Here is a 57,671-nt window from a genome sequence, read left to right on the forward strand (position 1 = left end):
TCGCCGAGAACGTCTACGCCGGCACCGCCATGGTCCGCCGCGGCGTCTACATGTACGGCCTGGCCCTCCCCGTCTCACCCGAAGGCCAGATCGGCTGCGGCCTGGGCCTGACCGCCTCGCAGGGCACGGTCAGCCTGCTCCCGCCGACGGTCGACGTCACCACGACGGGCCAGCTCGAAACGGTCGACGGGGTCCGGATCGTCTTCCAGCTCACCCCCGGCACCGAAGCCCCGGCGGAGATGAACTTCCTGCTCCCCGAGCGGCACGCCCTGTGCCTGGCCGAGAACGCCACCCACACCCAGCACAACCTCGGCACGCTGCGCGGCGCCCCGGTCAGGGACGCCCGCCTGTGGTCGCGCTACCTCAACCAGGTCCTCGACCTGTTCGTCCCGCACGCCGAGGTCGCCTTCGCCTCCCACCACTGGCCGACCTGGGGACGCGAGCGGATCGCCAGATTCGTCCAGGACCAGCGGGACCTGTACGCCTACCTCCACGACCAGACCCTGCGAATGATCAACCAGGGCCTCACCGGCGCGGAGATCGCCGAGCGGATCGAGCTGCCGCCCGGCCTGGAGACGGCCTGGAACACCCGCGGCTACTACGGCTCGGCCAGCCACAACGTGAAGGCGATCTACCAGCGCTACCTCGGCTGGTTCGACGGCAACCCCGCCCACCTGTGGGAGCACCCGCCGGTCGAGCAGTCGCGCCGCTACGTCGAGTGCCTCGGCGGCCCCTCGGCCACCGTCGCGATGGCCACCCGCTACATCCAGGACGGCGACCTCCGGTTCGCCGCCACCCTGCTCAACCACGCCGTCTTCGCCGCCCCCGGCCACGGCGAGGCCCGCCGGAAGCTGACCGAGGTCTACACCCGCCTGGGCCAGAGCGCCGAGAACGGGGTCTGGCGCAACTTCTACCTGACCGCCGCCCTCGAACTCACCGCCCGGCGCACCTTCCCGTCGGGCGCCGACACCGCCGCCCCCGACGTGCTGACCGCGCTCACCCTCGACCAGCTCCTCGACGCGGTGGCGATCAGGGTCAACGGCCCGAAGGCGTGGAACGAGACCCTGTCGATCGACTGGAACCTCACCGACACCGGCGAACTGCGCCGCACCACGCTGTCGAACGGCGCGTTGATCATCGGCCCCGGCGGCCCGGCCGACCTCAGCCTCCGCCTGACCAAGCCCGAGTTCCTCGCGGTGCTGAACGGGCAGGAGCCGGGCGACCACGAAGGCGACCTGGGCGTGCTCACCCGGCTGCTGTCCCTGCTCGACGACCCCGACCCGGGGTTCGCCGTAGTCACGTCTGAATGACCGCCAGCGACAGCGGCGGCAGGTAGAGGTCCTGACCGGTCAGCATGATCGCCTCGTCGGAGGCCAGCAGGATCCGGCCCGGCGGCACCCGGACCGGCACCGAGGTCTCCCCCAGGTTGGCCGCGACGCGGATCGAGCCGCGCTCGATCACCACCCAGTGGCGGTCGGCGTCGTAGTCGACCTTGACCAGCTCGAACCGGGGGTCGGCCAGATCGGGGTGCGACTTGCGCAGCGCGATCAGGTCGCGGTACCAGCCGAGCAGGGCGGCGTGCTCCTCCTCGGTGTTCTCGGCCCAGTCGAGTTTCGAGCGCAGGAAGGTCAGTTCGTCCTGCGGATCGGGGGCCTTCCAGTCGTATCCGAAATCGACGAACTCCTTTTCCCTGCGCTCTCCCTCGGTCGAGGAAAGCGCCGGGTCGAAATGGTCGGTGAAGAAATAGAACGGCGTCGAGGCGCCCCATTCCTCGCCCATGAAGAGCATCGGAGTAAAGGGCGAGGTCAGCACGAGCCCCGACGCCACCCACAGCTGGTCGACCGTCATCCGGTCGCCGGCCGGGCGGTTGCCGATCTGGTCGTGGTTCTGCGCGCACACCACGAACCGCCACCCGGGCAGCCCGGTCGCCGGGCGGCCGTGCGAGCGGCCGCGGAACGACGAGAACGACCCGTCGTGGAAGTAGGCCGAGGTCAGCACCTTGGCCAGCGAGGCCGGGCCGCCGAAGTCGGCGTAGTAGGCGTGCGTCTCGCCGGTCACGTTGGAGTGGACGGCGTGGTGGACGTCGTCGTTCCAGGTCGCGTGCAGGCCGTAGCGGGTGATCAGCCCGGGGTCGTTGAGGTCGGACTCGGCGATCAGCGTCAGCGGGCGGCCCTGGATGGCCGACAGCAGCTCGACCTCCCCGGCCAGCTCCTCCAGGAAGTGGACGGCCCGCTTGTCGTGCAGCGCGTGCACGGCGTCGAGTCGCAGGCCGTCGACGTGGTAGTCGCGCAGCCACTGGAGGGCGTTGCCGATGAGGTAACGCCGCACCTCGTCGGAGCGGGGCCCGTCGAGGTTGACCGCGTCGCCCCAGTAGGAGCCCTTGTAGTCGTGTAAATAGGGCCCGAACTTGCCGAGGTAGTTGCCCGAGGGGCCGAGGTGGTTGTAGACGACGTCGAGGATGACCCCGATGCCGTTCCGGTGGCAGGCGTCGACGAGGGTCTTCAGCCCGTCGGGGCCGCCGTAGTCCTCCCGCACCGCCCACAGGTCGACGCCGTCGTACCCCCAGTTCCGCTTTCCCGGTACGGGCGCCACCGGCATGATCTCGATGAAGTCGACGCCCAGGTCGAGCAGGTGGTCGAGCTTGGCGACGGCCGCCTCGAAGGTGCCCGCCGGGGTGAACGTGCCGATGTGCAGCTCGTAGACGACCGCGCCGCGCAGGTCGCGCCCGCGCCAGTTCTGGTCGCCCCACAGGAAGTGGTCGTGGTCGTAGGCCCGGCTCGGTCCTTCGACGCCGAAGGGCTGGCGGAGGGTGCGCGGGTCGGGGAAGGGGCCGTCTCCGTCGACGAACAGGGTGTAGTCGGTGCCGTGGGGCAGGTCGGGGCCGCGCCACCACTCGCCGTCGGCCGTCAGGTCGCGGCGGTCGCCGTCGATCTCGATCTCGACCCGTTCTGCCGTGGGGGCCCACACCTCGAACATGTTTCAGCTGCCTTCCAGGACGGCGACGGGGAATCGGGAAAGCAGGTGGGCCAGGGGCACCCGGCCGGTGTGTTCCGCCCCGGTCAGCAGGCACCTCCATCGGCCGGGCGGCAACATGACCGTGTCGCCGCCGAACCCGCCTCGCCGCTCCAGTGCGGCGGGCAGCCGCGTCGCCACGGCCACCGCCTTGTCACCGCGCGCGAAGGCGATGGCGTTACGTCCCGCCTCGATCGGAAAGTAGGGTTCATCCGCCGAAAACCGGGTTCTGACGCGTAGGCAGGCGGTCACGGTCTGGAGTTTCTGCCCGTCCCACGTGTCGTCGTCGGGATTGTCGAGCAGGGCCCGCCGGAACGCGTAGTCGACCGGTCTGCGGTTGTCGGGGTCGACGAGCGAGAAGTCGGTGGTCTCGTTGCCCTGGTAGATGTCGGGGATGCCCGGCATCAGCAGCTGGACGACCTTCTGCCCCAGCGAGTTGACGCGGGCGTAGCGGTCGACCACGGCGGTGAAGGAGGCCACCGAGAAGCCGCAGACCTCGACGGCCTTGCGGCAGAAGTCCCGCAGCCCGGCCTCGTAGACCGGGTCGGGCTTGATCCACGAGATCGAGGTCTTCGCCTCGCGGGCGGCTTTGAGCAGGTAGTTCGTGAACCTGTCGACGTCGATCGGCCAGGCCGCCATGAGCGACTGCCAGGCCAGGTAGTCGAGGGCCGGGTCGAACCTGACCTGGCCGCTCCACGACTCGACCGCGTCGGCCCACACGTCGGGCAGCTCCGACAGCACGGCCAGCCGTGCCCGCACGTCCTCCGACCGCTTGGTGTCGTGGGTCGACAGGGTCGTCATGGTCGTCGGGGTCATCACGGCGCAGAAGGCGTGGAACTCCTCCGGGGTGACCGCGAAGTGGTCGGGCTCGCCGCCGACCTCGTTGAGGCAGGCCAGCGGGAACCAGCGGTAGAGGGCGGTGTCCTCCACGCCCTTGGCCATGACCGGGCCGCAGGTCTGCTGGAAGCGGGTCACGGCCTCGGCGGGGCCGTACAGGACCTGGTGGGCGACCCGGGCGACGGCGCCGGGGTCGGTGCGGCGGCCCGCCTCGGCGGCGGCCGTCTCGACGATCCGGACCGCCTCGGCCGACGGGGGCTCGCCGGGGTTCACGTAGGCGCGGTAGACGGGCATCGCGGCCAGCATCTCGACGACCGCGTCGTGCAGGCCCGGCTCGCCCAGGGCGCTTTCGAGACGGTCGACCTCGCCCTTGAAGAACAGCGACAGCACGTGTTTCTTCGCCTCGTAGCGGACCGCGCCGTAGTCGGCGGAGACGCCGGTCCGCTGGGTGAAGGTCTGGATCAGCTTGTCGGCGCCGGCCGGGTCGACGAACAGCCGGGTGATCGCGTTGAGCGCCTCGTAGCCGGTGGTGCCCTCGCAGGGCCAGTCGGCGGGCAGCCGCTCGTGGCCGATGACGATCTTCTCCACCCAGACCGGCACGTCGGTGAAGGCGCGCAGCCGCCGCAGGTAGCCGCGCGGATCGGCCAGGCCGTCGGGGTGGTCGACCCGCAGCCCGTCGATCACGCCTTCGTCGATCAGGTCGAGGGTGACCCGGTGGGTGGCCTCGAACACCTCGTTGTCCTCGACCCGGATGCCGATCAGCGACGACACGTCGAAGAACCGCCGGTAGCCCGGCGGTTCGGTCCAGGGCACGAGCCGGTAGTGCTGCGCCTCCAGAAGCTCGTCGAGTGGCAACGCGGAGGTGCCCGGCCGCAGCGGGAACTCGTGGTCCCAGTAGCGCAGCACGTCGCCGTCGACCGTGAACTCCGGGTTTTCGCCCAAAACCGGCAGCGCGACCGGGAAGGTCAGGTCGAACCAGGCGGCGTACGGCGACTCCGGGCCGAGCCGCAGCACCGACCAGAGCTGGGCGTTGCCCGACTCGGGCACCGGCACCGTCATGTGGTTGGGCACGATGTCGGCGACGATCCGGAAGCCCTGCCCGGCCAGTTTCCGCAGGCCGTCGACGCCGCCGAACTCCGCGCGGACGCGCGAGTGGTCGGTGACGTCGTAGCCGTGCTGCGATCCGGCGACCGCCTGGAGCGTCGGCGACAGGTAGAGGCCGCCGACGCCGAGACGGCGCAGGTAACCGGTCAGCTCGGACAGCTCGCCGAAGCCGAATTCAGGCGTGAGCTGGACACGGTAGGTCGACGTCACGATTGGCCCCTTACCCCGCTCCTCAGCGGGCAGAAACGTCACAAGCGGCGCAGAACCCGCACGGATCGTCCGGCGACGGGCACCGCTTCGCCGGCCCGGCACATCCGCGTGCCGGTCGCGATCGGCATCGCGGTGTCGAGCTCGGTCTCCCACATCTCGCCGTAGTCGCTGGGGATGGTGAACTCGATCGCCTCGTAGTGGGCGTTGAAGAGCAGCAGGAACGAGTCGTCGACGATCCGCCGGCCCCGGCTGTCGGGCTCGGTGATGGCCTCGCCGTTCAGGAACACCGCCAGCGCCTTGGCGTAGCCGTTGTTCCAGTCCTGGTCTTCCATCTCGGTGCCCCCGGGGGTCAGCCAGACGATGTCCGACAGGGGGTCGCCGGAGCCACGCACCGGACGGCCGTAGAAGAACCGCCGCCGCCGGAAGACGGGGTGTTCGCGGCGCAGCTTGGAGACCCGCCGGGTGAAGTCGAGGAACAGCCAGTTCTCGGTCCAGTCGACCCAGGCGATCTCGTTGTCCTGGCAGTAGGCGTTGTTGTTGCCGCCCTGCGTGCGGCCGAGCTCGTCGCCGTGCGACAGCATCGGCACGCCCTGCGACAGGAACAGCGTGGCCAGGAAGTTGCGCTTCTGCTGCTCCCGGAGCTGCGCGACCGGCCCGGTCGCGGGGCCTTCGACCCCGCAGTTCCACGACCGGTTGTCGTTCGCGCCGTCGCGGTTCTCCTCGCCGTTGGCCTCGTTGTGCTTGTCGTTGTACGAGACCAGGTCCTCCAGCGTGAACCCGTCGTGGCACGTGACGAAGTTGATGGAGGCCGCCGGGCGGCGGGAGTCGAGCTGGTAGAGGTCGCTCGACCCGGTCAGCCGCGAGGCGAACTCGGGCAGCCGGGCGGGCTCGCCGCGCCAGACGTCGCGGATGGTGTCGCGGTACTGCCCGTTCCACTCGGTCCAGCGGGCCGGGAAGTTGCCGACCTGGTAGCCGCCGGGCCCGACGTCCCAGGGCTCGGCGATCAGCTTGACCTGCGACAGCACCGGGTCCTGCTGGACCAGGTCGAAGAAGGCGCTCAGCCGGTCGACGTCGTGCAGCTCGCGGGCCAGCGACGACGCGAGGTCGAAGCGGAACCCGTCGACGTGCATCTCGGTCACCCAGTAGCGCAGCGAGTCCATGATCAGCTGGAGCGCGTGGGGCGAGCGCATCAGCAGGCTGTTGCCGGTGCCCGTGGTGTCCATGTAGTAGCGGTTGTCGCTCTCGACCAGCCGGTAGTAGTTGGCGTTGTCGATGCCCCGCATGCTGAGCGTCGGCCCGAGGTGGTTGCCCTCGGCCGTGTGGTTGTAGACGACGTCGAGGATGACCTCGATGCCGGCCTCGTGCAGCGCCTTGACCATGGCCTTGAACTCGAGGACCTGCCCGCCGCGCTCCCCCGAGGAGGAGTAGGCGTTGTGGGGGGCGAAGAACCCGATGGTGTTGTAGCCCCAGTAGTTCGACAGGCCGCGCTTCTCGAGGATGTGGTCGGTGACGAACTGGTGGATCGGCATGAGCTCGATCGCCGTGACCCCCAGCGAGGTCAGGTGGTCGATGATCGCCGGGTGGCCGATGGCGGCGTAGCTGCCCTTGATCCGGTCGGGCACCCCCGGGTGCCGGATCGTCAGCCCTCTGACGTGGGCCTCGTAGATGACCGTGTCGTGGTAAGGCGTCTGCGGCGGCCGGTCGTGCCCCCAGCCGAAGAACGGGTTGATCACCACGCTGCGCGGCACGTAGGGGGCCGAGTCGCTGTCGTCACGGCTGGCCGGGTCGCCGAAGGTGTAGCCGTAGACCGCCTGGTCCCAGTTCACGGAGCCTTCGATGGCCTTGGCGTAGGGGTCGATCAGGAGCTTGCGCGGGTTGCAGCGCTGGCCCTGCTTCGGGTCGTAGGGGCCGTGGACGCGGTAGCCGTAGCGCTGCCCGGGCTGGATTCCCGGCAGGTAGCAGTGCCAGACGTGGCCCTCCACCTCGGAGAGGGTCACGCACTCCTCGCCGCCCTCGTCGTCGAACAGGCAGAGGTCCACCCGATCGGCGACTTCGGAGAAGAGCGCGAAGTTGGTGCCCGCGCCGTCATATGTCGCGCCGAGTGGATAAGGATCCCCCGGCCAGATCTCTCGCATCTTCATATGCTCCATCGCGGGAACTCTCTTTGCCCGCATATCGCGAGTTAGTCCCACGGTCCGGGAAAACCTCGGTTTCCTCGGGAAACGGACGCGTTACAAACCGGCAACAACCTGGCAGAACAATCTTGTATGGACAGTAGCGAGGTGCGCTTCCTTGAAGTCCACGGGTACAGGCGGGCCTACCGGATAGCCGGGGCGGGGCCGCCCCTGCTGCTGATCCACGGCATCGCCGACAGCTCCGAGACGTGGAAGCCGGTCATCGACATGCTGGCCGAGCACCACACCGTGATCGCCCCCGATCTCCTCGGCCACGGCGAATCCGACCGCCCCCGCGCCGACTACTCGGTGGCCGCCTACGCCTGCGGGATGCGCGACCTGCTGGGCGTCCTGGGGGTCGACGAGGTGACCGTGGTCGGCCACTCCCTCGGCGGCGGCATCGCGATGCAGTTCGCCTACCAGTTCCCCGAGCGCTGCGAGCGGATGGTGTTGGTGAGCAGCGGCGGCGTCGGCCGCGAGGTCCACCCCCTGCTCCGCCTGGCCACCGGCCCCCTCGCCGCCGAGACCGGCCTCGCCGTCGCCACCTCCGCCCCCGTCCAGCGGCTCGTACGCCTGGCCGCCCCCCTCCTGAAGCGGGGCCTGCGGATGGGCCCCGACTTCGACCACGTGCTCGCCCGCTACCAGGGGCTGACCAGCATGACCGCCCGCCAGGCGTTCCTGCGCACCCTGCGGGCGGGCGTCGACATGCGCGGCCAGGTGATCACCATGCTCGACCGCTGCTATCTGACGGCCGGCATGCCCACCCTGATCGTCTGGGGCGCCAACGACACGGTGATCCCGGCGACCCACGCGACGGTCGCCCACCAGGCCATGCCCGGCAGCCGGCTGGCCGTCTTCCCCCAGACCGGCCACTTCCCCCACCACGACCAGCCCGAGCGCTTCGTCGAGACGGTCGTCGACTTCGTCAAGACGACCCACCCCCAGCGATACGACCAGGAGAAGTGGCGCGAGTTCCTCCGCAGCGGCCACACCTTCCCCCCGGAGACGTCGAGCGGCAGCTAGCGCAGCGCGTCGAAGGCGAGCCTGATCCGCCGTCCGGTGATCGTCGGGCCGTGGGCCGTCGCGAGGGCGGTCAGCTCCATGGCGGCGAGCTGGTCGACGTACCCGCCGAAGACCACCGGGTCGAGCCACGCCCGCCAGGGGCTCAGGCCCGTCGCGAAGCGGTCGACCGCCTCAAGGTGCTCGTCGGCGGGCAGGTCGCCGGCGTCGGCCGTGGGGTGCGGCACCACCGCGCCGAAGCAGTCGGCCGACCAGTAGACGCCCGTGCGGCCGTCGTAGAGGCCCAGCGTCGCGGAGGCGTCGAAGAGCGGCGGGCGGACGGCCGTCAGGGTGCGGCCGGCCACCGTCCAGGCCTCGCCGTCGCGGATGTGGCGGATCCGGCGGCGCGGGTCGAGCGGCGGGTGGCGCAGGCGGCCGGTCACCAGGGTGGCGCGCGGGCAGGTCTCCAGGGCTGCGGTCAGGTTCCCCACGTGGTCGGCGTCGTCGTGGCTGACGAAGATCCAGCGGACGTCTCCCGGATCGACCACGGAGAACACGTCCTCGCGCCACTGGTCACGGTGGACGGCCGAGCCGGTGTCCACCAGCACCGGCTCCCGGCCCGTGATCACCATGGTGTTGACGAAGCCGAACCCGTCGGCGGCCGGGACGAGGCGTGGGACCAGCACGGTGTCGGGAGCGATGCGATGCGGTTCGAGCATGCGGTCCAGCCTCGCGGCTCCGGCTTGGCCGTTTCTTGCCGGGCACTTGGCCGTCGGACCGCTCAGTGGGGCATGCCGGCCCTCCGGGCGAACTCGTCGGCCGATTTACGCAGCGCGGAGGAGTCACGGCCCAGCACGTCGGCCAGGCGGGCCAGGCAGCGGTCGGCCACCGCCCAGCCGAGGACGCGCCCGGCGCAGACCTCCAGGTGGGGATAGAGGGCCCGCGCCGCCTCCCGGTCGTCGAAGGCCACGATGAGCTCGGTGAGCAGGTCGGGGACGATCCGGTAGGCGAGGTCGCCGACCATCACGGCGAAGCCGTCGTGCGACAGGGCGGCGAAGATCTCCCTCGACTCCTCCTCCCTGCCGACGTCGAGCAGGAGGGCGCAGCGCAGGATCGTCCACATCTGCTCCGGGTGGTCGATCTCCAGGGCCGCCGCCGAGTCGCCCTCGGCGCGCAGCCGCAGGGCGCGCATCAGGTCGGCGCGTGACCTCGGGCCCCGGCCGCCCTCCGGGTGGGCGCGGGCGGCCTCCGCCGCCTCGGCCTCGGCCAAGGCCAGGTCTCCGAGCATGTAGGCCCTGATCGCGGCCTGCCAGGCCGCCAGGCCCACGAGAGCGGGGCGGCGCAGTTCGGCGGCGGTCCGGCGCAGCCAGTCGAGGATCGGCCGGCCCTCGTCGAAGCGTCCCTGGGTGGACAGCTCGACGTACCAGGCCTCCTGGACCAGCCACTCGTCGACCAGGTCGACGCCGACGCCGCGCATGCGGGCCAGCAGGGCCGCGCGCTCCTCGACGGGGGCGACGCCCCGCGAGAGGAGTTCGGCCGCGCTCAGCGCCCGCAGCAGCGAGCGGTCGTCGGTGGCCTCCTCGATGGCCTGGGCGGCCAGGGCGCGGCTGTCGTCCATCGGGCGGGTGAAGGCGCCGATGATCGCTGAGGCCGACAGGAGCATGGAGCGCCAGCGCGCGCCAGCCCCGCTCAGGGCCCGGTCGATCCGCTCGACCAGGACGGCGGTGGCGTTCAGCTCCTCGTACATGGCCCAGACCAGGGGGTCGGAGAAGCCCAGCGCCGCGCGGGCGAGGCGTTCGCCGTCGCCCAGCTCGTCGGCGACCGCGACGGCCTCGTCCAGGACCGGGTGGACGCGGGAGTTGAGCCCCGCCACGGTCAGCGCCTCGGCCAGCTCGATCAGCAGGTCGCACCGGAGCGCCAGGTCGGTGACGGGCAGCTGGCCCGTGAGGGCCACGGCGTGCTCCAAGTGGACGGCGGCGTCCTCGTGGGCGAACTGGCCGGTGGCATGCCGGGCGGCGGCGCGGGCGTAGGTGATGGCCTTGGCCGCCATGCCCGAGATGACCAGGCCCTCGCGGTAGTGGTAGGCCAGCTCCCCCGGCTGGGTGCCCCGGCCTTCGAGCACGGCCGCGACCCGGGCGTGCATCCGGCGGCGGCGCAGCGGGGCCAGCCCCTCGCGCAGCACGTCGCGCACGATGTCGTGGCTGAAGGTGTAGCCCAAGCGAGTCGCGGACGGCCGGAGGCCGGCCGTGCCTCGCGTCGTGAACGTCTCCGGGAGAAACTGCCGCTCGGTCAGCAGCCGGGCCTGCACCGCGGCGTCCAGCACGTCGAGCACCTGGTCCTGCGGCAGGTCGAGCACGTCGAGCAGCACGCCCAGCTCGGTCTCCCGGCCGATCAGCGCGGCGGCGCTCAGCACGTCGTGGGCGCCCGGCGGGAGCGCGGCCAGCCGTCCGCGCAGCACCTCGGCCATCGCGCCCGGGGTGTCGCCCAGGCCGAGGAAGAACGGGTTGCCGCCGGTACGCCGCAGCTCCACCCCGGCCCGCAGCGGGTCGCCGCCCGAGCGGGCCAGGTATTCGGCCACCGCGTCCTCGGGCAGCCCGCCCAGGGTCACGCCCTCGACATGGGACAGGCGGCGCAGCGCCGCGAGCGCGCGGGCCAGCGGCTCGCCGACCTCGGTGTCGCGGTAGGTCGCCAGCACGGTCAGCCCGGGGCACGACCGGGTGGTGGCGAGGAAGTCGAGCAGGCGCAGCGAGGCGGCGTCGGCCCACTGGAGGTCGTCGAGCACGATCACCGTGGGGCCGGCCGCGTTGACCAGGCGGGCGATGGCCTCGTACATGGGGAACTCGCCGGTGGCGGCGGTGATCTCGGCGAGTTCGCCGTCGCGGCCGGTCAGTTCGCGCAGCGCCAGCACCCACGGCCAGAACGGCGGCGCGCCGCCGCCGTCCCAGCACCGCCCGACGACGGCCCGCGCGCCGGGCGCACCTGTCGCCCGGTGGGCGGCGGCCTCCACCAGGCTCGTCTTGCCGATGCCGGGCTCCCCGGCGACCAGCACGATCCGGTGCCCCGGCGCCTCGACGGCGGCGGCCAGCCGGGCCAGCTCGGCCGAGCGGCCCAGGATCTCCGCCGCCGGGGGCGGCGCGGCCACCCGCACCGGAACCGACGGGGAGAGGGCGGCGTCCTGGGCGAGGATGCGCGCCTCCAGCTCACGGGTGCGCGGCTCGGGATCGAGGCCGAGCTCGTCGACGAGCAGCCGCCGCCCCTCGGCGAGCAGGGCGAGCGCGTCGGCCTGGCGTCCCGCCTGGTAGAGGGCGTGCGCGGCGTGTCTCCTGACGCGCTCTCTCGTCGGGTACGCCGCCACCAGCCGCACCAGCTCAGGCACCAGCTCGGAGCCACGGCCGAGGGCGAGATCGGCCTCGTTGGCCTCCTCGACCACGGTCAGCCGCAGCTCGTCGAGCGCGACGCGTTCCTCGCGCGCCCAGGGGAGGTTCTCGAACCCGGTCAGCGCGTCGCCGCGCCACTCGCTGAGGGCCAGCCGGAACTCCCGGGCCGCCTTCCCCGCGTCGCCCGCCGCGAGCAGCCGCCGCCCCTCGTCGACCCGCCCGGTCACCCGGCGCAGGTCGACGTCGCCGTCGGGGATGTCGAGGGCGTAGCCGCCGGCCCGCCCGACCAGCACGGCCGCGGCCCCCCGCCGCGACCGGCTCGGTTCGAGCACCCGCCGCAGCTTCGAGATGTACGCCTGGACAGTGTTGACCGCACTGGCCGGCGGGCCCTCGTCCCACAGGGCGTCGATGATCCGCGTCACGGTCACCGGCCGGGGGGAGGCCAGCAGGCAGAGCGCCAGCACCGACCGCTGTTGGAGCGGTCCGATGTCAAGGGCGACGCCGTCGGCGCCGATCACCGTGATGGGCCCGAGCACCCGGAATTCCATTGGGGGATGCTACCGAAAAAGGGCTAATGTCCGGCTCTGCGCAGCAACCGGCGCGCCGGTCGCGGACCGGTCGTACGGAGCCAGATCTGGACGGCCGCGCCGCCGAGCGGCGACCGGTCGACCGTGAGGTGGCCGCCCGTCGACTCGGCCAGCCGGCGGGCGATGTCGAGCCCGAGACCGGTCGACCCCGCGCCGCTGTGGCCGCGCTTCAGCGCGCCCGCCGGATCGTCGATGCCCGGCCCGGCGTCGGCGATCAGGATGCCCACCGTGCCGGACCCCTGGTGGAGGGTGACGGTGAAGGCGGTCCGTTCGGGGGTGTGCCGGAACACGTTGCCCAGGGTGGCGTCGATGACGGCGCTGAGGTCGGCCGCCGCGACGGGGACCTTGGCGGGCTCCTCGGCGCCGTACAGATCCCACGGCCTGGCCTGGTCTTCGGCCAGCGCCGACCAGAAGGCGAGCCGCTCCCTCAGCACCGCGGCGGCGTCGCAGCCCTGCACCGGGCGGGAGGGCCGGCGCGCGGTCTCGATGATGGCGTCGACCTCGCGTTCGAGCCGGTCGACCTGCTCGGCGGCCGGGCCGTGGGTGCCGACGTTCAGGCGGAGGGCGGTGAGCGGGGTGCGCAGCCGGTGCGACAGGTCGGCGGCGAGTTCCCGCTCGGCCGCGAGCAGCCCGGCGACCTGGTCGGCCATGGTGTTGAAGGCCTGGCCGGCGGCGACCAGCTCCGGCGGCCCCGCCGGGGCGATGCGCACCGACAGGTCGCCGGCGCCCAGGGCGCTCGCGGCCTCGCCCAGGGAGCGGGTCGCCTTCACCATCCGCGACCCGAGCCGGTCGGCCACGACCACCGAGCCCGCGACCAGCGCGACGGCCACCCCGGTGAGGACCGCCCATGAGGCGGCGACCCCCTCGCTGAGGGCGGCGTCGGGGACGTACACCTCGATGACCGCCCTGTTCCCCCGGTCGAGCGCGACCGGGCGCAGCAGCGCGAACCCGCCCGCGACCCTGATCGTCTGGGCCCGCGCGGTGGCGGGGTCGAGCCCGCTGACCCTGCTCACCCCGACCGACCCGCCGTCGAGGTGGACGGCCAGCCGGCTCGCGCCCCCGGCGGCGGTGCTGGCCAGCGCCGGTTCGAGACGGTCGGGGTCGGTGGTGACGACCAGCGCCGGGACGATCATGCTGGCCTGGCGTTCGGCGTCGTTCAGCGCCCGGCTCTCGGCGGCCTGCTTGACGGCGGCGGCCAGCGGGATCAGGAACGCGAGCGCCACCATGGCCGTCACGGCGACGGCGACCAGCGCCAGGCTCCTGCGCACTAGACGCCCGGGGCGCTGAGCCGGACGCCGACGCCCCGCACCGTGTGCAGGTAACGGGGACTCGACGCGCTCTCCCCGAGCTTGCGCCGCAGCCACGACAGATGGACGTCGATCGTCTGGTCGTCGCCGTAGGACTGCCGCCAGACCTCGGTCAGCAGTTCCTTCCGCGAGACGACCCGGTCGGGCCGCGCCCCCAGGTAGGCCAGCAGGTCGAACTCCCGGCGGGTCAGCTCCAGCGGCCTCCCGTCGAGCGCCGCCTCGCGCCGGGCGGGGTCGACGGTCAGCCCGCCGATCCGGATCGGCGCCGTCGCCGGGACGGTCCGGGCCCGCCGCAGCACCGCCTCGATGCGGGCGTTGAGGTGGTCGCCGGAGAACGGCTTGACGAGATAGTCGTCGGCGCCGTCCTGCAGCAGCCGCACGATCTCGGCCTCGTCGTCCCGCGCCGTGGCGATGATGACCGGCACGTCGGAGATGGCCCGCAGCATCTTCAGCGCCTCGGCCCCGTCGAGGTCGGGTAACCCCAGGTCGAGCACGACCACGTCGGGCGGGAAGTGCGCGATGTCGCGCAGCGCGTCGAGGGCTCCGCCCGCACTGCGCACGGCGTGGCTGCGGCCCCCCAGATCGCGGATGATCGCCGACCGGACGAACTCGTCGTCCTCCACCACCAGAACCGTCGCCATGGCCCCACACGTTACGTCACGTATCAATGGTCTTTCGGGGATAATGCCGCCATATGCGTGCGATCGGGTACACCGTGGCGTGGTGCGGAGCCACCGCCCTCGCCGTCGGAGTGGCCTGGTTCGGCGTGAGCGGCGTCCTGCGGACCGCCCTCGGCGACGGGGAACCGCTGACCCCACTGGTGGTCGCGGCCCCGGACCTGGTGCCGGAAGAACCTCCCCCCGCACCGGAGGAGCCCACCTCGGCCCTGGTCTCTTCGACTCCCGGAAAACCGACTCCCGGGTCGACTTCCGAGCCGACTCCTGGGCCGACTCCTGGGCCGGCTCCTGGGGCGACTCCGGGGTCGGCTGCCAGACCGGCTCAGGAGCCGAGTCAGGGGCCGCGGCAGAAGCCGACGGCGAGCAGCCGCCCGACGGCGACGCGAACCCCGAGCACCCCGGAACGCCCTCCGGCCCCTCAACGATCTCCCGCCCCTTCCCCCTCCCCGACTCCGGAGGAGAAGCTGCACACCTTCACTCTGAAGGGCGGCCGGGCGACGGTCGCCGTGGGCGAGACCGACTGCCGGATCGTGTCGGCCACACCGGCGGAGGGCTGGGAACTCAAGACGTGGACCGAGCCCCACTGGCTGCGCATCACGTTTCTGAAGGATGGGAAGGAGTCCTCGGCCTTCTGCACGTGGAACGCACTGCCCCCGAGGCTCGACACCTACGAGACGTGACACCGGCCGCCCGTCGAGGTCGCACCTCCCGCAGAGCCTTCCGGTCCACTGCATGAGCAACGCCCCGCCCCTGGAGTCGTCCACAGCCCGCAGAAGCCGCCGGGAAATTGTCCGCCGCGGCCGAGACGATGGATCCCCGGGCTGGTGGGGCCCTCTCCGTCTGCCTGCTCTTGGCCCGCCTCGCCACCCCCAGACAAAAGGCCTGCCCACCTGCCATAAGAACGCTTGCCGGCGGCGTATTGAACAAAGCATAAAAAAAGGGGCGGCTCGGCCGCCCCTTCCCATGTGAAGTGCTACTTCAGCGACTTCTGGTACTTCTGCAGTTCCTTCAGGTGCTTCTGACCCGACTCGATGATCGCGTTGGCCATCTGCACCCCCGGCCCGTACTCACCGCCGGCCGTCTCCTCCTCGGCCAGGGCCAGGGCCCCCTTCTGGTGCTGGATCATCAACGCCACGAACCGCTCGTCGAAGGCCGCCCCCGCCGAGCCGGCCAGGTCGGCCATGTCCTTGTCCGAGATCAGCCCCGGCATCGGCTTCCCGCGCTCAAGGGGTTCCACCCCCCACTCCGCCAGCCACCCCTTCAACGTCTCCACCTCGGGCTCGCGCGCCGCCCGGATCTCGGCGGCGAAGTCGCGTACCCACTGGTCTCCGGCGGCGGTCCCGGCCAGGCCGGTCAGGTCGTAGGCCTGCAGGTTGTGGGTGATCAACGTGGCGGCGAAGGTCTTGTCGGTCTCGTTGGGCCCGGCGTCGGCGACGACCTCGGGTGCCTCGGTGGCCGTCGGCTCCTCGACCGCCTCGGTCGCCTGGGGCTCCTGCGACGCCGTCACGGTGGGGATGGCGGGAGCGGAGGAAGAGGCGGCCGGGGGCGGCGTGGCGGCAGTGCCGCTCTCGGAGGAGCACCCGGAGATCAAGGCCATGGCCGCGAGGGCGGGCACGGCGATCCGGCGGAAGGTCGTCATGGGGCGAGACCCTACCGAAACCCCCATAAGGGAGTGTTCAACTAAAGGGTGGAGGGCCACACATCGCCCGTATCGTGCCACCCGCAGAACTCTCCTAACTCTTTCGGTCAAACCATGATGCGCTTCCGGAGCACGTGTTCTAGCCTGCGATCATGCGCAAGTGGACCGAAAATCGATGAAAGGTTTCATCCACTCGAAACCTCTGTTGACACGCACGAAACAGTGATACGTTCTTGGGAGCGCTCCCAAGCCGCCGCGTGACACAATTCGGGCCTGAGGAGACCGGATGGCCGATCTTCCCACCCTCGCAGAGGTAGCCGCCGCTGCTGGCGTCTCCCCGGCAACCGCTTCCCGAGTCCTGACGGGCTCGGTCAGAGTGACAACAAGCACCAGGCGACAGGTCCACGACGCCATGTCGCGCCTGGGGTACGTCCGCCGGAGAGCCCCTCGGGGTTCCACCGCGCGCCGTACGGACCAGATCGTCGCCGCAGTGGTCTGCGAACAGACGCCTCGGTTGTTCACCGAGCCGTACTACGCACGACTGCTGTCGGCCGCCGAAGAGGTCTTCGCCGGCCACGGGGTTCCCCTCGTGGTCATGACGGCCACTCCGGCGACCGCCGCGATCGCCGCTCCGCCGCTGGTGGCGGGGGCAGTCGACGGGGTGCTCCTGATCGGGGCGCGGGCCCGCCACCCGCTCGCCGTGACGCTCGCCGCCTCGGGGATCCCGGTCCGCAGTGCCGGGCGTCCACCGGACGGCGTGGACCTCCCGTACGTCGACATGGACAACCGCGACGGTGGCCGCCAGGCCGCCGAGCACCTACTGCTGGGCAACCGGAGGGTGATCGCCACGATCGCCGGACCGCCGACTCTCCCGGCGGCCAGGGATCGGCTCGACGGGTTCAGGGAGACCCTCCGCGACGCGGGGGTCACCGACATGCCCGTCGCGTACGGCGACTTCACCCACGCCTCGGGCGCGCACGCCATGCAATGGCTGCTGCAACGCGCGCCCAGGCTGGACGCGGTGTTCGCCGCGTCCGACGTGATGGCGGCCGGCGCGATCCAGGCGCTGCGGCGGGCCGGGCGCAAGGTGCCCGACGACGTCGCGGTGGTCGGGTTCGACGACGCCCCCATAGCCCGGCACACGTCGCCGACGCTCACCACGGTCCGCCAGCCCGTAGAGGAACAGGCGGCCCTGGCCGCCCGGATGCTCCTCATGGCCCTCGCCGAAGGCGAGGCGCCCAAGGGGAACCCCGTCCTGCCCACGGAACTGATCGTCCGTGAATCGACCTGAGCTGGCCGAAGGCGATGTCCTCACCCGTCGCTATCTGCTCCAGGAGCGGATAGCGACGGGCGGCATGTCGGTCATCTGGAAGGCGTTCGACCAGTCTCTCCAGCGGACCGTCGCCATCAAGCTGCTCGACTCCTCCCTCGACGGCGACAACCCCGGCCGGGAACTCATCCGGCGGGAGGCCAGGGCGACGGCCCGGCTGATCCACCCCGACGCCATCGAGGTCTACGACTACGGCGAGACGGTCACCCCCCGGGGACGCCTGGCCGCCTACGTCGTCATGCGCCTGCTCGAGGGCCGCTCTCTGGCCGACCGCCTGGCCGAGGGCCCGCTCCCCTGGGAGGAGGCCGCCGCCACGGCGGCCCGCCTGGCCCTGGTGCTCGCCGCCGCCCACGAACGCGGCATCGTGCACCGTGACGTGACGCCGGAGAACGTCCTGCTCACGCCGGAGGGCGCCAAACTGCTCGACTTCGGCATCGCCGCGTTCGCCGGCGAGGCCGACGACGAGCTGGTCAAGGACTTCGGCACGCCGCCCTACGTGGCCCCCGAACGCCTGAAGGAGTTACCCGCCGCACCGGCGGTCGACGTCTACTCCCTGGGCGTCCTCCTGTACGAGATGCTCAAGGGCCGCCCGCCCTATCCCGAGACGACCTGGGAGGGCATCGAACAGGCCCGCCGCGACGGCCCGCCCCCGGGCCCCGACGGCGTGCCCGGCCTCCCCCACGAGATCGCCGCCCTCTGCCGCCGCTGTCTGTCGCCTGACCCGACAGAACGCCCCAGCGCCCGCGAGGTCGCCGCCGCCCTGATGCCCGGCGAGGCCGAACGCGAGCCCGGCTGGGTCAAGTGGGGGGCGGCGGTGGCCGGCGTGCTGGCGCTGGGCGTCCTGCTCGTCCAGCAGCCGGGCACCCCGGCGGGCCTGGCCGCGGACATCACCCTGACCGTGACCCCCACCAGCCAGGCCACCGCCCGCACCCCGGCCGACCGCAGCGTCGCCGTCCTGGACCCGGCCCCCGAAACGGCCCAGCCCGAAGCGACCGACGCGGGCTCACCCTCCGTCGCGGAAGACGAGCCGAAACCCCCGCCGAAGAGCCGGCCACCCCGGCCCGTCCCGCGCCCCGGGTCGACGCTGGGCCCCATCCCGCTGGCCAGCCCCGCCCCCGGCGTCCCGTCGGTGAAGTCGGCGGCGGCGGAGTTCGACCGCCTGGTGGCCGAAGGCGACAAAGCGGGCCACATCGGCCGCGTGGCAGCCGAGGACCTGCGGCTGGAACTGCGCAACATGATCGCCAACAACGACGCGAACGCGATCGCCAACCTCCGCAGAAAACTCGACGACCGCCTGAGGGAACAGGTCCTCACCCCCGCCTTCAAATCCCGCCTCGAAGGGGCCCTCGACCGCCTGTCCGCAGCCTTCGCCGCGAAGGGCACCTGACGGGCCACGCTTGACCGATCCGACCAGCCACCATGGTCTGCTCCGGGCGCGCCAGGTGGCGTCCATGGGCCGGGCGGTAGTAGCGCGAGGGCATTCATCCGGCCCTTGCGAGGAGCCTGCTCCAAAAAGCTTCAGAATGCGCGTGCAAGCCCTTCAGGGTCCACTCTGTGGAACGCCCGCTGGCGAACTTCCGACCTGACCCTGCAGAGTAAAGCCAGATCGTGCGGGCCCCCGCACGTGTCCGCACGATCCGCGATTATCTCCCCGCAAAACTCGCGATATCCCGTGGGAGCGCTCCCGTCAATGGGAGCGCTCCCAGAATAAGCACGTGTTTCATGCCCGTATCGCCTCGGTTGCCGCACCCACCCTTCACCTTCCCGCAAGCCTGCCGAATCTTTCGTCCGGATTCTGCGCCCTCCCATTGGGTAGCCTGCGGGCCCATGAGCGGATTCAAAAAATTCCTCCTCCGCGGCAACATCGTGGAGCTGGCGGTCGCCGTGGTCATCGGCGCCGCCTTCGGCGGTCTCGTCCAGGCCGTGGTCGCCGACTTCATCACTCCCCTGGTCAAGGCCATCACGGGCGGCGCCGAGGAGAGCTTCGGCGAGCTCAAGTTCACGATCAACGACAGCGAGTTCGCCTACGGCCACTTCCTCAACACCCTGCTGAGCTTCCTGATCATCGCGGGGGTCGTCTACTGGCTGGTGGTCACCCCCATGACCCGGCTGGTCGCCATGTTCGAGAAGGACAAGGTCGCCACAGAGAAGAAGTGCCCGGAGTGTCTGAGCGACGTACCGATCGAGGCGCGCAGGTGCGCCTTCTGCACAAGTGACCTGACCCCGGCGGCGGCCGAGCGCCCGCCCGCGTAAGGATTGAGGCATAAGGCGGGCGTAAAAGTTGTAAGCGGCGTGAAAGGCCGCCGCAAGCGGGCTTCCCTAGTGTTCCGTCTCGTCAAAGACAACTAGGAAGGCACTCTCCCAATGAAGACCGCTCGCCTCATCCTCGTCGCCGGTGCGACCTCCCTTCTGCTGGGTGTCGCCGCGTGTGGCGCCGGCGCGAACACGACCGAGGTCTGCAACGAGGCCATGAAGGCGTTCACCGACTACAGCACCAAGGTCGGTCAGGCCGCCGGGAACCTCGAAGGGATCAACTCCGAGACCCAGGCCCTCGCCACCCAGCTGAAGGGTCTGGCCGGCAAGGCCGACGGCGACCTCAAGTCGTCGCTCACCAAGATGGCCGACACGTGGGCCACCCTCAAGATCGACCCGGCGAACCCGTCGGCGATCACGGAGTTCGCGACCAAGACCTCCGAGGCGACCCAGGAGCTCGGCCTCGCCTGCGCCGGCTGACGCCATTCACACCGCCGGGCCGCCACGACGGCCCGGCGGGGCACGATCTTCTCTCCGTTACGGCTCCGCCCACCCCGGCACCGCCCGCCGCCCCCCACTGACCACCGTCCCCGGCGCCAACCGGCCGCGCGGCACCGCCCCGCAACGCGAAGGCGAACGCCCCACGATCGACGCCGAGGCTCCGGCGGCGAGCACCTCCGCGATTTCGGCGTGCCCGTGTGAGCAGCGCCAGTTCGCAGGGCCCACGGGGGCACCGGTCAAGCCGCCGGACATGCGGCCCACGAAAATGGAGCGGCGAAGGAAAACGCCGGCAAGAGGCCTGGGACAGACGACGGGAATTCGACGGGCGCCCCGGCGACAAAGGCACGGTCAGGCACACCCGGAGCTCGTCCGGTGACGACTTAAAACAGCCCCACCAGCCAAAACGCGCCGGACGACCGGCCGGCGATGAATCCCACCGGCGGGTCGTCGGGCACTTCGCATAGGTCAACCCGAGATCGCCGTACCTCACGAAAAGGTACGGCGATCTCGGTGTTTTCCGAACAATCAGGCTGAGGGATCCAGGCCGGGGTGGCATTCCCTGGCGACCCGTCGACTCGGCGCGACGACGGGAGGGACCGAACCGAATCCACCAGGAGACGGAATAGCGGGGGGTGGGAGGGAGTCCGGCTCTGGAGGAACCGTCACCCGGTATACATCGGACGTTTTGTAGGAGAAACCACAGATGTCCTACATGTTTCGGGACGATAGATGGGACTTATGATTTTTGTCAACAGAAGTCTGCCGACGAGCGAGATTAATTAGCCTCGCCGGGCCCCATGTGACGTTGCACTGTCGTCACCTGCCAGCAGGAACACGCTCCCACACGACTCCGGAACGGTCCGAGCGGGGATCACAACCCGGGACCGCGCCCGTTGACCCCCCTCATATCCCGTAGTAACAATGTCATCGATCAGCTCAAGGGCGGTGGCAGCCTGCGGGTCGACACAGAGTCACAGAGACGTGATCGGCGCACGCGTCCCTCACCGAAGAGGAGTAAGCGTGAGCGACACGCATGCCCAACAAGACTCCCTCCGCCGTAACCTGGGGCTGAACCGGCGCCAGTTCATTGCGGCCTCGACCGGCGTGGCCGCGGCCACGGCGCTGCCGCTCGCCCTGCCCGGGACCGCCCAGGCCGAGGAGGTGCCCGTGGCCGACCCCGCCGCCGCGGCCCTGCCCGACGATCGGAGCGCCCTGGTCCCCGCCTCGCAGCGAGGCATCATCCTCTACACCGTCCGCGACGCCGTCAGCCGCGACCCCAACGCGAGCCCGCACCCCTCGGGCTTCAAAGAGGTCTTCGCGGCCCTGGCCGCGATCGGCTACAAGCAGATCGAGTTCGCCGGCTACACCCAGCACGCGAACGCCGAGGGCGGCAACAACCTCGAATCGGTCGCCGGCGCGACGTTACTGCGGTCGTGGCTCGACGCCAACGGCCTGCGCGCCCAGGGCAACCACGGCTTCATCCCCGGCTCCTGGCCGCTCAGCACCGCCGACCTCGACCGGTTCAAGCGCACGCTGGAGATCGCCAACATCCTCGGCATGCAGCACGTCGGCACCGGCAGCGACCCGACCAACAGCAACTTCAAGGCCGACTGGGACGTCGCCATCGCCAAGTGGCACGCCCTGGGCGAGCTGGCGACGGCCGCGGGCCTGAAGCTCTACACGCACAACCACGACGCCGCGTACAACTTCCTGCTGGACAGCGGCCCCCTCGACGCGCTGGGCCGGCCGACCCGCTCGTCCGGCATCCGCAAGCTCGAGTACTTCCTCAGCCAGACCGACAAGCACCTGGTCTTCCTGGAGATGGACCTGTTCTGGGCCCACGTCGCCCAGTACAAGTTCAGCAACTACACCGCCGCCGACGGCACCGTGGTGCAGGACATCTTCGACCCGTTCACGCTCATCCGGGACAACCAGAAGCGCTACCCGCTGTTCCACATCAAGGACGGCAAGGCCAACCCGGCGATCGCCAACGGCTACGACATGGTCCCGCTGGGCACCGGCAACATCAACTACCGGGAGTTCTTCGAGCGGGTCAAGATCCGCGACAAGCACCACCCGATGTACGAGCAGGACAACGCCCCCAACGGCGCCGACCCGGCGCAGTCTCTCGGGCTCGCTCAGCTGAGCTGGAACAACTGGGCCGACATGCGCGAAGACCGGTACTACGAGTAACCGCTGACGCATCCCTGTTCTCTACCGGACCGCCGCGCGGATCCGCCGTTGCCCCGGCGGCACGGCGGTCCGGTCACCGATACTCCTCGTCCAAGGAGAAGTACCTTCCATGCAGCGTACCCGAAGGGCGCTGGGGGTCCTCGTGACCGCCCTGGCGCTTCCGTTAGGCATGCTCGGCGCTCCCGCGCAGGCAGCCGATGACCCGGCTGTGACCTGGTCGAACTACGAGAAGATCACCCTCACCAAGAACGTCGGCGAGCCGGTCGACATGGCCGTGCTCCCGGACCTGCGCGTCCTGCACACGGCCCGGACCGGCGACCTCCGCCTGACCGACCCGTCGACCGGCATCACCAAGATCGTGAACACGCTCCCGGTCTACAACAACTCCGAGGACGGTCTCCAGACCGTCGCGCTGGACCCGGACTTCGCGACCAACAAGTGGGTGTACCTCTACTACGCCCCCCGCACGATGACCCCGCCCTACGTCGCGACCACCCCGACGGGCTCGGCGCCGAACACGCTGCCGGCGGGCCAGACCGACGCCTACTGGGACCAGTGGAAGGGCTACAACCAGCTCTCCCGCTTCAAGTGGGACGGCGAGAAGCTCGACCTGACGACCGAGCAGGTCATCATCAAGGTCGAGGTCCAGCGCGGCCAGTGCTGCCACGTCGCGGGTGACATCGACTGGGACGCCGACGGCAACCTCTACCTCGGCACCGGCGACAACACCCCGGCCTCCGCGCCGGGCGCCAACGGCTACGCCCCGAACAACGACGCCCCCGGCGTCAACCCGGGCAACGACACCCGTCGCGGCGCCGGCAACAGCAACGACCTGCGCGGCAAGATCCTGCGCATCAAGGTCCAGGCCGACGGCTCGTACACGATCCCGCCTGGGAACCTGTGGCCGGTCGGCACGGAGAAGACCCGTCCCGAGGTCTTCGTGACCGGCGTGCGCAACCCGTTCCGCCTGGACGTCGACCCGTCGACCGGCACCCTGTCGTGGGCCGACTACGGCCCCGACGCCGGCGCGCCGAACGCCGACCGCGGCCCGATGGGCCTGGTCGAGTGGAACACCACGCCGACGAACAAGCCGATCAACGCGGGCTGGCCGTACTGCACGGGCAACAACTTCAACTACAACAACTGGAACTTCGCGACCAACACGCCGCGTGAGTTCTTCGACTGCGCCGCCGGCCCGGTCAGCGGCTCGCGGCACAACACGGGTATCGCGCAGCTCCCCCCGGCCACCCCGGCCGACCTGTACTACGGCGACAACAACACCCATCAGCCGGCCGAGTGGGCGGGTCTGACGGACTTCGACCCGCAGACCGGCCAGGGCCCGATGGGCGGCCCGATCTACCACTACGACGCCGCGAACCCCTCGCCCTACAAGTTCCCGCAGTACTGGGACGGCAAGGCGTTCTTCGCCGAGTTCTCGCAGGACTATCTGGCGGCCTTCACCCTGGGCGGCCCCGACGGTCCCGTCACCAAGATCGAGCAGTTCTTCCCGAACAAGGCGCTGACCACGGCCGCCATGCCGATCACCGACAGCCCGATCGACATCGAGTTCGGCCCCGACGGCGCGCTCTACGTCCTCGACTACGGCGACGGCTTCTTCCGCGCCAACCCCGACTCCGGTCTCTACCGGATCGACTACGCGGCCGACAACAAGACCCCGCAGCCCAAGATCAAGGTCGACAAGGCGTCGGCCAGCGCGCCGCCGCTGACCGTGAACTTCGACGCCTCGGGCTCGACGGACACCGAGCCGGGCGCCCTCACCTACGAGTGGGACGTGGACGGCGACGGCACCTTCGACAAGACCGGCGTCCAGGTCAGCCACACCTACGCGGCCAACGGCCTCTACTTCGCCCGCCTCAGGGTCACCGACTCGGGCGGCAAGTCGGCGCTGACCTCGGTCGAGATCTCCGTCGGCAACACCGCTCCGGAAGTCAGCGTCAACACCCCCGGCAACGGCGGCTTCTTCGACTGGGGCCAGGCCATCCCGTTCAACCTCTCGGCCAACGACGCCGAGGACGGCCCGAACGCGGTCTGCTCCCGCATGCAGTGGAACTTCGGCCTCGGCCACGACAACCACGCCCACCCCGAGACCCTGGGCACGGGCTGCACCGGCGCCTGGCCGACCCCGGCCAACGCGCCCGAGCACGGTGAGACCGAGAACATCTTCGGCGTCGTCGTGATCTCCTACCGCGACGCGGGCGCCAACGGCCTCCCGCCGGCGCTGGGCGAGGCCAGCATCATCCTCAACCCCAAGCTGCAGCAGGCCGAGCACGCCGACATCATCGACGGCGCGGTCGACACCGACGACCCGAACGCCTCGGGCCTCGGCAAGATCACCTCGCTCGACCCCGGTGACTCCATCGCCTGGGACCCGGTGAACTTCGCCGGCATCAACAGCGTGAAGGTCCGCGCCTCCGGCGCCGGCACCCTGGCGCTGCGCTGGAACTCGGCGACGGCCACGCCGTTCGCCAGCGTCACCATCCCGGCCGGCGCGGGCTGGCAGGAGGTCACCCAGGCGCTGACCAACGCCCCGACGGGCACCGGCCGGCTCTACGTCACCTCCACCGGCGGCGTCGACGTCGACTCGTTCACCTACGTCGGCGGCGGCGTCGCCGACACCACCGCCCCGACCGTGACCGCGACGCCGAACCCGGCGCCGAACGCCAACGGGTGGAACAGCGGCAACGTCAGCGTCAGCGTCACCGCGACCGACAACGGCACCGTCTCCAGCCGCCAGTACTCGACCAACGGCGGCCAGACCTGGTCGAACGCCAACAACCCGGTCAGCATCACCGCCGAGGGCGTGACCACGTTCCTCTACCGGGCGACCGACAACGGCGGCAACGTCTCGCAGGTCGGCACCCTCACGGTGCGAATCGACAAGACCAACCCGACGGCCGCGATCTCCGGGGTCACCGCCACCGAGTACGGCACCGGCGACGTCGTCACCCCCGTGGTGACCGGCACCGACGCCCACTCGGGCGTGGACACCACGACCGCCACGATCGACGGCACTCCGGTCACCCCCGGCCAGCCGTTCGACCTGTGGAAGCTGTCGCTCGGCGAGCACACCCTCGTCGGCACGGTGACCGACAAGGCCGGCCGCACCGCGACCGCCGAGGTCAAGTTCACGGTGACCACGTCGTACGAGGACCTGGAGACGCTGATCCCCCGGATGCGCGACGCCGGCAAGATCACCGCCAACGGCGCCACGGCGCTGCTGAATCACCTGCGCGACGCGCAGCACAGCCTCAGCCTGAACAAGCCGTCGGCGGCCAGGTCGGAGCTGAACGGTTTCATCCGCACGCTGTCGCAGCGTGACTACGTCAAGGACGCGGAGCTCCGCGCGGCCCTCGAAAGGGACGCCAACAAGCTCCTCTCCGAGATCCAGTAGGTAGTACTCCGGAAGAAGGTGGGGAGGCCTCCGTGGCCCCCCACCTTTTTCCATTCCGGCACGGCGAAAAGCGGCGGAAAGGCGAAGAATCGCCTTTCCGCCACCTTTGCTAATGCCTAGAGGTCGAACTCGCCGCCCTTCACCCCGTGGACGAACGCGTCCCATTCACCCGGGGTGAACGCGAGGATGGGCCCGGTCGGGTTCTTGGAGTCGCGCAGCGCGATGGCGTGGCCCATCAAAGCCACCTCCACGCACTGGTCTCCCTGGCTGTTGGACTTCTCGGCCTTGCGCCACGTGGCGGCGGAAACGTCGAGGTCGGTGAACTTCACGAGGTCATCTCCTTCTCTGCGGATTCGAGTACTTCCAACGACCGTTCCGGGCTGAGTGCCGCGGCCCGTAAGTGGTCGAAGATGTGGGCGCAGCGCCTGAGCTGGTCGGGCGCCTCCAGGTAGAGTTCGCCGCCCGGGTTCTCGAGCAGCACGACCTCCCCGTCGGCGGGCCCGGCGAAGCTGAGGATGCTGAACGGACTGCCCATGCCGAGATAGGCGCCACCACGCAGAGAGAGCACCTGGATCGTGATGTTGGGGCGGTTGGCCAGTTCGTGCAGGTGACGGAGTTGCTGGGCCATCACCCGCGGGCCGCCGACGCGGCGCCAGACCACGCCCTCGTCGAGCACCACCCACATCGCGAAGTCTCGCTGGTCGAGCTTGCGCTGCCGCTGGAGCCGCAGGGCGACCCGGCGGCCGGTGGCCTTCGGGGTCTCCTCGAGAGCGGCGCTGATGACGGCCCGCGCGTAGTCGGCGGTCTGGAGGAGTCCGGGGATGACCACCGATTCGTAGTTGCGCACCGACACGGCCTCCCATTCGAGCCCCACGTAGGGGCCGGGGAGGACGTCACCGTAGGCGTGCCACCAGCCGCGATCCCCCGCGTCACGGGCGAGGTCGGCCAGGGCGGCCCGGTGGGCGGGGTCGACGTCGTAGAGTTCGAGCAGGTCACGAAGGGTTTTGGCGCGGGGTCGGGTGAGCCCGGTCTCGATGCGGTAGATGGTGGAGAACGCGACACCGAGACGGCCCGCGACCTCCTCGCGGCTGTAGCCCGAGTCGGTGCGCAGGCGGGTCAGTTCACCGGCGAGGCGGCGTAACCGGATCGTCGGCAGTCGCCCAGTTGCCATTGTGCGAATTTCCCCCCAGCCGATTTCCAGGTAATGCCGGTGTCACGGAGTCTGCCACGCCGCGTTAGGGACTCCAGGTAATGCGGATTAGTGACGGTGGACATTTCTGCACCGCCGGAGAATCCCCAGTCCTTCTTGGGGTAGCTGGCCTTGCATGAAGCAGATCACGACTGACATTCCCGCGCGGTTAGACCGACTGCCATGGTCGCGTTTCCACTGGCTCGTGCTGCTCGGGCTGGGCACCGTGTGGGTGCTCGACGGTCTCGAGGTCACCATCGTCGGAGTGATCGGGCCCCGGCTGACGAGCGACGCCGGCGGACTGAACCTGACCGATTCCGAGGTGGGCCTCGCGGCGGGCATCTACGTGCTCGGCGCGTGCGTCGGCGCGCTCTTCTTCGGCCATCTGACCGACCGGTTCGGGCGGAAGAAGCTGTTCCTGGCGACGCTGGCCCTCTACCTGGCCGCCACGGTGGCCACGGCGTTCTCGTTCGAGCCCTGGTACTTCTTCCTGTGCCGGTTCTTCACCGGCGCCGGAATCGGGGGTGAGTACGCCGCCATCAACTCGGCCATCGACGAGCTGATCCCGGCCCGGCTGCGGGGCCGGATCGACCTGATCATCAACGGTTCCTACTGGCTGGGCACCGTCTTCGGGGCGCTGGTGGCCATCCCGCTGCTCAACCCGGAGGTGCTGCCCGAGGACATCGGCTGGCGCGTGCTGTTCGGGCTGGGCGCGATCCTGGGCATCGGCATCCTGCTGATCCGCAGGCTGGTGCCGGAGAGCCCGCGCTGGCTGTTCATCCACGGCAAGGACGAGGAGGCCGAGAGGATCGTCACCGACATCGAGCGGTCGGTGCACCGGGAGCTGCCGAAGGCCGACCGGCAGATCACGGTCAACCAGCGCGACCACACCCCGCTGACGGAGGTCGCCAAGACGCTGGTGCGGCGTTATCCGCGGCGTACGGTCGTCGGGTTGTCGCTGTTCATCGGCCAGGCGTTCCTGTACAACTCCATCTTCTTCACCTACGCCCTGGTGCTCGCCACCTTCTTCGGGGTGCCCGACGGCTCGACCCCCTGGTATCTGATCCCCATCGCGATCGGGAACTTCCTGGGGCCGCTGCTGCTGGGCCACTTCTTCGACTCCATCGGCCGCCGTCCGTTGATCGCGGGCACCTACGTGCTGTCGGGCCTGCTGCTCGTCGGCACGGCCCTGCTGTTCGACGCCGGCGCGCTCGACGCGACGACGCTGACCGTCTGCTGGATGGTGGTCTTCTTCTTCGCCTCGGCGGGGGCCTCCTCGGCCTACCTGACGGTCTCGGAGATCTTCCCGATGGAGACGAGGGCGCTGGCGATCGCGCTGTTCTACGCGGTCGGCACCGGCATCGGCGGCATCATCGGGCCGGTGCTGTTCGGCCGGCTCGTGGAGAGCCAGCAGGTCGGGCAGGTGACGGTGGGCTACCTGATCGGGGCGGGGCTGATGATCGCGGCCGGTCTGGTGCAGTGGTTCCTGGGCGTCGAGGCGGCCCGGCGGTCCCTGGAGGACATCGCCGAGCCGCTCAGCGCTCAGACCATCGACCGGGCCCAGGCGTAGTCGGCCTTGCCGTTGGCGTGCCGCCGGACCTCGTCGGCCCTGACGAACTCCTTCGGCACCTTGAACCCGGCGAGCCGGGCGGCGCACGCGTCCTTGAGCGCGGCGTCGTCCGGTTCCCCGGGTTTGCCCGTGTGTACGACCGCCACGACCTCCTGCCCCCACCGCTCGCTGGGCCGCCCGACCACCAGGGCGTCGACCACGCCCTCGACCTCGCGCAGGACGCCCTCCACCTCTTCGGCGAAGACCTTCTCGCCGGCCGTGTTGATCACCGTGGCCTCGCGGCCGCGCAGGTCGATCGTGCCGTCCTCCCGCCAGACCGCCCGGTCGCCGGGGATCGCGTATCTCACGCCGCCGACCGTGCGGAAGGTGCGGGCGGTCTTCTCGGGGTCGCCCAGGTAGCCCAGCGGGATCGGGCCCGAGCGGGCCAGCCAGCCCTCCTCCGGGTCGCCGGGTGACAGGACGCGGGTCTGGTCGGCGCTCAGGACGACCGTCCACGGACCGGCCTCGAACCTGCCGCCGTCCATGCGGACGGCCGAGTTGCCGGTCTCGGAGGAGCCGAGGGTGTCGACGGTGCGGACGCCCGGGACGAGCTCGGACAGGCGGGCGCGCAGGGCCTCTCCCAGGAAGGCCCCGCTGGTGCCGATCATGCCGAGCCTCAGGTCGTACACGCGGCTCTGGAGCTCTTCCACCAGGGGACGGGCGAAGGCGTCGCCGACGATGACCGTGCCGGTGACGCGCTCGCGTTCGAGGGTGGCCAGCAGGCTGGGGGCGTCGAAGCGGTCGACGCGGTCGGCGATGACGACGGTCGAGCCGAGGCACCAGCCGTTGAGGGTGAACCAGATGCCGGTGCCGTGCATGAGGGGCGCGGCGGGCAGGATGCGGCGGCGGTTCGCCCGCGCGTGGCCCACCAGCTCGTCGAGACTCCCGAACGAGGATCCGTCTCGGCGGCGGATCCCGACCGGGCCGTCGAGCAGGTCCCCGATGCGCCACACGACGCCCTTGGGCATGCCGGTCGTGCCGCCCGTGTAGATGATGTGGTGATCGTCGGGCGAGGGGGCGGCCGGCACCGGGCCGGGCGACGCGGCGGCCAGCGCCTCCTCATAGGGCAGGGCTCCGGGCACCAGGGGGTGGCCCGAGTCGTCCATGACCTGGAGCAGGAGGGCCGACGGCGGCGCGGTCCGCGCGACCAGCGGCGCGAACGCCGCGTGGAAGACGACGACGGCCGGTCCGGCGTCGGCGAACAGGTAGGCCAGTTCGTCGGCCGTGTAGCGGTAGTTGACGTTGAACGGGGTCACCCGGGCCTTGTGGGCGCCGAGCAGGGCCTCCAGGTATTCGGGGCCGTTGTGCAGATAGACGGCCATCCGCGCGCCCGGCCCGAGGCCCCGGGAGTGCAGCAGGTTGCCCAGCCGCCGGGTGCGTTCGGTCACGGTCTGCCAGGTGGCCCGCCGGTCGCGCCACACCAGGCACTCCCGGTCGGGGACCGCCGTCGCGATCGCCTCATGCAGCGTGGCCAGGTCGAACTGGGTCACCGCACGCCCTCCAGAACAATAGTCCAGAACAATCGTCTGCGACCATTCTCACACAAACCGCATGTGTGATTACTTTCGCCCATATGGGTATGAATGTCACCGATGACACACAGAGCGTCATCAAAGCCACTTTCGGGGGAAAATATGGCTGAAATGCCTCAGAAGCGCCAGCCCAAGGTCTCGGGCAAGGCCAAGCGCGCCACCATCAAGGACCAGCGTGCGGCCAAGCAGGACAAGCGCGAGGGCGGCGACAACCGTCCCGAGCGTGAGGGCATGGGCGGCGGTTCGATGGGCAACCGCGTGAGCGGCGGGGAGAGCCGGCAGCCGGGGCACTCCTCGCAGCAGCAGCATCAGCAGCGCCAGGGTGGTCAGCAGCACCACTGACCTGCCTAGTGGGGGTCTGAGGTGAAGGCTCGGGGAAGGGGGCGACCCGTTCCCCGAGCCTGTTCCGCTTTTCAGGGAGACGGATGGCCGGCTATCTGCGCTTTCCCACGATCTTCCGCGACGTGGTGGTCTTCGCCGCCGAGGACGACCTCTGGATGGTGCACGCCGACGGCGGCCGCGCCTTCCGGCTGACCGCCGGGGTCGCCGAGGCCGCCTACCCGCGCCTGTCCCCCGACGGCACCCAGATCGCCTTCGTCGGCCGCGAGGAGGGGCCCGAGGAGGTGTACGTCATGCCGGCCGACGGCGGCGCCGCCGAACGCCTCACCTTCCACGGCGCCGACTGCCAGGTCACCGGCTGGGACCCGCACGGCGCGATCGTCTACACCAGCGACGAGGGCCAGCCCTTCCACGGCTACCGCTGGCTGCACCGGGTCGTCCCGGGCGGCGTGCCGGAGCCGCTGCCCTACGGCCCCGCCTCCGCCATCACCTACGGCCCCGGCGGGATCGTGCTCGGCCGCAACACCTCCGACCCGGCCCGCTGGAAGCGCTACCGGGGCGGCACGGTCGGCGACCTGTGGATCGGCGCGCGGCGCTTCCGCCGCCTGATCGCCCTCCCGGGCAACCTCGCCTCGCCGTGCTGGGTGGACGACCGCGTCTTCTTCCTGTCCGACCACGAGGGCGTCGGCAACGTCTACTCGTGCTCCCCCGACGGCGGCGACCTGCGCCGGCACACCGACCACGGCGACTACTACGCCCGCAACCTGTCCTCCGACGGGCGGCGGCTGGTCTACCACTGCGGCGCCGAGCTGTTCCTGCTCGACCCGGGCGCCGACGAGCCGCGCCGCATCGACGTGCGGCTCGGCAGTTCGCTGACCCAGCGCAACCGCCGGTTCGTGCCGGCCGCGAACTTCCTCGACAGCGCCACCCTCAGCCCCGACGGCTCGCGGCTGGCCGTCACGACCCGGGGCAAGGCCTTCTCCTTCGCCTGCTGGGAGGGCCCGGTGCTCCAGCACGGCGAGCCCGACGGCGTCCGCTACCGGTTCCTGACCTGGCTCGACGACGACGGCGAACGGCTCGTCGCGGCGGCCAGCGACGACGCCGACCGCGAGGTGCTGGTCGTGCTGTCGCACGAGGAGCCGGTCAGGCTCGACGGCGCCGACACCGGCCGGATCACCGAACTGGAGGTCTCCCCCCGGGGCGACCGGTTCGCCGTCACCAACCACCGCAACGAACTACTGGTCGTAGAACTGCACGACGACGGGGCGACGGTGACCGAGGTGGAGGCCAGCCCGTTCGGCGCCATCGAGGACCCGGCGTGGTCGCCCGACGGGACGTGGCTCGCGTACGCGTGCCCGGTCGCCCGGCAGACCACCATCATCAAGCTGTTCAACGCCGAGACCGGCGAGATCGCCCCCGCGACCGACCCGGTGCTCGTCGACCGGCGGCCCGCCTTCGACCCCGAGGGCCGCTACCTCTACTTCATCGGGCAGCGGGTGTTCAACGCCGTCTACGACGAGCTCCAGTTCGACCTGGGCTTCCCGATGGGAACCCGCCCCTACGCCGTGGCGCTGCGCGAGGGGGTCGGGTCGCCGTTCGTGCCGGAGCCCCGGCCGCTCGACCACGAGGACAACGAGGAACCCGACTTCGAGATCCACACCGACGGCCTGCCCCGGCGGATCGTGGCCTTCCCGGTCGAGGAGAACCGCTACGAACGGGTCGCGGGTCTGAAGGGCAAGGTCATCTACACCACGACCCCGGTGGTCGGCGACCACGGCTCGACCCTCCACTGCTACGAGTTCGCCAAGCAGAAGGCCGAGGAGCTCGTCTCCGACGTGGCCGACTTCAGCCTCGGCCGCGACCACTCGACCCTGCTCTACCGGTCGGGCGACCGGCTGCGCGTCGTCAAGGCCGGGGAGTCGCCCTCGGAGGACGACGAGACCGACCGCAACGACGGCTGGATCGACCTCGACCGCGTGAAGGTGTCGGTCGCGCCCGAGGCGGAGTGGCGGCAGATGTTCCGCGAGGCGTGGCGGCTGCAGCGCGAGAATTTCTGGGACGAGGACATGGCCGGCATCGACTGGGACGGCGTCTACGCCCGCTACCTGCCGCTGGTCGACCGGGTCGGCACCCGGGGCGAGTTCTCCGACCTGCTGTGGGAGCTGCTGGGCGAACTCGGCACCTCCCACGCCTTCGAGTCGGGCGGGGAGTACCGCGACCGCCCCCACTACTGGCAGGGCAAGCTCGGCGTCGACTGGCTGTACGAGGACGGCCGCTACATCATCGGCCGCATCGTCACCGGCGACCCGTGGAACCCGCTCGCGACCTCGCCGCTGAACCGCCTGGGGGTCGACGCCCTCCCCGGCGACGTCGTCACCGCCATCAACGGGGTGCCCGTCGGCCCCGACGCCTCACCCGGGCGGCTGCTGGTCAACCTCGCCGACGAGGAGGTCGAGCTGACCCTCGAACGCGACGACGAATACCACCTCGTGGTCGTGCGGGCCCTGTGCGACGAGCAGCCGGCCCGCTACCGCGACTGGGTCAACGCCAACCGCCGGCTCGTCCACGAGCACACCTCCGGGCGGGTCGGCTACGTCCACGTCCCCGACATGGGCCCCGACGGCTTCGCCGAGTTCCACCGGGGCTTCCTGACCGAGTACGACCGCGAGGCCCTCATCGTCGACGTGCGGTTCAACGGCGGGGGGAATGTGTCGGCGCTGCTGCTGGAGAAGCTGTCGCGGCGGCGGCTCGGCTACGACTTCCCGCGCTGGGGCGTGCCCGCGCCCTACCCCGACGAGTCGCCCCGCGGGCCCATCGTCGGCCTGACGAACGAGTGGGCCGGGTCGGACGGCGACATCTTCTGCCACACCTTCAAGCTGCTCGGGCTCGGGACGCTGGTCGGCAGGCGCACCTGGGGCGGGGTCGTCGGCGTCTGGCCCCGCCACCGCCTGGCCGACGGGACGCTGACCACGCAGCCGGAGTTCTCCTTCGCGTTCGACGACGTCGGCTGGCGGGTGGAGAACTACGGCGCCGACCCCGACGTGGAGGTCGACATCACCCCGCAGGAGTACGCGATGGGGGTCGACGCCCAGCTGGAGCGGGCCGTCGAGATCGCGCTCGACCTGCTCGGGCAGGCCCCCGCCCACACCGCCAACCCGGCCGACCGCCCCCGCCGTGTGGTGCCCACACTGCCGCCCCGGGTGGCCGCCTGGCGGGAAAGCGACGATCGCCGTGGTCGGGGTCGGCTAGCGTAGGCCGGGTGCCGCGCCTGCTACTCGTATCCCTGCTCTTGGTGACCGCCTGCGCCACGCCCGCGTCACAGCCGCCGGCCGTGCGAACGGCGTCGGCGAAGTCGGCGCCCGCGAAGACCGCGCCGAAGCCGGTCGCGGTGCCGTCCGGGGTGACGACCGGCTACGTCGTGTACGACCGCGTCCAGAAGAAGATCACGGTGAGCAGGAACCCCCACAAGCGGTTCCGGTCGGCGTCGGTCGTGAAGCTGATGATCGCGATCGACCACCTGGAACGGGTGAGGAAACCCAACCTGGCCCTGATCAAGCCGATGCTGCGGGTCAGCGACGACGCCGCCGCGACGAAGCTGTTCACGCTCGGTGGCCAGGGGAAGATCATCCAGCGGGTGGCCAAGAAGCTGAGGCTCACCGACTCGGGGCCGCCCCCGGCGGACAAGCCCGGGTTCTGGGGCTACACCGCGATCAGCGCGCTCGACATCGCCAAGGTCTACAAGTACATCCTCGAACAGGCCTCCCCCAAGGTCCGCGACACGATCATGGGCCACCTGCGGCAGGCCGGGCCGTGCGGCAGCGACGGCTTCGACCAGTTCTTCGGCATCCCGCGCGGCGTCGCCAGGCCGTGGGCGGTGAAGCAGGGCTGGTCCGGCTACGGCTCGATCCCGCCGGTGCGCTGCAAGGGCAACGGCTCGGCCACCTCCTACCGGGCCCCGGCCCCGGTCGACTTCCGCAACGCCGTGCTGCACACCACCGGCGTCGTCGGCGCGGGCGACCGCTACATCGAGGTCGTGCTGACCACCCAGACCTCCCGCTGGTCCGACTCCGTCACCAAGATCACCCGGCTGGCCCGGGACGTCCATCGGGCAGCCCTCGCCCGATGAGACTGGGACGACGGGTCGCGGAAGCGGCCGAGATCGCACTGGCGACCCGCAAATACGTGACGGTCGTCGACGTGCTGACGGGCCTGCGCTGGGTGCACACCCGGCACGTCGAAAGCTGGCGGCAGGGCCGGGCGGGCTCCCTGGAGGAACTCGCCGCCGTCGACGCCGCCCGCATGACCGACGCGGCGGCGCTGCTGGCCGAATGGGCGGGCGACAAGGGCCTGATCGCCGGGGAGGCCGCGTACGTCTCCGGCAGCCGCGACCGCTCGGCGCTGCGCTTCACCCGCGACGGCTCCGAGGAGCAGGAGCGCAACTTCCACCGGCAGTGGATCAGCCCCGCGATGTCCGAGACGCGCCGCCGCCGCCTGGCCGAAACGCAGAGCCGCCCGCCCGACCTGCGGGTGCTGGTCCCCCAGGAGCCGTGGCGCTGCGCGGGCTGCTCCGACACCGGCCCCTACCTGATCATGGAAGACGCCTCTCCCTACTGCCTGACCTGCGCCGACATGGACCATCTGGTCATGCTCCCGGCGGGCAACGCGGCGCTGAGCCGCCGGGCCAAGAAGGAGAGCGGCCTGTCGGCCGTCGTCGTCGAGTACAACCCGCGCCGCAAGCGCTTCGAACGACGCGGCGTCCTCATCGAGGAGGCCGCGCTGGCCCGCGCCGAAGACCTCTGCCTGGAAGACGAGGACCTCCGCGCCCGCCGCCGCACCCGCGACGCCGACCGCCGCGCCCACCAGGACGTCGAGTTCCAGGCCCGGATGGCGGCCGAGATCCTGCGTCTGTTCCCCGGCTGCCCGAGGGCCGACGAGATCGCCGCCCACGCGGCCCTGCGCGGCAGCGGCCGCGTAGGCCGCACGTCGGCGGCCAAGGTCCTCGACGAGTCGGCGATCACCCTGGCGGTGGTGGCCTCGGTCCGGCACAAGGACACGGCCTACGACGAACTCCTGATGAACGGCGTCCCCCGGATGACGGCCCGCGCCCAGATCCGCGACCGGATCGACGCCGTGCTGGAGTCGTGGCGAACGGCCTGAGCCCTCAGGCTGATCCGGATCTGACCCGGTCGAGCGCCTGTTCCGCCTCGGCGGCCAGGGTGGTGACGAGGTCCTCGGCCGAGGGCAGGTCGCCGATGAGGCCGACCGCCTCGCCCGCCCAGACCGCCGGCGGGACCGCGCCCCGGGCCATCTCGTCGCTCGCCGCCTGCCTGGTCTCTCCCGTCAGCTCGGCCTCCCTGCCGTGCCATCGGTCGATGTACGGATGCGCGAGGCTCCGGCCGTCGTACTTCTCGGGCCAGTCGACGCCCTTGACGATGTCGAGCACGCTGCTGCGCTGGGTCTGGCCGCCGTGGCTCTCGACGATGGCCCTGGTCACGGCCGGGTCGACGATCGCCTCCGCGCTGGCCTGGAAGCGGGTGCCCAGCAGGGCCCCGGACGCGCCGAGCACCAGCGCGGCGGCGACGCCCCGCCCGTCGGCGATCCCCCCGGCGGCCAGCACCGGCGTCTCGCCCGCCATGTCGACCACCGCCGGCACGAACGGCAGCGTCGACCGGCCCTTCCGCGCGCCGTGCCCGCCGCTCTCGGTGCCCTGGACCACGATGACGTCGGCTCCGGCGTCCAGGGCCTGCCTGGCCTCGGTCAGGTCGGTGACCTGGATCATCAGCGGCACCCCGGCCCGCCTGATCGGCTGCAGGAACGGGGTCGGGTCACCGAACGACAGCAGCACCGCCGCCGGGCCGAACTCCAGGGCGTACTCGACCCCGGCGACCTCGGCCGCCCAGCAGACGAACCCGACGCCCCAGGGTTCCCGGGTGCTGTGGGCGACGATCGGCAGCTCCCGTTCGAGCCAGTCGCGGACCCCGAACCCGCCGCCGACGAACCCGAATCCGCCGCCGCGCGACACGGCCGCCGCCAGCTCCCCACCGGCCGAGAACGCCATCGGCGCGGACACGATCGGGTGCCGCACCCCGACCAACCTGGTGAAACTCGTCGTCAATGCCATGTGATCATCATGGCCCGGCGTCATTCGGGCGCCGTGTAGCGCTCCTCCACCAGTTCTCTGATCCGCGCCCGCCCCTCGTCGACGCCGCCGCCCGACTGCTCGACCTCGGCGACGGCGGCGGCGAGTTCCTCGTCCTTGACGCACCCGGCCATCCAGCGCGAGTAGTCGCCGTTGCCCCGGTGGAACTCCCACGTGTCCTCGTCGACCCCCTCGCCCAGCCGCAGGAACAGGTTGAGGTTGTCGGCCTTGAGGTTCAGCCGGTCGTCGGGCCCGCGGAAGTAGAAGCTGGAGTCGTCGCCGAGGGTCCCGGCGGCGTACTTGCGGATGTGCCGGCGGCGTTCGCCGGTCGACGGGGTGAGCGTGACCTGGACGGGGTCGTCGCCGGGCCGCCAGAGCACCAGCTCGCCCGTCTCCAGCTCGTCCGGAACCTCGGGCCGCTCAGCCTGGTTGAAGGCGTCCAGGACCCCGGCGGGCTCGTCGCCCACGGCGATGACTGCGGTGAACTCGCTCAGCACCGGCGCGCTGACCGAGCCGGGATGCACGGTGATGGCCAGGACGGCGCCCGCGTCGTCCAAGGTGGCCGACGACTGCAGGTGGAACCCCTCCGGCACCATGTGGTGCGCCTCGTCGACCACCAGCCAGTGCGGCCGCCCGACCCGCCCCCAGACGGCGGCGATCCGCATGAGCAGCTGTTCGAAGTAGCCCGGCCGGTCGTCGATGGGCACCCCGAGCAGGTTGACCACCACGCTCCGCGACGAGTCGTCGACCACCCGCAGGACCTCGGCGTGGGTCGGCGCCCGTTCCGGGTCGCCGAGGACGACGGCGTCCCCGAGCCCTTCGGCGTAGTCGCCCTCGGGGTCGATCAGGATGATCTGGTAGCCCGCCTCCTGGATGCGCTCGACGAGCGCCGCCGCGACGGTCGACTTCCCGCTGTGCGACGGCCCGGCGATCAGGATGCGCTCGCCGTACGCCCGGATCTTCACCTCGTCGCCGAGGAGGATGTCGTGGCGGTCGAGGGCGACGTCCGCGAGGTCGTCGTCCACGATCAACCGGGCGAGTTCGACCACGTCCTCGGTGACCAGGTCGCACGACTCCCGCAGCGACGGCACCGCCCCGGCCACCGCGACCGCGCACTCGCACGCGGCCAGGAACGCGTGGTCGTTCTCGGCGTCGCCGACCCCGACGACGCTGTGCGCCGACAGCCCCAGCTCCGCGAGCGCGACGTCGAGCCCCGTGGCCTTGTTGACCCCGGCGGGGAGCACCATCACGGCGCCCTTGTTGAAGACGACCTGCAACTCCAGTCCCAGCTCCCGGATGACGTCGAGCACCGTCCCCTCGTGCGGCTGCCAGGTCGCCACCATCCCCGCCCCGACGCTCAGCGGTTCGACACCCCGCTCGCGCAGCATGTCGACGAACTCGGCCTTCGGCGGCTCGGCGAGCGGCACGCGCTCCTGTTCACCGGGCCGGTAGAGCAGCGCCCCGTTCTCGGCGACGACCCGGTCGAACAGGTCGAGGCGGGGGAAGAGGTCGATGAGGTCGTCCAGCTCCCGGCCGGTGACCAGGATCAGTCGCCGGCCCGAGCGGGCCAGCCGGTCGAGCGCGTCGACGGTCGCGTCGTCGACCCGACCGTCGGTGGCGATGGTGCCGTCGTAGTCACAGGCCAGTGCTTGAAAGCGCATGACCGTCGGCTGCCCTGGCCGGAGAGGCTGAAGCCTCGCCCGAATCGGCTACGTCCGCGTGGTACGTCACGGTATGTTGCCTGGGGATCATCTCAGTGTCGCGGAGGAACGGTCCGATGGTGGAGCAGCAGGATTTCTTCATCACGTACAACCACAGGGACGAGGCCTGGGCGACGTGGATCGCCGAAACCCTTGAGACGGCCGGTCACACGACGGTCATCCAGGCCTGGGACTTCCGGCCGGGAGACAACTTCATGGCGGGCATGGACGAGGCCCTGACGGCGTGCCGCCAGACATTGGGCGTGCTGTCCTCCCACTATCTGGCCTCCCTCTTCACCCGGGCGGAATGGACCGCGGCCTACCGTCAGACGTTGCTGGGTCAGCCGCGCGCGTTCATCCCGGTCAGAGCGGCCGAGTGCGATCCGAGTCCCTTGCTCGGCCCCTTGGTCTACGTCGATCTGGTGGGCGTGGACGAGGACGAAGCCCGCCGCCGGCTGCTGACCGGCGTGGCCGACTCGGTGCCCCGAGCACGACGTGACGCCAGATTCCCCGGCACGCCGAACCACTGACCGCCCAGGAGATTCCTTGCCGGACCCGGAGTACACCCGAGACTTCTTCATCCACCACGCGGACGACGACGTGGCCTGGGCGGAATGGATCGCGTGCGAACTGGAACAGGCCGGCTACGGGGTGATCCTGACCGCGTGGGACATCCGGCCCGGGCACAACCGCCTGGAAGAGATCGACAAGGCACTGGCCACCAGCCGCCACACCCTCCACCTCCTGTCCTCCGAGCAGGACGCGGAAGCGGTCGTGCGCACGGCGGCGCAACACCAAGGACTGGCGGGCAAGGAACGGGCCCTGATCCCCATCCGGCTGCGCGACGGTGACGTGGCGGGGTCCGTCGCCGCGCTGCAGCCGATCGACCTCTGCGACGTCGACGAGGACGAGGCGCGGCGGCGTCTTCTCAGCGGTGTGGGAAATTCGACGGAACGGGTCGCACGCGGCGGCTTTCCCAACAAGTCGGCGAAGCCGGTGCGTTTCCCCGGTGCCGAGCAGGAGGTGTGGGAACTCCGGGGGCATCGCTCCGACCCGCGTTTCACCGGGCGCGACGAACTCCTGGCGGATCTCCATCGGGACCTCAGGGCGTCGGCCATACAGGCGATCACGGGGTTGGGCGGACTGGGGAAGACCCAGGTGGCCATCGAATACGCGTTCCGGCATGGCGGGTCTTATGACCTGATCTGGTGGATCCGCGCCGAGGACCCGGCCACGCTGCGGGGCGACTACGTCGAACTGGCGAAGGAACTGGGCCTGCCGTTCGACACCGACGACCAGGCCATCGCGGCTCTGCGTCAGTCACTGCGGCGGCGGAGGAACTGGCTACTCCTTTTCGACAACGCGGAAGACCCGAAGGAACTGCTCCCCCTCCTCCCCGAGAAGCTCACCGGCCACGTGCTCATAACGTCCCGAAAGCCGGAATGGCCCCATGTGCAGGTGCGGCACCTGGACATGCTGACCGTTCCCGCTGCGGTGGAGTATCTGAGGCAGTGGGGACGGATGTCCGACGCGGACACCGCAAGAGAACTGGCGGAAGCGCTGGGGTGTCTTCCGCTGGCCTTGGCCCAGGCGGCGAGTGTCATAGCCGACGGGATGTCGGCCGCCGAATACCTCGAGCACCTCCGCAAGGAGTCGCCGGCCCTCTTCGCGGCGGGAAGTCACCAGGAGACGATCGCCTCGACGTGGCGGGTGTCCTTCGACCGCTTGGCAGATCGCTCACCGGCCGCCGTAGCCCTCTTCCGCCTTGCGGCCTTCCTCGGGGCAGAGGCGATTCCGCTCGACCAACTCGTCCCGGTAACAGGCATGCCTGCCGAGTTGGCTGAGGTACTGAAGGATCCGTTCAAGCGAGTCGCGGCGACGAAGGCTCTCGGCGAATATTCCCTGGCCAAAACCGGCGACGGTTTGATGTCGATACATCGAATAGTGCAAGCCGTCACCCGAGCCGAACTCGGTGCCGATCAAACACGCTGGGCGGAAATCGCACTCAACGCGACGAGCAACACGTTCCCCAGCGAGGTCGAGACCCCTGGTTCCTGGCCTGCCTGCGAGACGATGCTCGCCCACGCGCTTTCCAGTGCCGAGCACGCTCAGCGAATCGAAGCCGATGTCACGAAGACCAGTGACCTGCTGGATCGGATCGCACGCTATCTCCTCGCTCGCGGACGACTGGAGCGGGCGGCCTCGGTCGTCGAGACTGCTTTGAAATCGGCCGGGTTTTCCGCCGACGCTCTCGACTATCTTCGCTGTCGTAACACGCAAGGTCTGATCCTGCTGAGCCGAGGGGACTTTCCCGGGGCACGGCAAGCACAAGAAGAAGTCTACCGGGCCAGAATCCAGAAGCTCGGGGCGCATGATGTGGACACCCTTCGCGCCGGCCGCGATTTCGTCGAGGCGCTCTTTCGGCAGGGCCACTGGGCGCAGGCCACCGAAGTGCAGAACGAACTCGTCGACGCCTTCACCGCGATCCTCGGAGCAGAGGACCTGGAATCCGTCACCGCCGTTGCATATCAGGCGACACTGATTGGCGCGGCCGGATTATACCGAGAAGCCCGCACTCTGGAAGAACGTGTTGTGGAGATGCGCTTTCGGCTTCTCGGCGAGGAACACACCGACACCCTCAAAGCGAACGCCAACCTCGCCGCGACTCTCCGCGCGTTGGGCGAATTCCGCCAGGCCCGCACCATTCAAGAACACGTCCTCGCGGCCCGCAAACGCATCCTCGGCGACGAACACCCGCACACGCTCGACGCGAATGCCAACCTGGCCTCCACCCTCCGCGAGTTGGGCGAATTCCGCCAGGCCCGCACCCTGGAAGAACACGTCCTCACCGCCCGCAAACGCATCCTCGGCGACGAACACCCCCATACCCTCACCGCCAACGCCCACCTCGCCATCACCCTCAACATGTTGGGCGAGTCCCACGAAGCGCGCACCATACAGGAACACGTCTTCACCGCAAGCCAGCGCATCCTCGGCGACGAACACCCCCATACCCTCACTGCCAACGCCAACCTCGCCGACACGCTCCGCAGGTTGGGCGAGTACCGCCAAGCCCGCACCATGCAAGAACACGTCCTCACCGCCCGCAAACGCATCCTCGGCGACGAACACCCCGACACCCTTACCGCCAACGCCAACCTCGCGGCCACCCTCCGCGAGTTGGGCGAGTACCGCCAAGCCCGCACCCTGGAAGAACACGTCCTCACCGCCCGCAAACGCATCCTCGGCGACGAACACCCCGACACCCTCACCGCCAACGCCCACCTCGCGGCCACCCTCCACGCGTTGGGCGAGTACCGCCAAGCCCGCACCATGCAAGAACACGTCCTCACCGCCCGCAAACGCATCCTCGGCGACGAACACCCCGACACCCTCACCGTGATCGCCCACCTCGCCATCACCCTCAATGCGCTGGAAGAGACGGCTGACGCCCGCCTGTTGCTTCGAGAAGCCCTGGACATCAGCGTGCGTGCCCATGGCAAGAAGAACCCGTTGACGTCGAGAATGGCGATGGAGCTGGCCTCCGTCTTCTCCTCACCTCACGAGGCGAATGCGAAGAAGGCGATCATCGTCCAGCACCTGTCCTGGTTGTCCAAGGAACCGCCCGGCAATCTGAGCGGAGAGCAGAAGACCATAAAGGAGCGCATCAAAGGTCTCCTGTTCGGCGGAGGAAAAGCGGGCAAGCGTCGTCAGCCGAAAGGAAGGAAGTAGGGCGCGTTCAGGGGATGACTTCCGGAGAAGGAACGCCCCGATGCGGCGGTACCGTCAGGAGAGCTTCGGGCTCGTCCGGCTTGCTCCGATCGGGGTGAAGGTGAAGGTGTCGCCGAACCTGCCGGTGCCGCAGCGGGCCGCCAGCAGGGCCGGTTCCTTGTACATGGCCCGTTCGCCTCCGGGACCGCGTCCGTTCCAGAAGTGGAAGAAAATCATGAGGTCGGCGACGTTGCCGGAGGAGTAGGCGAGGGTCTTGCCGAAGTAGGGATTGCTCCCGCCGATGAACACGGAAGGCGCGCCGAACCTGTCGCGCACCTCGGTGAACGTCCGGTCGCTGCCGCATACGACCGCCAGGTCGTCACGCATCGACGCGTACTCTTCGGCGGTCAGCAGCCGATCCGTCCGCAACCATCCCTGGGATCTCGCGAACTCCGCGTAGACCGAGGCCACCGCGTGGTCATCTCCGTCAGGAGTTCCCAAGACGTTCCTGATCGCTCCCTGCACGCCGGTCGGCGCCAACGCCCCCCGCGAGCGCATCGTCTCCTGCTCCGCTCTCCACGTCTCCTCTCTGCCGTCGACGTAGGCGTAATGGTCGAAGACGACGCGAAGGGCGGTCTCGTTGCCGTACAGGCCGGGACGGCGCAACACGTCGTTGAGCTGGTCGGCGAGGTAGTCGCGGATCTCTTCGGCCGAGCGCGGGGTCATCGGTCCTTCAGGGAGGTGATCGCGCCGCCGAGCCGGTCGGCCAGGTGGGTGATGGCGGAGACCGTCCGGGTCGTCGGGTCGTCTTCTTGCCCGCCCATCGCCTTCGCCCGTCGGTAGGCGGCCTTGACCTCCTCCCACCTCACTTTTTGGACGTCGGTCAGCACCCCGCGAAGCTCCGCCAGCTTGAGCAGGTTCGCCTCCGCCCCCGAGGTGAGAGTCTGCGCCTCCCCCAGGTAGTGGTCGTCGATGATGCCCTCCAGCTCGGCGTCCGTCAGCACCGGCACGATGCGCTGCGCGAGCTTGTTCATGTTCCGGTACGACCCCTGCAGCAGGAACGGAGGTTCGGTCCGGCTGGCGTCGGACTGGGCGGCGGAGGCGATGTAGGCCCGGTTGTTGGCCAGCACCACTTCCTGCAGCCGCAGCATCTTCCGCAGCACGCTGAGGATCTGGTCGAGCTCCACGGTGCCGTACGGATGCGAGAGCTGGTCGGCGCTCCCCTCCCCGCGAGCCAGCCGCACCAGCTTCTCGATCTCGCCGTAGTCGGACACGGGAGCCAGCACGGAGTTCGCCGTCAGGGCGTTCTCGATGTAGCTCAGCGCGAAGAGGTCGTCCTTCCCGCTCAGCACCTCACCCAGGTTCCACACGTCGGCGCGGTTGGCCAGCATGTCGGGCACCCGGAACACCTGCCCCGACTCCGTGTACGGGTTGCCGGCCATGCACACCGCGAACCGCTTCCCCCGCAGGTCGTACGTCCGGGCCGTCCCGTTCCACACGCCTTCCATCCGCCGCTGCGCGTCGCACAGCGAGATGAACTTCTGCAGCAGCTCGGGCGAGGTGTGCTGGATGTCGTCCAGGTAGAGCAGCACGTTGCTGCCCATCTCCAGCGCGAACGAGATCTTCTCGACCTCCGACCGCGACGTCGCGTCGGGCGCGTCGGCGGGGTCGACCGAGGTCACCTCATGCCCGAGGGCAGGGCCGTTGACCTTGACGAACACCAGGCCCAGGCGGCTGGCGACGTACTCCATCAGGGTCGTCTTGCCATAACCGGGCGGGGAGATCAGCAGCAGCAGGCCCGTCCCGTGGTCGAGCTGCTTGGCCAGGTTGTCGCCGATCAGCGGCAGGTAGACCTGGTCGATCAGCGCGTTCCGGACGAAGGAGTCCATGACCTTGGGGCGGTATTCGTCCAGACGCAGGCGCTTCTTCTCGCCGGCCACCAGTTCGGCGCGGCGGCGCTGGTAGTCCCGGTACGCCGGGACCCGCTCCGACCGGAAGATCCGGGTCCGGGCGAGGAACTCGTCGAGGCGCAGGTCCATCGAGCGGCCCTGGATGCGCGGGTGGGCGCCGAGCAGGCCTTCGACGACGCCGTCGAGGGTCGCGGCGGAGTCGTAGCGGGGCAGGTCGCACAGCAGGAGCGAGACGACCTCGGGTGAGACGTCGCCCTTGCCGAAGGCGGCCAGCCAGGCGCGGGCGAGCTGGATGCGGGCGGGCAGGTCCAGCGTCGACAGTTCGGCGGTGAAGGCCGCGAAGCGTTCGGCTCCCAGGGCCTCCTGGAAGCCGTCCAGGAACGCCCGCGCCGCCGTGGAGGTGACGAAGCCGGACGGCGCGGCGGCGAGCTCCTCGATCAGGTAGTCGGCGGCCAGGGCGGCCGGGCCGTCGAGACAGCCGTGGGCCTCGATCGCCGAGGCCAGTTCCTCCGCCAGCGCCTGCAGCGCCTCCGCGCCGCCGCCGAACAGCTCCCTGGCCCGGGTGAGGGACTGGGCCCTGACCTCCCAGGTCGGCGACGGGTTTCCGTACGCCCAGAAGAACTGCGCCGTCGCGCGCGCCGAGGGCAGGTGGCGCAGGAGGCCCGCCGCGGCGTGCAGGCGGGTCACGACGTCGAGGATCTTCACGGTGTCGTGGTCGTGGACGCCCCGCTCGTAGCCCTCGTCGTAGCGCGACTCGGCCGCCCGCCGGACCGCCTCCGCGGGGTCCCCTTCGACGGGGAACAGCGACGCGGCCAGGTATTCGGCCCGGTAGACCTCCGCCGTCTCCGACACGAGCAGCTGGTCCCAGAAGTGGCGGGTGTCGGTGAAGCCGGTCACGGGGGCGCGGTAGTCGGTTCCGGTGATGGCGAACGACAGCGATCCCTCGTGCGGCACCAGGGTCAGGTCGAGCGGCTGGGTGTTGACGGCGAAGCGGTGGCGGCCCAGTTTGACCGTGTCGCCGTCGAACAGGTCGGTGCGGTCCTTCAGGGCGCGGCCGGCCTCCTGGCGGGCGGCGCGCACCCGGCCGTCGAGCTCGTCAGCTCTGACCGAGTCGCCGAGTTCCCGCAGGTCAGCCGCCACCGCGCGGAGCTTGGCGACCATCGGGTCGGCGGCGAAGTAGGCGTTGACCTCGTCCAGTGACGCCAGCGTCGAGGAGCGGCGGCGCACGGTCCCGAGGATGCGGTCGGCCGACTCGGAGAGCCGGTCGGCCCGCCGCGCGCGGTCGTCGAGGAGGGTCTGCTTGCGGGCCGAGAACGCCTCGTAGACCTCTTCGCGTTTGCGTTCGAGCTGCGACAGGAAGTCGTCGAACTCGCCGAAGCGGGACTCCAGGCCCTCGATCTGGAGCAGCAGCCGTCCGAGGCGCTCGTCGCACCTCTCGGGGGTGTCGGCGCCGGTCAGCCCGGCCGTCACGGCCTGGCCGAGGAGGCCGAACTCGGCGGCGAACTCCGCCCGGCCCTCGGCGGCGAGGAGTTCCCGCCGCCGTGCGTCGAGGGTGGCGCGCACGCGGTTGATTTCGGCGAGGACCGCGCCGACCTTCTCCAGGATGACGGTGCGGGCGGTCGCCTCGACCTCCAGCGTCCCGACCACCTCGACGAGGGTCTCCAGGCCGTCGGACTGCGCCGCCAGCCGCTCGGTGACGGGCGCGGCGCCGGCCACGGTCGTGATCGCCTCGGCCTCCTCCGCGAGGCCGGAGACGGTGCCGTGGAAGCCCGCGAACGCGTCGTCGCGCTGCAGGTCGGCGACCACCTGGGCGGCGGTCTCCGTCACCTGGCCCTCGACGGTCTCCATGAGCGCGTCGAGGGCGGTCAGGTCGGCGTACCGGCGCTCCCGCAGTGTCACCAGGTGGCCCTGGGCCCGGCGCAGTTCGGCCAGGCGGGCGACGCCGGTCGAGCGGATCGCCGCGATCTGCTCGCGCGCCCCGGCCACCGCGTGGGCGGCGTCCTCGGTCAGGCGCTGCACGTTCTCGAACTCGTCGAGGACCTGCTCGGCCGTCCCGCGCAGCGCGGTCAGCGGCTCGCTCAGGGAGTGCTCGCCGAGCCAGTGGTAGGCGTCGGAGATGCGGTCGCAGGAGGCGATCAGCGCCTCGAAGACGGCCTGCGCGGGCGCCATCTCGCCCACCATCCGCGCCACCGACAGGCAGTCGGAGATGCCCCTGACCAGCTCGCCGTTGCCGATGCGCTCCAGCGGGCCGGTGCCGACCGGGGTGGCCGACTCGACGGCGAACGGGGTGTCCCACACCTGCATCGGGTGGACCCGCGACGGCTCGTCGGAGGTCGCCCGGAACACCACCAGCGTGCCGTCGTCGAACAGCGAGTAGCCGTGACAGGGCAGCGGGTTGGCCACCTCCTTGCGGATCACGTTGTACGGCAGCAGGAGATAACGCCCCTCCTCCCGCGCGTGGAAGACGTAGAGCACGTCCTCCTCGCTCCGGATCACCCGCTCGAACTCCAGCGCGGCGACGTCGGTCTCGAACGTCTTGGCCACGCCGGTCGTCAGGTAGTAGCCGCCGGGGAAGATGATCCCCTGGTCCTCCGGGAGCCGCTGGCAGGCCTGGCCGATGCCGTCGAGCCTGGTCACGCTCTTGGTACGGGTGTTGAAGACCAGATAGCGCCAGTCGGTCTCCTTGTAGGGCCGGATCTTGAGCAGGATCAGCGGCCCGACCCGCGCGTGGAGGACGTCGGCGTCGGCGAGGCTCTGCAGCCGCTCGGTGACCGGTTCGGAGTAGACGCCCTCCCCCGACTCGGTGTTGTTCTCGACCTTGATGGTCAGGTCGCCGCCGACGGTCTCGACGAACAGCTCACCGGCGATGGAGATGTGCGGATGCCGCCCGAGCACGTGGTCGTCGCGGGTGGTCTCGACCCACTCGAAGTCGTGCGAGGGCGGCAGGACGTGGTCGCGCTCGCCCCGCGAGTCGAGGTAGGACAGCGCGCCGTCGGCCGTCATCGTCCAGCGCAGCACCCGGATGTCCTGCGGCCCGGTCTGGAAGATCGCCAGGAGCTTGCCCTCGATCTTCCGCAGTTGCAGCAGCCGGGTGTCCTTGTAGTAGCGGTAGAGCTCGCCGAAGTCCTTCTCGAAGGCCGGGTCGCCGAGCACGCTCTCGGACCCCGAGAAGGTGAAGGCGTCGCCGTCGCGCGAGAAGTGGTGGAAGGAGAAGACGTCGGAGACGCTCGTCTGCGGGCGCAGGCCGATGAACACGTTGTAGCCGAAGATCATGGTGTCGCCGGCGGAGACCACGTCCCGGGGCACGCAGTTGTTCTCGGTACGGATGCGCTCGGTCCCCACCAGCCGCATCTCCGAGCCGCCGAACACCGCGAGGCGCCGGGTGTTGAGCTCCTCGGCCCGGCCGGCCAGTTCCTTGGCCTGTTCGGCCAGCCGGGCGCGGAGGATCTCGTAGGTGCCGGCGTCGAGTCCCGTCACTTCTCGACCGGGGTGATCGCCGGGCTGCCGCCGTTCTTCATCAGGGTGGCGAGGAACGCCGACACGGTCATGTCACGCACGGCGCCCGAGTCGACCCCGGACACGATCTTGGCGAGGTCGGCGCTGAGGCTGGCGTCGCCGTTCAGGTAGGGGTCGGCGAGGGTGCGGGCCACCTCGGAGTTGTCGACGAAGCCGTCGATGCTCTTGCCCATGGTCACCGCGCCGACGAGCTTGTCGAAGAAGACGCTGTCGCCGCCGACGATGTCGATGTTGGCCTTCGACAGGCCGGCCGACAGGACCTCGGCCTGCGCCTCGGCGACCCTGCGGTGCACCTCGACCCCGGCCAGGCGGATCTCCTTCTCGGCCTCCAGCCGCAGGCGGTACTCCTCGTGGACGCGGCTCGCGTCGGACATCGCGGCCAGCGCCGCGGCCTTCTCGGTGAGACCCTCGGCCTCGGCCTTCAGCTTCTCCCCGACCATCATCGCGGCGGCCACGGCCTTGGCCTGCTCGCCGTCGGCCTCGGCCTTCAGGCGCTCGCGGGTGCCCTCGGCCGACGCCAGCGCCTTCTCGCGCTCGACGATCGCCTCGGCCTTGCCGACCTTCTCGATCGCGGCGGCGGCGCGCTCCTTGACCTGCACCTCGGCCAGGCCCGTCGCGGCGGCCTCGGCCTGCACGCCCTCGGCGAGCCGGATCTTGGCGCGGGCGTCGAGCTCGGCGGCCTGCTGGCGCGACTCGGCCAGCACCAGGGCCTCGCGCGCCTTGAACTTCGACGCGGCCTCGGCGGCCTCGGCGGCCTTGATGTCCTTGACCAGGTTCTCCTGCGCCTCGGCCTCGGCGGCGATGATGACCGACTGGCGAGTGCGCTCGGCCTCCTCGATGACGCGCAGGCGCTTGATCTGCTCCTCCTGCTCGGCCACCGTCTTCTCGACCGCGATGCGCTCGCGCATGACCTCGGCGATCGAGCGCTTCTCGACCTCGAGCTCCTTCTCCTTGGCGATGCGCGACAGCTCGGTCTCCCGCTCGCGGGCGATGACCTCCAGCAGGCGGTCCTTCTCGATGCGCTCGCTCTCGATGGCGATCACGCGCTCGCGGTTCTTCTCGGCGACGGCGACCTCGCGGGCCTTGTTCTCGCTCTGGACGCCGATCTGCTCGTCGGTCTTGATGGCCGCGGCCTGGGCCTTGAGGCGCTCCTCGGCGCGGACCCGGGAGATCTCGGCCTCCTCGCGGGCCCGCATGGTCTCGACCTCGCGCTTCTGCTTGATCTCGGCGTCGGCCTGGCGGCGCTCCAGTTCGAGGATGGCCTCCCGGGCGTCGACGTTCTGCCGGGTGATCTCCTTCTCCTCGTTGCGCTGGAACTCGTTGGTCCGGACGTGCTCGATCGCGGTCAGCTCGGTGATCTTGCGGATGCCCTGGGCGTCGAGGATGTTGGCCGGGTCGAGCTTGGACAGCGGGGTCTGCTCCAGGTAGTCGATGGCCGCGTCCTCCAGCGAGTAGCCGTTGAGGTCGGTGCCGATGACGCGGATGATCTGGTCGCGGAACTCGTCGCGCTGGGTGTAGAGGTCGACGAAGTCGAGCTGCTTGCCGACGGTCTTGAGCGCCTCGGAGAACTTGGCGTTGAACAGGGCCTGGAGGGTCGACTCGTCGCTGGCGCGGGCGGTGCCGATGGCCTGGGCGACCTTCACCACGTCCTCGGCGGTCTTGTTCACGCGTACGAAAAACGTGATCTTGATGTCGGCGCGGATGTTGTCGCGGCAGATCAGGCCCTCGTGGCCCGATCGCTCGATCTCGATGGTCTTCACCGAGATGTCCATGAACTCGGCCTTGTGCAGCACCGGTAAGACCACGGCGCCGGTGAAGGTGACGTCGACCCGGCGCACCTTCGACACGATCAGGGCCTTGCCCTGCTCGACCTTGCGGAACAGCCGGCTGACCACGATCACCAGCGCGACGAGCACGATCAGGACGACCGCGATGAGTATGCCGGCTCCCGCCGAGATGACGTCCATGAAGTTACAGGCCCCCTTCGTAAGGCATGACCCAGAAGAACTCGCCTTCCGCGTCATATTGGAAGATCAGCGCGGCCCCGCCCGCGCGGAAGCTGTCGGCGCCGGTCTGGCGCACCTGGATGACCGAGGTCGAGCCGTCGACGGCCCTGATCTCGGCCTGACCGAAGTCGGTGGAGACCGACTGGGTTCTGATGACGCAGATCTGCCCGACGAAGTCGTGCCGTGAGGGCACCTTCTCGGGCGCGGGCGTGAGGCGGCGTACCAGGAACGCGGCGCCGAGGCCCACAGCGAGCGCGGCGGCCAGGACGACCCAGCCGAGCGCCGGTAACAGCACGGATCCGGCCAGCGCGGCGAACCACCCCGCGGCCACGAACCCCGAGACCTCGGCCGCCGGAAGAGCGTCGAGGTCGACCACGCCGAAGGCCACGAGCAGCCAGAACCCGATGACGACGATCAGCGCGAAGCTGAACAGGACAGCCGGGAAACCTAATGCGGCGTCCAGGAAATCGCGCAACTTCTATCCCCTTTACGGCAATTGCGCCGTCCCCCTTGCAAACGTGGAATCTATCAGCGAGGTTCCGCAGGGAATAGGGTTATTCATGCCGTTTGCCGCTGCCGCGCGACGGCCCAAATCCCCAACGCCGCCAGCGCGGCGATCTCGGTGAACACCAGCCCGCGCTCGACCGCCCCGAGCCCGACCGGCATCGCCCGCCACCAGGGGATCCCGTCGCGGGCGGCGGTGAAGCCGACCAGCGCGATCCCGGCGATCCACACCACGGCCCCGAACCCGAGCGCCGCCGCCACCCTCGCCATCGTGTCGCGCCACGGCCGGGCCAGCAGCAGCACGGCGACCGGCAGGCAGACGAAGGCCACCACGCTGCCGACGCGATGGATCGACCCGGAGAACGACGGCCCGACGGACCAGTCGTGCTTGGGGAAGGTGGCCACGATCAGCAAGCCGAGGCTCCATCCGAACAGGGCGACCACGCCGAGGGGCCTGGCCCTGCGCTGCGCGACGAGGGTCGCCCCGATGCCGAGCGACCCCAGCGCGATCAGCGCCACCGAGACGCCGAACAGCCAGGCGTGCTCGCCCAACTGGTGTTCGCTGATCGTCCGGCGGGTCAGGTCGATGCCCGAGGAGAACTCAAGGGTCAGGATGGCGGCCGCGGCCACGGTGATGGCTCCGAGACCGGCCTGGGCGGGAACGCGCATGCCTTCTAAAATGCCACCATGCTCGTGGTGCAGCGGGTGCTGACTCGCTGGTCCAAGGCCGGTCGCGGTGCGGCCGCGGCCACGCTGCGGGGGTCGCTGCCGGATCGGGTGCCGCTGCCGGCCTGCACCGGAGACGTCGTCTTCCACGACGTGCTGCTCACACCGCGCGCCGAGACACTCCGGGAACTGACGCTGCCCGCGACCGTGGCCGGCCTGCGCCTCCACCCGGACGGCCGGGTGTCCCGCGCCGCCGTGCTCGCTTCCCACCCGCGCCACCGGCGGCCGGACGACCTGTTCACCCTGGCCCCCGGCCAGCGGGCCCGCTATCGGGCCAACTTCCGCTTCAGCGGTTACAGCCTGGAGTGGTACTACGAACAGTGGACCGTCACGCTCGCCCACGACGTCGGTCTGGAGGGCGGGTTCGACCACGAGGTCGACGACCGCGTCAGCCTCTATCCCTGAGGGTCTTCAGCGCCCGGTCGGCGTGGTCGCTCATCATGACCTCGTTGTGGATGACGTCGAGCACCCGGAAGTCGGTGTCGATGACGAAGGTGACCCGCCGGGTGACGAACGGCCCGACGGCGACCGAACGGCGTACCCCCATCTGCCTGGCCACCACACCGTCTTCGTCGGACAGCAGCGGGTAGCCGAGCCGGTTGGTCTCGGCGAACAGCTTCTGCCGTTTCACCTTGTCTTTGCTGATCCCGACGCGGAGCGCTCCAACGGCTTCGAATTCGGCGGCGAGGTCACGGAAGTGGCACGTCTCGGCGGTGCACCCGGAGGTCATGGCGGCGGGATAGAAGAAGAGCACGACGGGCCCTTCTTCGAGGAACTCGCTCAGGCGACGGGTCTCCCCGTTCTCGTCCGGAAGCGCGAAGTCCGCGACGAGCTCACCGATATTCATGCGTCACTTTCTACCAGTGCGAGGTGTCGGGAATCATCCGCCCGAACCACCACATCCGCCCAATCCTGCGGCCTGACCTCGTCGGCGTACCGTTCGAAGGCCGGGAGGGTCCACTGTTCTTCGGTACGCCGCTCCAACGCCCTCTTCGACAGGCTCAGGTGGACGGAGAAGTCGAAGGGCAGCCCCTGCCCGAGGAGCAGCGGCCCGTCGACGACGACGACCGCGTTCTCCGGGAGGACCTGGTAGGGCGCACGGGTGGCCCGGTCTCTGACCGGGTCCCACAGCGAGGGGATGACCCGGCCGGTGCCGCCGGGTTCGAGCGGCTGGAGGACCTCCCGGGTCAGGCCCTTCACGTCGAGCCAGCCGTCGTAGTAGGAGTCGGGGTCGTGCCGGCCGAACTCGTAGCGGAGCGAGGCGGGCCTGAGGAAGTCCTTGGCCGACACCCGCAGGACGTTCCGGCGGACCCGCAGCCCCTCGGCGACCCGGTCGGCCAGTTCCCACGGCCGGGCCGCGTCGGCGCCGTCGACGGCCACCCGCACCCACCCGGAGCGGTCGGAGATCGTCTCGACCAGCTCCGCGACGAGCCCTTCGACGGAGACCGGCCGCACACCCATCAGGCCATCATGCCGTCGCCGGTAGGGGCGATCTACAGTGGGCGGATGGGCATGGTGAACACGGTCGGGCTGGTCCTGCATCCGCGCCGCGACTCCAAAGAGGCCATCGACACGATCATCGAGTGGGCTCGGGGGCGGGGCGTGACGGTGCTGGGGCTGCCCGAGGAGGTCGGGCGGATCGACTGCAGCGCCCTGCCCGTCGGGCCCGCCGAACTCGCGGCGCGGTCCGACCTGATGGTCAGCCTCGGCGGCGACGGGACCATGCTGCGGGCGATGCGGCTGATCTCCGGGCTGCCGACGCCGGTGCTCGGGGTCAATCTGGGCAAGCTCGGGTTCCTGGCCGAGATCGACGTCGAGGAGCTGCCTCCGGCGCTGACGGCCATCGACGGCCACGAGCACTTCGTCGAGGCGCGGATGGCCGTCCGGACGCTGCTGCCCGACGACGGCGAGGTGCTGGCGTTCAACGACATCGCGCTGGTCCGGCACCCCGGCGACGGGATGGCGGCCGTGGCGGTGTCGGTGGCGGGGCATCCGTTCGTCCGGCTGGCGGCCGACGCGGTGATCGTGGCGACCTCGACCGGGTCGACGGCCTACAGCTTCTCGGCGGGAGGGCCGATCGTCTCGCCCAACGTCGAGGGGTTCCTGGTCGTGCCTGCGGCGGCGCACTCGACGTTCAACCGGGCGCTGGTGCTGTCGGCCGACGAGGAGGTGACGCTGGAGGTGCTGCCGACCAGCGGGCACATCGCGGTCGAGGTCGACGGGACGATCGCCGGGCACCTGTCTCCCGGTGACCGGATCACCGTCACGGCGGTCCGGGCGGCGGCCCGGGTGGTGCGGCTGGGGGCGACGTCGTTCTACGAGCGGGCCCGGCGGAAGCTGCGCGTCAACGGGAGCGCCGAGGTCGACTAGCCGTTCAGGTCGTCGAGCCGGGCCAGCAGGTGGCGGCGTTCCGGTTCGCTGCCGACCAGCTCCAGGGCCTCGCGGAAGGCCGTGGCCGCCTCGGCCGAACGGCCCAGCCGGCGCAGCAGTTCGCCCCGGGCGGCCGGATAGACGTGCAGGCCGCGCAGCCGGGGTTCGGCGGCCAGGTCGTCGAGCAGGGCCAGGCCCGCTTCCGGGCCGTCGCGCATGGCGACGGCGACGGCGCGGTTGAGGTCGACCACCGGCGAGGGGGTCAGCGACCGGAGGACGTCGTACAGGAAGACGATCTGGGGCCAGTCGGTGGGCTCCTCGTCGTGCAGGGCGGCGATGGCGGCCTGGACGCCGTAGGGACCGGGTGGGCCGCCGGTCAGGGCGGTCACGACCAGGGGCTCGCCTTCGTCGATCATGGCGCGGTCCCACAGGGAACGGTCCTGGTCTTCCAGGAGGACCAGCCCGCCGTCGGGGCCGGTGCGGGCGGCGCGGCGGGCGTGGGTGAGCAGCATCAGCGCCAGCAGGCCGGTGACCTCGCGTTCGCCCGGCAGGAGGCGGTGCAGGATGCGGGCCAGGCGCAGCGCCTCCTCGGCCAGGTCGTGGCGGACGAGGTCGGGGCCGGCGCTGGCGGCGTAGCCCTCGGTGAAGATCGAGTAGATCGCCTGGAGCACGCCGGGCAGGCGGGCCGGGAGCTCGTGGGGCTCCGGCACGCGGAACGGGATGCGCGCCCCGCTGATCTTCTTCTTGGCCCTGACCAGGCGTTTCGCCATGGTCTCGACCGGCACCAGATAGGCCCGCGCCACCTCGGCGGTGGTCAGGCCGGCCAGGTAGCGCAGGGTGAGCGCGCCGCGGTCGGCCTCGGGCAGCGCCGGGTGGGAGCAGGTGAAGAACAGCCGCAGCCGCTCGTCGGGCAGCACGCCGTCGGCGACCGGCGGCGCGGCCCGGTCGGCCTCGACCTGCAGCAGGGCCAGCCGGGCGGCGTACGTCTGGTCGCGGCGGAGCCGGTCGACCGCGCGGCGGCGGGCGGTGGTCATCAGCCAGGCCCCCGGGCTGGCCGGCACACCGTCGACCGGCCACCGGATCAGGGCGGCCTCGATCGCCTCCGAGGTGACCTCTTCGGCCAGGTCGAGGTCGCCGAACCGCCGGACGAGCGCGGCCAGCAGCCGGCCGCGCTCCTCACGGAAGATCGCCTCGACCGACGCGTTGACGTCGCCGGTCACGGGCGTCAGGGGAAGTCGACGAGCGGGCGGACCACCATCCGGCCGCCGAAGCGCGCCCCCGGGCAGCGGGCGGCCCAGTCGGTCGCCGCGTCGAGGTCGGGCACGTCGATGAGGTAGTAGCCGCCGAGCACCTCGCGGGCCTCGGCGAAGGGGCCGTCGGTGACGACGGTCTCGCCGCCGTCGGTGACCTGGACGCTCGTGGTGAGGCTCTGGTCGGCCAGCGGGGCGCTGGCGACCCAGACGCCGGCGTCGGTGAGGGCCTTGCCGTAGTCCATCCAGTCGTCGACCGTGCACTTCTCGCTGGCGCCGTGGATCAGCAGCATGTATTTCATCAGTACTGCTCGCATTCCCGCAGCACGACCGCGCCGCCCTCCCAGGACCCGGGACACCTGGCCGCCCAGTCGAGGGCGGTCTGCTTGTCGGGCACGTCGAGCACGTAGTAGCCGCCGAGGACCTCGCGGGTCTCCGCGAACGGGCCGTCGGTCACGACGCGCTCGGCGCCGTCGACGCGGACGGTGGTGGCCTGCGCGACGTCGGTGAGGGACTCGCCGGACACGTAGACGCCGGCGTCCTTGACCGACTTGTCGTAGGCCACCCAGGCCTCGAAGTCGCCCGCCGCGCCGCCGCTGTAGATCAAGAGCATGTATTTCACGAGCTCGTGCTCCTCTGTTCTCGTGGTCTGACGGGATGACGACGAACGGGCCGGGGCCAGATGGACACCGGGCCGGAAAAACTTTTCTCCGACGCTACAACCAGCGCGAACCCGTTAACGTCCCCTCATGTTGACCGTGCACAACGCCGCCCTGCGCGGCCGCTCCGGCCGGTGGTCGCTGACCGCCGAGCGGGGCCGCCTCACCTCGATCACCCCCGATTCCGGTACGACCCCCGCCGGCCCCGCCCTCGACGCCGGGGGCGACCTGGTCACCGAGCCGTTCGTCGACGCCCACCTCCACCTCTGCAAGGTCCACACGCTCGACCTGGCGGGCGAGGGGCCGCTGGCGGCGTACACGAAGGGAACCATGGGCGCGGCCATGGACGCCATCGACGGCGCCTCGGCCGTGAAGACCCACCAGACCGAGGAGGCCGTCACCGAGCGTGCCCGGTCGGCCCTGGTCGAGTCGGTCCGGCACGGGGTGCGGGCGGTGCAGGCGTTCGCCGACGTCGACCCGGTCGCCGGGCTGACCGGCGTGAAGGCCCTGCTGGCGCTGAAGGAGGAGTTCGCCGAGTTCGTCGACGTCAAGGTCGTCGCCTTCCCCCAGGACGGCCTGCTGAAGGCCCCCGGCACCGAGGAGCTCGTCGAGCAGGCGGTCGGCCTGGGCGCCGACGTGGTCGGCGGCATCCCGTGGATCGAGTTCACCGACGCCGACGCCGCGGAGCACGTCCGGCGGATGGTGGCGCTGGCCAAGCGCACCGGGAAGCGGGTCGCGATGCTGGTGGACGACGCGGGCGACCCCGGCCTGCGCACCACGGAGACCCTCGCCGCCGAGCTGATCGCCCACGACATGGTGGGCCGCGCCAGCGCCCAGCACGCCCGCGCGATGGCCCTCTACCCCGAGCCCTACCTGCGCCGGCTGACCGGCCTGATCACCAGGGCGGGCCTCGGCCTGGTCAGCGACCCGCACACCGGCCCGCTGCACCTGCCCGTCTTCCCCCTGACCGACGCCGGGGTGCCGGTCGCGCTGGGCCAGGACGACATCGAGGACGCCTACTACCCCTTCGGCCGCCACAACCTGCTGGAGGTCGCCTTCCTGGCCGCGCACGTCCTCGGCCCGAGCCGCCTCGACGACCTGTACGACATGGTCACCACCACCGCCGCCCGCGTGATCGGCCGGGACTCGGGCGGCCTGAAGGAGGGCGCCGCGGCCGACTTCGTCGTCCTCGACGGGACCACGATCAGGGAGGCGCTGACCCGCCACAACCCGCCCCGGCACGTCGTCGTGGGCGGCCGGGTGGTCGCCTCGACGAAGTCCGCGACCCACTTTCCCGCGTTCCCCGGAAAATCGGCGTAACCCCCTTTATGGTGAGGTCTCGGTGCGGAGCGACCCGTGTACGGACGGTCACCGCAAGAGATCTTTCCCCTGATGGAGGCCCCGTGCAGGCGGACGACCTGGCCGGGCTGGCGACCGACGAGCGGTTCCGCCTGCTCAAAGCACGGTTCCGGCGACTGGCGCTGACGATCGTTGGAGCGTTCCTGGGCTGGTATTTCCTCTACATCGCCCTGTCGGCCTTCGCCCGCGACTTCATGGCCCTGCCCGCGATCGGCAACGTCAACGTCGCGCTGCTGCTCGGCGTGCTGCAGTTCGTCTCGACGTTCGCGCTGGCCTGGCGCTACACCCGCTACGCCCGGCGGATGCTCGACCCGCTGTCGGCCGAGCTGCGCGACGAGGCCGGTCAGCGCCAGGCCGAACGCGAACGGGAACGCCGCATCCTGGCCGAGCGCCACCGCATCGAGAACTGGACGCGCCGATGACCATCGGGCTGTTCGCCGTCTTCATCGTGATCACCCTCGGGGTGACGATCTGGGCCCGGGTCAACACCAAGGGCACCGACGACTTCTACGCCGGCGGCCGGGCGTTCTCGGGCGCGCAGAACGGCCTGGCGCTCGCGGGCGACTACATGTCGGCGGCGTCGTTCCTCGGCATCGCCGGGATCATCGCGCTGTCGGGCTACGACGGGTTCCTCTACTCGATCGGCTTCCTGGTGGCGTGGCTGCTGACGCTGCTGCTGGTCGAGCTGATGCGCAACGCGGGCCGGTTCACCATGGCCGACGTGCTGTCCTACCGGGTCGGCAGGCGGCCGACGGTGCGCACCGCCGCCGCCGTCTCGACCGTGACCGTGTCGGTGTTCTACCTGGTCGCGCAGATGGTCGGCGCGGGCGCGCTGGTGTCGCTGCTGCTCGGCATCCACCCGGGCGAGACCTACATGGGCATCTCGCCGGAGGCCGCCAAGGTCATCACGATCCTGGTCGTCGGCATGATGATGATCTTCTACGTCAGCTACGGCGGCATGAAGGGCACCACCTGGGTGCAGATCATCAAGGCCGTGCTGCTGATGGCCGGGACCCTCGCGCTGACCGTCCTGGTGCTGAGCCGGTTCGGCTTCAACCTGAGCGAGATGCTGGGCGCGGCCGACGCGCGCAGCGGACGGCCCGGCGAGTTCCTCAACCCCGGCCAGCGCTACGCGAAGGACGCCGACGGCATCGTCGGCAAACTCGACTTCGTCAGCCTGGCGGTCGCGCTGGTGCTCGGCACGGCTGGGCTCCCGCACATCGTCGGCCGGTTCTTCACGGTGCCCGACGCGCGGGCCGCCCGGACGTCGGTGAACTGGGCGATCGGCCTGGTCGGCGCCTTCTACCTGATGACCCTCGCGCTCGGGTTCGGAGCGGCCGCGCTGGTCGGGCAGCAGGCCATCACCGCGCAGGACCCGTCGGGCAACACCGCCGCGCTGCAACTCGCGCGGGCGGTCGGCGAGTCGGTGGCCGGGCCGGTCGGCGGGGAGATCCTGCTCGCCTTCATCGGCGCGGTGGCGTTCGCGACGATCCTGGCCGTGGTGTCGGGGCTGGTGCTGGCGTCGTCGACGTCGCTCGCG

At 70.6% G+C, this 57,671-nt stretch carries 44 protein-coding genes (2 of these 44 cut by a window edge); 21 read left to right on the plus strand and 23 right to left on the minus strand.

The window, feature by feature from the left end:
• A protein-coding gene (locus tag FDA94_RS07085) for an alkyl/aryl-sulfatase (protein WP_137246213.1) crosses the window boundary here: on the plus strand, positions 1-1,310 show its 3' portion. 484 nt of this gene lie to the left of the window's left edge; only the last 1,310 of its 1,794 coding nucleotides appear in the window; the start codon falls outside the window, past its left edge; its stop codon occupies positions 1,308-1,310.
• Here the strand turns inward: FDA94_RS07085 and treZ are convergent.
• Genes treZ through glgX form a run of 3 tightly spaced genes read right to left on the minus strand, consistent with a single transcriptional unit; the run spans position 1,297 to position 7,298 of the window.
• Positions 1,297-2,976, minus strand: a complete 1,680-nt coding sequence (treZ, locus tag FDA94_RS07090) for a malto-oligosyltrehalose trehalohydrolase (protein WP_137246214.1) — start codon at positions 2,974-2,976, stop codon at positions 1,297-1,299. The two genes, FDA94_RS07085 and treZ, sit on opposite strands and share 14 nt — an antisense overlap.
• Positions 2,977-2,979: 3 nt before the next feature.
• Complete coding sequence (gene treY / locus FDA94_RS07095) at positions 2,980-5,163, minus strand: malto-oligosyltrehalose synthase (protein ID WP_246059606.1); 2,184 nt, start codon at positions 5,161-5,163, stop codon at positions 2,980-2,982.
• Between the two features lie 38 nt (positions 5,164-5,201).
• Entirely contained in the window at positions 5,202-7,298 is a 2,097-nt protein-coding gene (gene glgX / locus FDA94_RS07100) for a glycogen debranching protein GlgX (RefSeq protein ID WP_137246215.1), read from the minus strand.
• Between the two features lie 147 nt (positions 7,299-7,445).
• Here glgX and FDA94_RS07105 point away from each other — a divergent pair, with 147 nt between their 5' ends.
• Complete coding sequence (locus FDA94_RS07105; protein ID WP_246059608.1) at positions 7,446-8,360, plus strand: alpha/beta fold hydrolase; 915 nt, start codon at positions 7,446-7,448, stop codon at positions 8,358-8,360.
• On the opposite strand, the gene FDA94_RS07110 is transcribed toward FDA94_RS07105, so the two are convergent.
• From FDA94_RS07110 to FDA94_RS07125, 4 genes are all read right to left on the minus strand, one after another.
• Positions 8,357-9,055 carry an oxygen-binding di-iron domain-containing protein gene (locus tag FDA94_RS07110; protein ID WP_137246217.1) on the minus strand — a complete coding sequence of 233 codons (699 nt, stop codon included), beginning with the start codon at positions 9,053-9,055 and terminating at the stop codon, positions 8,357-8,359. The two genes, FDA94_RS07105 and FDA94_RS07110, sit on opposite strands and share 4 nt — an antisense overlap.
• 62 nt (positions 9,056-9,117) lie before the next feature.
• Positions 9,118-12,261: an ATP-binding protein gene (locus FDA94_RS07115; RefSeq protein ID WP_137246218.1), complete on the minus strand. Its 3,144-nt coding sequence runs from the start codon at positions 12,259-12,261 to the stop codon at positions 9,118-9,120.
• A gap of 23 nt (positions 12,262-12,284) precedes the next feature.
• Positions 12,285-13,568, minus strand: a complete 1,284-nt coding sequence (locus FDA94_RS07120; RefSeq protein WP_137246219.1) for a HAMP domain-containing sensor histidine kinase — start codon at positions 13,566-13,568, stop codon at positions 12,285-12,287.
• Positions 13,568-14,248, minus strand: coding sequence for a response regulator transcription factor (locus FDA94_RS07125; RefSeq protein ID WP_030451051.1), 681 nt, complete (start codon positions 14,246-14,248; stop codon positions 13,568-13,570). Before FDA94_RS07125 ends, FDA94_RS07120 begins: the two co-directional genes overlap by 1 nt.
• A gap of 53 nt (positions 14,249-14,301) precedes the next feature.
• On the opposite strand from FDA94_RS07125, the gene FDA94_RS07130 reads away from it, so the two are divergent.
• Positions 14,302-14,964, plus strand: a complete 663-nt coding sequence (locus FDA94_RS07130; protein ID WP_137246220.1) for a hypothetical protein — start codon at positions 14,302-14,304, stop codon at positions 14,962-14,964.
• Positions 14,965-15,257: 293 nt separating this feature from the next.
• Here FDA94_RS07130 and FDA94_RS07135 read toward each other — a convergent pair whose 3' ends face one another.
• Positions 15,258-15,923 (minus strand): DUF305 domain-containing protein, encoded by a 666-nt coding sequence (locus tag FDA94_RS07135; protein WP_137246221.1) that lies wholly within the window; start codon positions 15,921-15,923, stop codon positions 15,258-15,260.
• A 286-nt stretch (positions 15,924-16,209) separates the two neighbouring features.
• Between FDA94_RS07135 and FDA94_RS07140 the strand changes: the two genes are divergently transcribed.
• From FDA94_RS07140 to FDA94_RS07165, 6 genes are all read left to right on the plus strand, one after another.
• Positions 16,210-17,214: a LacI family DNA-binding transcriptional regulator gene (locus FDA94_RS07140; RefSeq protein ID WP_137246222.1), complete on the plus strand. Its 1,005-nt coding sequence runs from the start codon at positions 16,210-16,212 to the stop codon at positions 17,212-17,214.
• Positions 17,201-18,640, plus strand: coding sequence for a serine/threonine-protein kinase (locus FDA94_RS07145; RefSeq protein WP_137246223.1), 1,440 nt, complete (start codon positions 17,201-17,203; stop codon positions 18,638-18,640). Before FDA94_RS07140 ends, FDA94_RS07145 begins: the two co-directional genes overlap by 14 nt.
• Before the next feature lie 440 nt (positions 18,641-19,080).
• Complete coding sequence (mscL, locus tag FDA94_RS07150; RefSeq protein WP_137246224.1) at positions 19,081-19,506, plus strand: large conductance mechanosensitive channel protein MscL; 426 nt, start codon at positions 19,081-19,083, stop codon at positions 19,504-19,506.
• Positions 19,507-19,617: 111 nt separating this feature from the next.
• The gene (locus FDA94_RS07155; protein WP_137246225.1) at positions 19,618-19,986 is read left to right on the plus strand and encodes a hypothetical protein; all 369 of its coding nucleotides are present in this window, start codon (positions 19,618-19,620) and stop codon (positions 19,984-19,986) included.
• Between the two features lie 1,041 nt (positions 19,987-21,027).
• On the plus strand, positions 21,028-22,200 hold the full coding sequence (locus FDA94_RS07160; RefSeq protein WP_212735213.1) for a sugar phosphate isomerase/epimerase family protein: 1,173 nt from the start codon (positions 21,028-21,030) through the stop codon (positions 22,198-22,200).
• Between the two features lie 109 nt (positions 22,201-22,309).
• The gene (locus FDA94_RS07165; protein ID WP_137246227.1) at positions 22,310-25,612 is read left to right on the plus strand and encodes a PQQ-dependent sugar dehydrogenase; all 3,303 of its coding nucleotides are present in this window, start codon (positions 22,310-22,312) and stop codon (positions 25,610-25,612) included.
• Between the two features lie 116 nt (positions 25,613-25,728).
• Here the strand turns inward: FDA94_RS07165 and FDA94_RS40335 are convergent, their stop codons facing one another.
• Entirely contained in the window at positions 25,729-25,941 is a 213-nt protein-coding gene (locus FDA94_RS40335) for a DUF397 domain-containing protein (RefSeq protein WP_062335698.1), read from the minus strand.
• Complete coding sequence (locus FDA94_RS40340; protein ID WP_137246229.1) at positions 25,938-26,783, minus strand: helix-turn-helix domain-containing protein; 846 nt, start codon at positions 26,781-26,783, stop codon at positions 25,938-25,940. Before FDA94_RS40340 ends, FDA94_RS40335 begins: the two co-directional genes overlap by 4 nt.
• A 223-nt stretch (positions 26,784-27,006) precedes the next feature.
• Here FDA94_RS40340 and FDA94_RS07180 point away from each other — a divergent pair, with 223 nt between their 5' ends.
• On the plus strand, positions 27,007-28,371 hold the full coding sequence (locus tag FDA94_RS07180; RefSeq protein ID WP_246059609.1) for an MFS transporter: 1,365 nt from the start codon (positions 27,007-27,009) through the stop codon (positions 28,369-28,371).
• Here FDA94_RS07180 and FDA94_RS07185 read toward each other — a convergent pair.
• Complete coding sequence (locus FDA94_RS07185; protein WP_137246231.1) at positions 28,344-29,900, minus strand: AMP-binding protein; 1,557 nt, start codon at positions 29,898-29,900, stop codon at positions 28,344-28,346. The two genes, FDA94_RS07180 and FDA94_RS07185, sit on opposite strands and share 28 nt — an antisense overlap.
• A 153-nt stretch (positions 29,901-30,053) precedes the next feature.
• Here FDA94_RS07185 and FDA94_RS07190 point away from each other — a divergent pair, with 153 nt between their 5' ends.
• The 4 genes from FDA94_RS07190 to FDA94_RS07205 all read left to right on the plus strand — a co-directional run bounded on the left by FDA94_RS07190 (position 30,054) and on the right by FDA94_RS07205 (position 35,438).
• Positions 30,054-30,284 carry a hypothetical protein gene (locus FDA94_RS07190; protein ID WP_137246233.1) on the plus strand — a complete coding sequence of 77 codons (231 nt, stop codon included), beginning with the start codon at positions 30,054-30,056 and terminating at the stop codon, positions 30,282-30,284.
• An 83-nt stretch (positions 30,285-30,367) separates the two neighbouring features.
• The gene (locus FDA94_RS07195; protein WP_137246235.1) at positions 30,368-33,535 is read left to right on the plus strand and encodes a S41 family peptidase; all 3,168 of its coding nucleotides are present in this window, start codon (positions 30,368-30,370) and stop codon (positions 33,533-33,535) included.
• Between the two features lie 5 nt (positions 33,536-33,540).
• The gene (locus FDA94_RS07200; RefSeq protein WP_170990818.1) at positions 33,541-34,407 is read left to right on the plus strand and encodes a serine hydrolase; all 867 of its coding nucleotides are present in this window, start codon (positions 33,541-33,543) and stop codon (positions 34,405-34,407) included.
• Positions 34,404-35,438, plus strand: a complete 1,035-nt coding sequence (locus FDA94_RS07205; protein ID WP_137246237.1) for a DUF2293 domain-containing protein — start codon at positions 34,404-34,406, stop codon at positions 35,436-35,438. Before FDA94_RS07200 ends, FDA94_RS07205 begins: the two co-directional genes overlap by 4 nt.
• 4 nt (positions 35,439-35,442) lie before the next feature.
• Here FDA94_RS07205 and FDA94_RS07210 read toward each other — a convergent pair whose 3' ends face one another.
• Entirely contained in the window at positions 35,443-36,402 is a 960-nt protein-coding gene (locus FDA94_RS07210) for an NAD(P)H-dependent flavin oxidoreductase (protein ID WP_137246239.1), read from the minus strand.
• Between the two features lie 20 nt (positions 36,403-36,422).
• Entirely contained in the window at positions 36,423-38,081 is a 1,659-nt protein-coding gene (locus FDA94_RS07215) for an HAD-IIB family hydrolase (protein ID WP_137246240.1), read from the minus strand.
• A 116-nt stretch (positions 38,082-38,197) separates the two neighbouring features.
• On the opposite strand from FDA94_RS07215, the gene FDA94_RS07220 reads away from it, so the two are divergent.
• Both FDA94_RS07220 and fxsT read left to right on the plus strand, forming a co-directional pair.
• Positions 38,198-38,650, plus strand: coding sequence for a toll/interleukin-1 receptor domain-containing protein (locus FDA94_RS07220; RefSeq protein WP_137246241.1), 453 nt, complete (start codon positions 38,198-38,200; stop codon positions 38,648-38,650).
• Positions 38,651-38,666: 16 nt separating this feature from the next.
• Positions 38,667-41,852 carry an FxSxx-COOH system tetratricopeptide repeat protein gene (gene fxsT, locus FDA94_RS07225; RefSeq protein WP_170990819.1) on the plus strand — a complete coding sequence of 1,062 codons (3,186 nt, stop codon included), beginning with the start codon at positions 38,667-38,669 and terminating at the stop codon, positions 41,850-41,852.
• Positions 41,853-41,906: 54 nt separating this feature from the next.
• Here fxsT and FDA94_RS07230 read toward each other — a convergent pair whose 3' ends face one another.
• From FDA94_RS07230 to FDA94_RS07250, 5 genes are all read right to left on the minus strand, one after another.
• Positions 41,907-42,557 carry a hypothetical protein gene (locus tag FDA94_RS07230; protein ID WP_137246244.1) on the minus strand — a complete coding sequence of 217 codons (651 nt, stop codon included), beginning with the start codon at positions 42,555-42,557 and terminating at the stop codon, positions 41,907-41,909.
• Entirely contained in the window at positions 42,554-47,218 is a 4,665-nt protein-coding gene (locus tag FDA94_RS07235) for a DNA repair ATPase (RefSeq protein WP_137246246.1), read from the minus strand. Before FDA94_RS07235 ends, FDA94_RS07230 begins: the two co-directional genes overlap by 4 nt.
• Positions 47,215-49,224: a flotillin family protein gene (locus FDA94_RS07240; RefSeq protein WP_137246248.1), complete on the minus strand. Its 2,010-nt coding sequence runs from the start codon at positions 49,222-49,224 to the stop codon at positions 47,215-47,217. Before FDA94_RS07240 ends, FDA94_RS07235 begins: the two co-directional genes overlap by 4 nt.
• Before the next feature lie 4 nt (positions 49,225-49,228).
• Positions 49,229-49,738 carry a hypothetical protein gene (locus FDA94_RS07245; RefSeq protein WP_137246250.1) on the minus strand — a complete coding sequence of 170 codons (510 nt, stop codon included), beginning with the start codon at positions 49,736-49,738 and terminating at the stop codon, positions 49,229-49,231.
• An 83-nt stretch (positions 49,739-49,821) separates the two neighbouring features.
• Complete coding sequence (locus FDA94_RS07250) at positions 49,822-50,436, minus strand: DUF998 domain-containing protein (RefSeq protein ID WP_137246252.1); 615 nt, start codon at positions 50,434-50,436, stop codon at positions 49,822-49,824.
• 18 nt (positions 50,437-50,454) lie between these two features.
• Here FDA94_RS07250 and FDA94_RS07255 point away from each other — a divergent pair, with 18 nt between their 5' ends.
• Positions 50,455-50,898, plus strand: a complete 444-nt coding sequence (locus tag FDA94_RS07255; protein ID WP_137246253.1) for a hypothetical protein — start codon at positions 50,455-50,457, stop codon at positions 50,896-50,898.
• Here the strand turns inward: FDA94_RS07255 and FDA94_RS07260 are convergent.
• Together FDA94_RS07260 and FDA94_RS07265 are read right to left on the minus strand one after the other, a co-directional pair.
• Positions 50,882-51,340 carry a peroxiredoxin gene (locus FDA94_RS07260; protein ID WP_137246254.1) on the minus strand — a complete coding sequence of 153 codons (459 nt, stop codon included), beginning with the start codon at positions 51,338-51,340 and terminating at the stop codon, positions 50,882-50,884. The genes FDA94_RS07255 and FDA94_RS07260 overlap by 17 nt on opposite strands.
• The gene (locus FDA94_RS07265) at positions 51,337-51,954 is read right to left on the minus strand and encodes a nucleoside/nucleotide kinase family protein (protein WP_137246255.1); all 618 of its coding nucleotides are present in this window, start codon (positions 51,952-51,954) and stop codon (positions 51,337-51,339) included. Before FDA94_RS07265 ends, FDA94_RS07260 begins: the two co-directional genes overlap by 4 nt.
• Before the next feature lie 45 nt (positions 51,955-51,999).
• On the opposite strand from FDA94_RS07265, the gene FDA94_RS07270 reads away from it, so the two are divergent.
• Positions 52,000-52,863 (plus strand): NAD(+)/NADH kinase, encoded by an 864-nt coding sequence (locus FDA94_RS07270; RefSeq protein ID WP_170990820.1) that lies wholly within the window; start codon positions 52,000-52,002, stop codon positions 52,861-52,863.
• Here FDA94_RS07270 and FDA94_RS07275 read toward each other — a convergent pair.
• The 3 genes from FDA94_RS07275 to FDA94_RS07285 are packed head-to-tail and all read right to left on the minus strand — an operon-like array spanning position 52,860 to position 54,726.
• Positions 52,860-54,083, minus strand: coding sequence for an RNA polymerase sigma factor (locus tag FDA94_RS07275; RefSeq protein ID WP_212735214.1), 1,224 nt, complete (start codon positions 54,081-54,083; stop codon positions 52,860-52,862). The genes FDA94_RS07270 and FDA94_RS07275 overlap by 4 nt on opposite strands.
• Before the next feature lie 5 nt (positions 54,084-54,088).
• Entirely contained in the window at positions 54,089-54,415 is a 327-nt protein-coding gene (locus tag FDA94_RS07280; RefSeq protein WP_137246256.1) for a YciI family protein, read from the minus strand.
• A complete protein-coding gene (locus FDA94_RS07285) occupies positions 54,415-54,726 on the minus strand; it encodes a YciI family protein (RefSeq protein WP_246059613.1) in 312 nt (103 codons plus the stop codon). The genes FDA94_RS07280 and FDA94_RS07285 overlap by 1 nt, the downstream gene beginning before the upstream one ends.
• A gap of 136 nt (positions 54,727-54,862) precedes the next feature.
• On the opposite strand from FDA94_RS07285, the gene FDA94_RS07290 reads away from it, so the two are divergent.
• The 3 genes from FDA94_RS07290 to FDA94_RS07300 form a co-directional block, all read left to right on the plus strand.
• Positions 54,863-56,092 carry an amidohydrolase family protein gene (locus FDA94_RS07290; protein ID WP_137246258.1) on the plus strand — a complete coding sequence of 410 codons (1,230 nt, stop codon included), beginning with the start codon at positions 54,863-54,865 and terminating at the stop codon, positions 56,090-56,092.
• Positions 56,093-56,175: 83 nt separating this feature from the next.
• Positions 56,176-56,553: a DUF485 domain-containing protein gene (locus tag FDA94_RS07295; protein WP_063817951.1), complete on the plus strand. Its 378-nt coding sequence runs from the start codon at positions 56,176-56,178 to the stop codon at positions 56,551-56,553.
• Positions 56,550-57,671: the 5' portion of a solute symporter family protein gene (locus FDA94_RS07300; protein ID WP_137246260.1), read on the plus strand. It continues 525 nt past the right edge of the window; the window shows 1,122 of its 1,647 coding nt (coding positions 1-1,122); its start codon is at positions 56,550-56,552; its stop codon lies beyond the right edge, outside the window. Before FDA94_RS07295 ends, FDA94_RS07300 begins: the two co-directional genes overlap by 4 nt.

Source organism: Herbidospora galbida (assembly GCF_005233835.1).
Taxonomy (GTDB): Bacteria; Actinomycetota; Actinomycetes; order Streptosporangiales; family Streptosporangiaceae; genus Herbidospora; species Herbidospora galbida.

What these genes read in the sequence shown, in the direction of transcription:
- FDA94_RS07110 (WP_137246217.1), bottom strand. Translation starts at nt 9,055, where the DNA reads ATGCTCGAACCGCATCGCATCGCTCCCGACACCGTGCTGGTCCCACGC.
- FDA94_RS07280 (WP_137246256.1), bottom strand. Translation starts at nt 54,415, where the DNA reads ATGAAATACATGCTGCTGATCCACGGCGCCAGCGAGAAGTGCACGGTC.
- FDA94_RS07215 (WP_137246240.1), bottom strand. Translation starts at nt 38,081, where the DNA reads ATGCGCTTTCAAGCACTGGCCTGTGACTACGACGGCACCATCGCCACC.
- FDA94_RS07265 (WP_137246255.1), bottom strand. Translation starts at nt 51,954, where the DNA reads ATGGGTGTGCGGCCGGTCTCCGTCGAAGGGCTCGTCGCGGAGCTGGTC.
- FDA94_RS07135 (WP_137246221.1), bottom strand. Translation starts at nt 15,923, where the DNA reads ATGACGACCTTCCGCCGGATCGCCGTGCCCGCCCTCGCGGCCATGGCC.
- treZ (WP_137246214.1), bottom strand. Translation starts at nt 2,976, where the DNA reads ATGTTCGAGGTGTGGGCCCCCACGGCAGAACGGGTCGAGATCGAGATC.
- FDA94_RS07115 (WP_137246218.1), bottom strand. Translation starts at nt 12,261, where the DNA reads ATGGAATTCCGGGTGCTCGGGCCCATCACGGTGATCGGCGCCGACGGC.
- glgX (WP_137246215.1), bottom strand. Translation starts at nt 7,298, where the DNA reads ATGCGAGAGATCTGGCCGGGGGATCCTTATCCACTCGGCGCGACATAT.
- FDA94_RS07230 (WP_137246244.1), bottom strand. Translation starts at nt 42,557, where the DNA reads ATGACCCCGCGCTCGGCCGAAGAGATCCGCGACTACCTCGCCGACCAG.
- FDA94_RS07140 (WP_137246222.1), top strand. Translation starts at nt 16,210, where the DNA reads ATGGCCGATCTTCCCACCCTCGCAGAGGTAGCCGCCGCTGCTGGCGTC.
- FDA94_RS07270 (WP_170990820.1), top strand. Translation starts at nt 52,000, where the DNA reads ATGGGCATGGTGAACACGGTCGGGCTGGTCCTGCATCCGCGCCGCGAC.
- FDA94_RS07250 (WP_137246252.1), bottom strand. Translation starts at nt 50,436, where the DNA reads ATGCGCGTTCCCGCCCAGGCCGGTCTCGGAGCCATCACCGTGGCCGCG.
- FDA94_RS07220 (WP_137246241.1), top strand. Translation starts at nt 38,198, where the DNA reads ATGGTGGAGCAGCAGGATTTCTTCATCACGTACAACCACAGGGACGAG.
- FDA94_RS07130 (WP_137246220.1), top strand. Translation starts at nt 14,302, where the DNA reads ATGCGTGCGATCGGGTACACCGTGGCGTGGTGCGGAGCCACCGCCCTC.
- FDA94_RS07210 (WP_137246239.1), bottom strand. Translation starts at nt 36,402, where the DNA reads ATGGCATTGACGACGAGTTTCACCAGGTTGGTCGGGGTGCGGCACCCG.
- FDA94_RS07205 (WP_137246237.1), top strand. Translation starts at nt 34,404, where the DNA reads ATGAGACTGGGACGACGGGTCGCGGAAGCGGCCGAGATCGCACTGGCG.
- FDA94_RS07290 (WP_137246258.1), top strand. Translation starts at nt 54,863, where the DNA reads ATGTTGACCGTGCACAACGCCGCCCTGCGCGGCCGCTCCGGCCGGTGG.
- FDA94_RS07260 (WP_137246254.1), bottom strand. Translation starts at nt 51,340, where the DNA reads ATGAATATCGGTGAGCTCGTCGCGGACTTCGCGCTTCCGGACGAGAAC.
- FDA94_RS07195 (WP_137246235.1), top strand. Translation starts at nt 30,368, where the DNA reads ATGGCCGGCTATCTGCGCTTTCCCACGATCTTCCGCGACGTGGTGGTC.
- FDA94_RS07165 (WP_137246227.1), top strand. Translation starts at nt 22,310, where the DNA reads ATGCAGCGTACCCGAAGGGCGCTGGGGGTCCTCGTGACCGCCCTGGCG.
- FDA94_RS07240 (WP_137246248.1), bottom strand. Translation starts at nt 49,224, where the DNA reads ATGGACGTCATCTCGGCGGGAGCCGGCATACTCATCGCGGTCGTCCTG.
- FDA94_RS07190 (WP_137246233.1), top strand. Translation starts at nt 30,054, where the DNA reads ATGCCTCAGAAGCGCCAGCCCAAGGTCTCGGGCAAGGCCAAGCGCGCC.
- FDA94_RS07285 (WP_246059613.1), bottom strand. Translation starts at nt 54,726, where the DNA reads ATGCTCTTGATCTACAGCGGCGGCGCGGCGGGCGACTTCGAGGCCTGG.
- mscL (WP_137246224.1), top strand. Translation starts at nt 19,081, where the DNA reads ATGAGCGGATTCAAAAAATTCCTCCTCCGCGGCAACATCGTGGAGCTG.
- FDA94_RS40340 (WP_137246229.1), bottom strand. Translation starts at nt 26,783, where the DNA reads ATGGCAACTGGGCGACTGCCGACGATCCGGTTACGCCGCCTCGCCGGT.
- FDA94_RS07255 (WP_137246253.1), top strand. Translation starts at nt 50,455, where the DNA reads ATGCTCGTGGTGCAGCGGGTGCTGACTCGCTGGTCCAAGGCCGGTCGC.
- FDA94_RS07155 (WP_137246225.1), top strand. Translation starts at nt 19,618, where the DNA reads ATGAAGACCGCTCGCCTCATCCTCGTCGCCGGTGCGACCTCCCTTCTG.
- FDA94_RS07125 (WP_030451051.1), bottom strand. Translation starts at nt 14,248, where the DNA reads ATGGCGACGGTTCTGGTGGTGGAGGACGACGAGTTCGTCCGGTCGGCG.